This is a genomic window from Geomonas diazotrophica (genome assembly GCF_019063885.1).
GTDB lineage: Bacteria > Desulfobacterota > Desulfuromonadia > Geobacterales > Geobacteraceae > Geomonas > Geomonas diazotrophica.
Map to the genome: position 1 here is coordinate 3,522,501 of NZ_CP077684.1, position 55,042 is coordinate 3,577,542.

63 protein-coding genes and 5 tRNA genes (2 of these 68 only partly in view) are annotated in these 55,042 nt (G+C 60.3%); 1 reads left to right on the forward strand and 67 read right to left on the reverse strand.

All coding sequences use genetic code 11. The features are described 5' to 3' along the window. The 59 genes from tyrS to KP003_RS15580 form a co-directional block, all read right to left on the reverse strand. Positions 1–782: the 5' portion of a tyrosine--tRNA ligase gene (gene tyrS / locus KP003_RS15290; RefSeq protein WP_216500060.1), read on the reverse strand. 430 nt of this gene lie to the left of the window's left edge; 782 of the gene's 1,212 nt are visible here — the first part of the coding sequence; the start codon lies at positions 780–782; its stop codon lies beyond the left edge, outside the window. Positions 783–884: 102 nt separating this feature from the next. Continuing rightward, positions 885–1,673, reverse strand: a complete 789-nt coding sequence (locus tag KP003_RS15295; protein WP_216500059.1) for a TIGR00282 family metallophosphoesterase — start codon at positions 1,671–1,673, stop codon at positions 885–887. Continuing rightward, the gene (gene rny / locus KP003_RS15300) at positions 1,663–3,258 is read right to left on the reverse strand and encodes a ribonuclease Y (protein ID WP_407931693.1); all 1,596 of its coding nucleotides are present in this window, start codon (positions 3,256–3,258) and stop codon (positions 1,663–1,665) included. Before rny ends, KP003_RS15295 begins: the two co-directional genes overlap by 11 nt. A gap of 2 nt (positions 3,259–3,260) precedes the next feature. Next, complete coding sequence (locus KP003_RS15305; protein WP_217299872.1) at positions 3,261–3,842, reverse strand: 5-formyltetrahydrofolate cyclo-ligase; 582 nt, start codon at positions 3,840–3,842, stop codon at positions 3,261–3,263. A 320-nt stretch (positions 3,843–4,162) separates the two neighbouring features. Next, positions 4,163–4,444 carry a cell division protein ZapA gene (locus KP003_RS15310; RefSeq protein WP_216500056.1) on the reverse strand — a complete coding sequence of 94 codons (282 nt, stop codon included), beginning with the start codon at positions 4,442–4,444 and terminating at the stop codon, positions 4,163–4,165. Positions 4,445–4,448: 4 nt separating this feature from the next. Further along, positions 4,449–4,625 (reverse strand): cell division protein ZapB, encoded by a 177-nt coding sequence (locus tag KP003_RS15315; protein ID WP_216789098.1) that lies wholly within the window; start codon positions 4,623–4,625, stop codon positions 4,449–4,451. Between the two features lie 55 nt (positions 4,626–4,680). Further along, positions 4,681–5,898, reverse strand: coding sequence for a signal recognition particle-docking protein FtsY (gene ftsY, locus KP003_RS15320; protein ID WP_217299873.1), 1,218 nt, complete (start codon positions 5,896–5,898; stop codon positions 4,681–4,683). Beyond that, the gene (locus tag KP003_RS15325; protein WP_216500053.1) at positions 5,898–6,257 is read right to left on the reverse strand and encodes a roadblock/LC7 domain-containing protein; all 360 of its coding nucleotides are present in this window, start codon (positions 6,255–6,257) and stop codon (positions 5,898–5,900) included. Before KP003_RS15325 ends, ftsY begins: the two co-directional genes overlap by 1 nt. Positions 6,258–6,392: 135 nt before the next feature. After that, positions 6,393–9,926, reverse strand: a complete 3,534-nt coding sequence (gene smc, locus KP003_RS15330; RefSeq protein ID WP_217299874.1) for a chromosome segregation protein SMC — start codon at positions 9,924–9,926, stop codon at positions 6,393–6,395. 194 nt (positions 9,927–10,120) lie between these two features. Beyond that, positions 10,121–10,654 (reverse strand): 50S ribosomal protein L17, encoded by a 534-nt coding sequence (gene rplQ / locus KP003_RS15335; protein WP_183351007.1) that lies wholly within the window; start codon positions 10,652–10,654, stop codon positions 10,121–10,123. 42 nt (positions 10,655–10,696) lie between these two features. Beyond that, a complete protein-coding gene (locus KP003_RS15340; RefSeq protein ID WP_199396291.1) occupies positions 10,697–11,716 on the reverse strand; it encodes a DNA-directed RNA polymerase subunit alpha in 1,020 nt (339 codons plus the stop codon). 33 nt (positions 11,717–11,749) lie between these two features. Then, entirely contained in the window at positions 11,750–12,376 is a 627-nt protein-coding gene (gene rpsD, locus KP003_RS15345; RefSeq protein WP_216500051.1) for a 30S ribosomal protein S4, read from the reverse strand. A 59-nt stretch (positions 12,377–12,435) separates the two neighbouring features. Next, positions 12,436–12,831 carry a 30S ribosomal protein S11 gene (gene rpsK / locus KP003_RS15350; protein WP_216500050.1) on the reverse strand — a complete coding sequence of 132 codons (396 nt, stop codon included), beginning with the start codon at positions 12,829–12,831 and terminating at the stop codon, positions 12,436–12,438. Between the two features lie 15 nt (positions 12,832–12,846). Beyond that, complete coding sequence (gene rpsM / locus KP003_RS15355; RefSeq protein WP_183351001.1) at positions 12,847–13,215, reverse strand: 30S ribosomal protein S13; 369 nt, start codon at positions 13,213–13,215, stop codon at positions 12,847–12,849. Between the two features lie 15 nt (positions 13,216–13,230). Then, positions 13,231–13,344 carry a 50S ribosomal protein L36 gene (gene rpmJ, locus KP003_RS15360; protein ID WP_012529389.1) on the reverse strand — a complete coding sequence of 38 codons (114 nt, stop codon included), beginning with the start codon at positions 13,342–13,344 and terminating at the stop codon, positions 13,231–13,233. 32 nt (positions 13,345–13,376) lie between these two features. After that, positions 13,377–14,123, reverse strand: a complete 747-nt coding sequence (gene map, locus KP003_RS15365; protein ID WP_216500049.1) for a type I methionyl aminopeptidase — start codon at positions 14,121–14,123, stop codon at positions 13,377–13,379. After that, complete coding sequence (locus KP003_RS15370) at positions 14,120–14,770, reverse strand: adenylate kinase (RefSeq protein ID WP_217299875.1); 651 nt, start codon at positions 14,768–14,770, stop codon at positions 14,120–14,122. The genes map and KP003_RS15370 overlap by 4 nt, the downstream gene beginning before the upstream one ends. A 9-nt stretch (positions 14,771–14,779) precedes the next feature. Next, the gene (gene secY / locus KP003_RS15375) at positions 14,780–16,087 is read right to left on the reverse strand and encodes a preprotein translocase subunit SecY (RefSeq protein ID WP_183350996.1); all 1,308 of its coding nucleotides are present in this window, start codon (positions 16,085–16,087) and stop codon (positions 14,780–14,782) included. A 2-nt stretch (positions 16,088–16,089) separates the two neighbouring features. Beyond that, complete coding sequence (gene rplO, locus KP003_RS15380; RefSeq protein WP_216500047.1) at positions 16,090–16,530, reverse strand: 50S ribosomal protein L15; 441 nt, start codon at positions 16,528–16,530, stop codon at positions 16,090–16,092. A gap of 21 nt (positions 16,531–16,551) precedes the next feature. Then, complete coding sequence (gene rpmD / locus KP003_RS15385; RefSeq protein WP_199390454.1) at positions 16,552–16,728, reverse strand: 50S ribosomal protein L30; 177 nt, start codon at positions 16,726–16,728, stop codon at positions 16,552–16,554. A gap of 17 nt (positions 16,729–16,745) precedes the next feature. Further along, complete coding sequence (gene rpsE / locus KP003_RS15390) at positions 16,746–17,234, reverse strand: 30S ribosomal protein S5 (RefSeq protein ID WP_216500046.1); 489 nt, start codon at positions 17,232–17,234, stop codon at positions 16,746–16,748. 21 nt (positions 17,235–17,255) lie between these two features. Further along, positions 17,256–17,624, reverse strand: coding sequence for a 50S ribosomal protein L18 (rplR, locus tag KP003_RS15395; RefSeq protein WP_216500045.1), 369 nt, complete (start codon positions 17,622–17,624; stop codon positions 17,256–17,258). 21 nt (positions 17,625–17,645) lie between these two features. Then, a complete protein-coding gene (gene rplF / locus KP003_RS15400) occupies positions 17,646–18,188 on the reverse strand; it encodes a 50S ribosomal protein L6 (protein WP_216500044.1) in 543 nt (180 codons plus the stop codon). A gap of 25 nt (positions 18,189–18,213) precedes the next feature. Continuing rightward, a complete protein-coding gene (rpsH, locus tag KP003_RS15405) occupies positions 18,214–18,612 on the reverse strand; it encodes a 30S ribosomal protein S8 (protein ID WP_183350984.1) in 399 nt (132 codons plus the stop codon). 35 nt (positions 18,613–18,647) lie between these two features. Continuing rightward, entirely contained in the window at positions 18,648–18,830 is a 183-nt protein-coding gene (locus tag KP003_RS15410; RefSeq protein WP_216500043.1) for a type Z 30S ribosomal protein S14, read from the reverse strand. 21 nt (positions 18,831–18,851) lie between these two features. Continuing rightward, a complete protein-coding gene (gene rplE, locus KP003_RS15415; RefSeq protein WP_216500042.1) occupies positions 18,852–19,391 on the reverse strand; it encodes a 50S ribosomal protein L5 in 540 nt (179 codons plus the stop codon). Between the two features lie 14 nt (positions 19,392–19,405). After that, positions 19,406–19,732: a 50S ribosomal protein L24 gene (gene rplX, locus KP003_RS15420; RefSeq protein ID WP_199396278.1), complete on the reverse strand. Its 327-nt coding sequence runs from the start codon at positions 19,730–19,732 to the stop codon at positions 19,406–19,408. Positions 19,733–19,754: 22 nt separating this feature from the next. Further along, positions 19,755–20,123 carry a 50S ribosomal protein L14 gene (gene rplN, locus KP003_RS15425; protein ID WP_012529376.1) on the reverse strand — a complete coding sequence of 123 codons (369 nt, stop codon included), beginning with the start codon at positions 20,121–20,123 and terminating at the stop codon, positions 19,755–19,757. Between the two features lie 21 nt (positions 20,124–20,144). Next, the gene (gene rpsQ, locus KP003_RS15430; protein WP_183350975.1) at positions 20,145–20,402 is read right to left on the reverse strand and encodes a 30S ribosomal protein S17; all 258 of its coding nucleotides are present in this window, start codon (positions 20,400–20,402) and stop codon (positions 20,145–20,147) included. A 9-nt stretch (positions 20,403–20,411) separates the two neighbouring features. After that, positions 20,412–20,600 (reverse strand): 50S ribosomal protein L29, encoded by a 189-nt coding sequence (gene rpmC / locus KP003_RS15435; protein ID WP_183350973.1) that lies wholly within the window; start codon positions 20,598–20,600, stop codon positions 20,412–20,414. Next, positions 20,590–21,012 carry a 50S ribosomal protein L16 gene (gene rplP / locus KP003_RS15440; RefSeq protein ID WP_216500041.1) on the reverse strand — a complete coding sequence of 141 codons (423 nt, stop codon included), beginning with the start codon at positions 21,010–21,012 and terminating at the stop codon, positions 20,590–20,592. Before rplP ends, rpmC begins: the two co-directional genes overlap by 11 nt. A gap of 18 nt (positions 21,013–21,030) precedes the next feature. Continuing rightward, on the reverse strand, positions 21,031–21,666 hold the full coding sequence (rpsC, locus tag KP003_RS15445) for a 30S ribosomal protein S3 (RefSeq protein WP_012529372.1): 636 nt from the start codon (positions 21,664–21,666) through the stop codon (positions 21,031–21,033). Between the two features lie 21 nt (positions 21,667–21,687). Further along, positions 21,688–22,023, reverse strand: coding sequence for a 50S ribosomal protein L22 (rplV, locus tag KP003_RS15450; protein ID WP_012529371.1), 336 nt, complete (start codon positions 22,021–22,023; stop codon positions 21,688–21,690). A 20-nt stretch (positions 22,024–22,043) separates the two neighbouring features. Further along, positions 22,044–22,325, reverse strand: coding sequence for a 30S ribosomal protein S19 (rpsS, locus tag KP003_RS15455; RefSeq protein ID WP_216500040.1), 282 nt, complete (start codon positions 22,323–22,325; stop codon positions 22,044–22,046). Between the two features lie 26 nt (positions 22,326–22,351). Next, positions 22,352–23,176, reverse strand: coding sequence for a 50S ribosomal protein L2 (gene rplB / locus KP003_RS15460; protein WP_216500039.1), 825 nt, complete (start codon positions 23,174–23,176; stop codon positions 22,352–22,354). A 23-nt stretch (positions 23,177–23,199) separates the two neighbouring features. Further along, positions 23,200–23,484 (reverse strand): 50S ribosomal protein L23, encoded by a 285-nt coding sequence (locus KP003_RS15465; protein ID WP_216500038.1) that lies wholly within the window; start codon positions 23,482–23,484, stop codon positions 23,200–23,202. Further along, complete coding sequence (gene rplD / locus KP003_RS15470) at positions 23,481–24,104, reverse strand: 50S ribosomal protein L4 (RefSeq protein ID WP_216500037.1); 624 nt, start codon at positions 24,102–24,104, stop codon at positions 23,481–23,483. Before rplD ends, KP003_RS15465 begins: the two co-directional genes overlap by 4 nt. An 18-nt stretch (positions 24,105–24,122) precedes the next feature. Then, complete coding sequence (rplC, locus tag KP003_RS15475) at positions 24,123–24,758, reverse strand: 50S ribosomal protein L3 (protein WP_216500036.1); 636 nt, start codon at positions 24,756–24,758, stop codon at positions 24,123–24,125. A gap of 21 nt (positions 24,759–24,779) precedes the next feature. Continuing rightward, entirely contained in the window at positions 24,780–25,088 is a 309-nt protein-coding gene (gene rpsJ / locus KP003_RS15480; protein WP_012529365.1) for a 30S ribosomal protein S10, read from the reverse strand. Between the two features lie 111 nt (positions 25,089–25,199). Next, the gene (tuf, locus tag KP003_RS15485; protein WP_216500028.1) at positions 25,200–26,390 is read right to left on the reverse strand and encodes an elongation factor Tu; all 1,191 of its coding nucleotides are present in this window, start codon (positions 26,388–26,390) and stop codon (positions 25,200–25,202) included. A gap of 34 nt (positions 26,391–26,424) precedes the next feature. Next, a complete protein-coding gene (gene fusA / locus KP003_RS15490) occupies positions 26,425–28,503 on the reverse strand; it encodes an elongation factor G (RefSeq protein ID WP_216500035.1) in 2,079 nt (692 codons plus the stop codon). A 50-nt stretch (positions 28,504–28,553) separates the two neighbouring features. Next, the gene (gene rpsG, locus KP003_RS15495; RefSeq protein ID WP_129128342.1) at positions 28,554–29,024 is read right to left on the reverse strand and encodes a 30S ribosomal protein S7; all 471 of its coding nucleotides are present in this window, start codon (positions 29,022–29,024) and stop codon (positions 28,554–28,556) included. Positions 29,025–29,076: 52 nt separating this feature from the next. Then, complete coding sequence (rpsL, locus tag KP003_RS15500) at positions 29,077–29,448, reverse strand: 30S ribosomal protein S12 (protein WP_015719175.1); 372 nt, start codon at positions 29,446–29,448, stop codon at positions 29,077–29,079. 158 nt (positions 29,449–29,606) lie between these two features. Then, positions 29,607–33,752 (reverse strand): DNA-directed RNA polymerase subunit beta', encoded by a 4,146-nt coding sequence (gene rpoC / locus KP003_RS15505; RefSeq protein WP_216500034.1) that lies wholly within the window; start codon positions 33,750–33,752, stop codon positions 29,607–29,609. A gap of 113 nt (positions 33,753–33,865) precedes the next feature. Then, positions 33,866–37,981, reverse strand: a complete 4,116-nt coding sequence (gene rpoB, locus KP003_RS15510; protein ID WP_216500033.1) for a DNA-directed RNA polymerase subunit beta — start codon at positions 37,979–37,981, stop codon at positions 33,866–33,868. A gap of 162 nt (positions 37,982–38,143) precedes the next feature. Further along, positions 38,144–38,524 (reverse strand): 50S ribosomal protein L7/L12, encoded by a 381-nt coding sequence (gene rplL, locus KP003_RS15515; protein ID WP_216500032.1) that lies wholly within the window; start codon positions 38,522–38,524, stop codon positions 38,144–38,146. A gap of 60 nt (positions 38,525–38,584) precedes the next feature. Next, positions 38,585–39,106, reverse strand: coding sequence for a 50S ribosomal protein L10 (gene rplJ / locus KP003_RS15520; protein ID WP_183350951.1), 522 nt, complete (start codon positions 39,104–39,106; stop codon positions 38,585–38,587). A 238-nt stretch (positions 39,107–39,344) separates the two neighbouring features. Continuing rightward, on the reverse strand, positions 39,345–40,046 hold the full coding sequence (gene rplA / locus KP003_RS15525; RefSeq protein WP_216500031.1) for a 50S ribosomal protein L1: 702 nt from the start codon (positions 40,044–40,046) through the stop codon (positions 39,345–39,347). Positions 40,047–40,068: 22 nt separating this feature from the next. Further along, the gene (rplK, locus tag KP003_RS15530) at positions 40,069–40,491 is read right to left on the reverse strand and encodes a 50S ribosomal protein L11 (protein ID WP_216500030.1); all 423 of its coding nucleotides are present in this window, start codon (positions 40,489–40,491) and stop codon (positions 40,069–40,071) included. A gap of 63 nt (positions 40,492–40,554) precedes the next feature. Then, complete coding sequence (gene nusG, locus KP003_RS15535; protein ID WP_216500029.1) at positions 40,555–41,082, reverse strand: transcription termination/antitermination protein NusG; 528 nt, start codon at positions 41,080–41,082, stop codon at positions 40,555–40,557. 12 nt (positions 41,083–41,094) lie between these two features. Then, the gene (secE, locus tag KP003_RS15540; RefSeq protein WP_199390446.1) at positions 41,095–41,280 is read right to left on the reverse strand and encodes a preprotein translocase subunit SecE; all 186 of its coding nucleotides are present in this window, start codon (positions 41,278–41,280) and stop codon (positions 41,095–41,097) included. A gap of 34 nt (positions 41,281–41,314) precedes the next feature. Continuing rightward, a tRNA-Trp gene (locus KP003_RS15545) sits at positions 41,315–41,391 on the reverse strand. 42 nt (positions 41,392–41,433) lie between these two features. Continuing rightward, entirely contained in the window at positions 41,434–41,586 is a 153-nt protein-coding gene (gene rpmG, locus KP003_RS15550; RefSeq protein WP_012529352.1) for a 50S ribosomal protein L33, read from the reverse strand. Between the two features lie 68 nt (positions 41,587–41,654). Further along, positions 41,655–42,845, reverse strand: a complete 1,191-nt coding sequence (tuf, locus tag KP003_RS15555) for an elongation factor Tu (protein ID WP_216500028.1) — start codon at positions 42,843–42,845, stop codon at positions 41,655–41,657. Between the two features lie 62 nt (positions 42,846–42,907). After that, positions 42,908–42,983, reverse strand: a tRNA-Thr gene (locus KP003_RS15560). A gap of 12 nt (positions 42,984–42,995) precedes the next feature. Further along, a tRNA-Gly gene (locus KP003_RS15565) sits at positions 42,996–43,072 on the reverse strand. A 112-nt stretch (positions 43,073–43,184) separates the two neighbouring features. Then, a tRNA-Tyr gene (locus KP003_RS15570) sits at positions 43,185–43,269 on the reverse strand. Between the two features lie 31 nt (positions 43,270–43,300). After that, positions 43,301–43,376 (reverse strand) — tRNA-Thr (locus KP003_RS15575). Positions 43,377–43,670: 294 nt separating this feature from the next. Then, positions 43,671–47,021, reverse strand: a complete 3,351-nt coding sequence (locus tag KP003_RS15580; protein WP_216789108.1) for an FG-GAP-like repeat-containing protein — start codon at positions 47,019–47,021, stop codon at positions 43,671–43,673. Between the two features lie 322 nt (positions 47,022–47,343). On the opposite strand from KP003_RS15580, the gene KP003_RS15585 reads away from it, so the two are divergent. Further along, positions 47,344–47,625 carry a DUF2917 domain-containing protein gene (locus KP003_RS15585; protein WP_216500026.1) on the forward strand — a complete coding sequence of 94 codons (282 nt, stop codon included), beginning with the start codon at positions 47,344–47,346 and terminating at the stop codon, positions 47,623–47,625. A gap of 8 nt (positions 47,626–47,633) precedes the next feature. Here KP003_RS15585 and KP003_RS15590 read toward each other — a convergent pair whose 3' ends face one another. The 8 genes from KP003_RS15590 to asd form a co-directional block, all read right to left on the reverse strand. Beyond that, on the reverse strand, positions 47,634–47,921 hold the full coding sequence (locus KP003_RS15590; protein ID WP_239027558.1) for a YciI-like protein: 288 nt from the start codon (positions 47,919–47,921) through the stop codon (positions 47,634–47,636). Positions 47,922–47,935: 14 nt separating this feature from the next. Next, positions 47,936–49,744 (reverse strand): YgiQ family radical SAM protein, encoded by a 1,809-nt coding sequence (locus KP003_RS15595; RefSeq protein WP_216500024.1) that lies wholly within the window; start codon positions 49,742–49,744, stop codon positions 47,936–47,938. 134 nt (positions 49,745–49,878) lie between these two features. Further along, positions 49,879–50,919, reverse strand: a complete 1,041-nt coding sequence (argC, locus tag KP003_RS15600; RefSeq protein ID WP_216500023.1) for an N-acetyl-gamma-glutamyl-phosphate reductase — start codon at positions 50,917–50,919, stop codon at positions 49,879–49,881. 289 nt (positions 50,920–51,208) lie between these two features. Then, entirely contained in the window at positions 51,209–51,598 is a 390-nt protein-coding gene (rpsI, locus tag KP003_RS15605) for a 30S ribosomal protein S9 (protein WP_015719162.1), read from the reverse strand. 22 nt (positions 51,599–51,620) lie between these two features. Further along, positions 51,621–52,049 (reverse strand): 50S ribosomal protein L13, encoded by a 429-nt coding sequence (gene rplM / locus KP003_RS15610; RefSeq protein WP_216500022.1) that lies wholly within the window; start codon positions 52,047–52,049, stop codon positions 51,621–51,623. Positions 52,050–52,172: 123 nt separating this feature from the next. Continuing rightward, positions 52,173–52,925 (reverse strand): tRNA pseudouridine(38-40) synthase TruA, encoded by a 753-nt coding sequence (gene truA / locus KP003_RS15615; RefSeq protein WP_216789111.1) that lies wholly within the window; start codon positions 52,923–52,925, stop codon positions 52,173–52,175. Between the two features lies 1 nt (position 52,926). Continuing rightward, positions 52,927–53,946: an aspartate-semialdehyde dehydrogenase gene (locus tag KP003_RS15620; protein WP_216500020.1), complete on the reverse strand. Its 1,020-nt coding sequence runs from the start codon at positions 53,944–53,946 to the stop codon at positions 52,927–52,929. Between the two features lie 124 nt (positions 53,947–54,070). Then, on the reverse strand, positions 54,071–55,042 hold the 3' portion of the coding sequence (gene asd, locus KP003_RS15625; protein WP_216789113.1) for an aspartate-semialdehyde dehydrogenase. 126 nt of this gene lie beyond the right edge of the window; the window shows 972 of its 1,098 coding nt (coding positions 127–1,098); its start codon lies beyond the right edge, outside the window; the stop codon is at positions 54,071–54,073.

The following is a 55,042-nucleotide window of genomic DNA, read 5'->3' on the forward strand; positions in this document are numbered from 1 at the left end:
CGAACCATCAGTTCATCCGAGATCGACATCACCTTGCCGTAGATCTCGTCAGCCGGCTCATTGATGCCGATGTAGTTGCCTAGGGACTTGCTCATCTTGTTGACGCCGTCAAGACCTTCGAGGAGCGGAACCGTGATGACGCACTGCGGCGCCTGCCCCCACTCCCTCTGCAGTTCACGCCCCACCAGGAGATTGAACTTCTGGTCGGTGCCGCCCAATTCCACGTCGGCCTTCAGCGCCACAGAATCGTAGCCCTGCACCAGCGGGTACATGAACTCATGAATACTGATCGGCAACTGGTTGGAGAAGCGGTTGCTGAAATCCTCGCGCTCGAGCATGCGAGCAACGGTGTACTTGGAGGCGAGACCGATCATGTCCGATGCGGTCATCTTCCCCAACCACTCCGAGTTGAAAACCACCTTGGTCAGCTTCGGATCGAGAACCTTGAAAACCTGCTCTTTGTAGGTTTCGGCATTCTTGAGGACATCTTCCCGGGTAAGAACCTTGCGGGTCTCCGACTTGCCGGTGGGGTCACCAATCATACCGGTGAAGTCGCCGATGAGAAAGTACACCTCGTGGCCAAGCTTCTGGAATTGACGCATCTTGTGCAGCAGCACGGTGTGCCCCAGATGCAGGTCCGGCGCGGTCGGGTCGAAACCGGCCTTGATCTTGAGCGGCACACCGGTCTTGACGGATTTCTCGAGCTTCTCAACCAGCTCTTTTTCCACCAGGATTTCTACGGCACCCCTCTTGATAATTTCCATCTGCTCTGCAACGGTCATCACTTTCCCTCCAGATTGTATTTCTGCCACCTCCGCACGAGGCTGCGGTGGCCAAGCTCCACGTAGGCAAAAGGCTTCCGTGGGGGAGTCATTTCACTACACTTAGCCGCAGGCGATGTTGAGTCTCTCGATGTTGAGCGCCAGGCCGGACTTTTCATCAACCTCAATGACAACAGCGTTGATCCGGATGTCCTTCTTCGCTACCTCGAACTTCGAGGGGCGTTGGGTGACGAACTTCAGGATCGCCTCTTCCTTCTTGACACCAATAACGGAATCGAAAGATCCGGTCATGCCGGCGTCGGTCATGTAAGCGGTGCCGGCGGTAAGGATGCGCTCGTCGGCAGTCTGCACGTGGGTGTGGGTTCCGATCACCGCTGAAACCCTCCCGTCCAGGTACCAGCCCAGGGAGACCTTCTCGCTGGTGGCCTCGGCATGGAAGTCGACGAAGATAATCGGAGTTTCTTCCTTCAGCCTGGCGATCTCCTTGTCCGCGCAGCGGAAGGGACAGTCCAGGTTGTTCATGAAGACCCGCCCTTCCAGGTTCAAAATGGCGACCTTTACCCCGCCCGGCGTCTTGACGATGGTCGTCCCTTTGCCGGGGGTCCCTTCCGGATAGTTGGCCGGACGAACTATCCGGTCCTCACGCTTTATGTACTCGAGGGCGTCCTTCTTGTCCCAGATATGGTTGCCCGAGGTGATCATCTGGACGCCACACTTGAAGAGGTCCTGGGCGGTCTCTTCGGTCAGGCCGAAACCGCCGGCTGCGTTCTCGCCATTGGCTATCACCAGGTCAACCATGTGCCGATCGACGATCCGGTGCAGCTCGCGAGAGAGCGCCTCCCGCCCCGGCTTGCCGATCACGTCCCCTATGAAGAGAAGCTTAACGGGCATATTCGGTTGCCCTGGTTTCCCTGATCACGTTGACCTTGATCTGGCCAGGGTAGGTCATCTCGGTTTCGATCTTCTTGGCGATATCCTTGGCCAGAACCAGTGCGCGGTCATCGGTCACCTGCTCGCTGGATACCATGACACGGATCTCCCGGCCGGCCTGGATGGCGAAGGAAGTGAGGACTCCGTCGAAGGAGGTGGCGATCCTTTCCAGGTCGTCCAGGCGCTTCACGTAGGTTTCCATCATCTCGCGGCGGGCACCCGGACGAGCGCCGGAGAGCGCATCGGCGGCCTGTACCAGGACGGCAAGGACCGTCGCCGGTTTCTCGTCCTCGTGGTGCGCCATGATGGCATGGACGATCTTCGGAGACTCGCCGTATTTCTTGGCGATGTCCGCGCCGATGACTGCGTGGGAACCTTCGATCTCGTGGTCCACGGCCTTGCCGAGGTCGTGCAGGAGGCCGGCCCTCTTGGCCTGCTTCACATTGATGCCGAGCTCGGCGGCCATGATGCCGCAAAGGAAAGCGACTTCCAGCGAATGCTGGTAAACGTTCTGGCTGTAGGAGGTGCGGTACTTCAGGCGCCCGATGAGCTTCAGGATCTCCGGGTGGATGCCGTGCACGCCCAAGTCAAAGGCGGCCTGCTCACCTGCCTCCTTCATGGCCTGCTCGATCTCCTCCTGGGATTTCGCTACGACTTCCTCAATGCGGCCGGGGTGAATCCTGCCGTCGGCGATGAGTTTCTGCAGCGACAGCTTGGCAACTTCCCTCCGGACCGGGTTGAAGCCGGAAAGGATGACCGCCTCGGGGGTGTCGTCGATGATCAGGTCGATGCCGGTAGCTGCCTCGAGAGCCCTGATGTTGCGCCCTTCGCGGCCGATGATGCGCCCCTTCATCTCGTCGGAGGGGAGGGTCACCACGGAAACGCTGCGCTCGGCAACGTACTCGCCGGCGTAACGCTGCATGGCAAGAGCCAGAATTTCCTTGGCCTTCTTGTCCGCGGTTTCCCTGGCCTCTTCCTCCATCACCTTGATCAGCTTGGCGACATCGAGCTTCGCTTCGTCTTCCATGGAGTCCATCAGGAACTTCTTGGCCTCGGCGGCAGTCATGCCGGCAATCTGCTCAAGCTTCGCCTTCTGCTCGCCCACCAGGGCGTCCAGTTTCTCTTCTTTCTGGGCAAGCCCCTGTTCCTTATTCACCAGGGACTGCTCGCGTACGGCAAGCGCCTGCTCTCTTTTCAGGAAGTCGGCGTCACGCTGGTCGAACAGATTGGTCTTCTTGTCGAGATTCTCTTCTTTTTGCTGCAGCCTCTTCTCGAGAGTCTGCAGGTCGCGACGCTTCTCGCGGCTCTCTTGTTCAAATTGCCTTTCCAGCTCTTCCTTTGCCTGGTACACCACGTCTTTGGCCTGAACCGCGGCCTCCATGGCCACGACCTCGGCCTGACGCTTGGCATCCTCGATCATCTTGGCAGCAAGCGTTTCCGCGTTGGTCACCAAAGAATCCGATAGTTTCTTGCGCAGGACGTTGCCTATCACGTACCCGATGGCGGCCGCGACAAGCACCAGCAATATGGCAATAGTTATGTCGATTTTCACCGTTGCTCCCCCTCACATATATGTTTATTAACGCGAACCACCCGACTCTCGGTGACGATCAAATCCATCGTCACGTCGTGCGGCTCGCCGGCTATCTCTTGAAGCAGTTGGAAGTCGTAGCAAAACGCCACCAGCTTCCCGCTCCCTTCCAGGCGGTGCAGCGACCGGTCATAGTACCCCTTGCCATAACCGATGCGGCGCCCGCACAGGTCAAAGGCCACTCCCGGCACCACGATGAGGTCCGCCTTCGCTGGATCATACCCTTCGCCCTGAGGCTCCGGGATGCCGTACCTGCCGGCGGCGAGCTCGGTGAGAGCGGCCACCTGGCAGAACTTCAAATCATCACCCACAACTGCCGGGTAGAGTAAGCGCTTGCCTGATGCCAGGGCCGCGGCAGCTACCGCCGCGGTATCCACTTCGTGGTGGATCGGCGCATACAGCACCAGCGTCCTGGCCGCCCGGTATTCGGGCAGATCAAGGAAACGCTGTTGCAGGGCCAGGCTCAACGACGCCACCTGCGGCTTGGACAGCTCGCGGCGTCGGGCAAGGGTCGCGGCTCTATGGGCACGCTTGGGCATAAAGCTATAATTCCGTGTTGATTCAGAAGGTGGACGGCAAGGCCGACCGTAGAGACAGGTGCTCTGGTGGGGGAGTGCTGGTGGGTGTAACGGGTGTTGCGTTGACAGGTTTTTGATAGAATGGGCCGCGTTCAAATGAAGCGCCAAATTTGAACTTTATGTAAAGGCCGCCATTAACCCCTGGACATGCTGCTTAACGTCTTTAGGCTACTATCAGCAAACGCGGAGAAGACCACCTTCTCCACGCAGGTTCTGGCAAAGCGTTGCAACCGTACAACCAATCAGCTATATGTGGAATCTCCCGCAAGAGACCTGAAACTCTACAACTGTTGCCGGTCCAGCCGTTCAATGAGCCCCGCGACCCGCTCGCTGCAGGTCCGCTGCTCTTCCGCCAATTGCTTCCGGGCGTCCAGGCAGGCTTCAGCCAAATTCATCAACGCCAGGATAACTACCAGTTGGGTATCGCCACCACTGACCTTGGCCTCCGCCTCCGCCAGCTTCTCGTTGACCAGAGCCTCAACCTGCGCCACGCGCTCAGGTGTCGCAACACTCTTCACCTGGAGATCTCGCCCCAGGACCCTGATGCTGTGCGTGGCGATCAAGCTGTCAGACCCCTTCCAACTTTTTCAGTATAGAGTCGATCCGGGACCTTAAACCTGCCCGTTCTCCGTTGAGCCGATCATTCTCGTTTTTGAGCCTGTCGTTTTCGAGTTTCAACTCGTCTACGACATTAATTAGAGAAATTATCCGTCCCTCTAGCTCATTAAACAGCTCATCACTCATTATTCCACCTTTTGCGGCAAAATCATATGCGATAAGTACTCAAAAGTCAAGGCTATCATTGGAAAAGGGCCTCGACGAACTGGACCGGATCGAAGGCACGGAGATCTTCTACGGACTCGCCCACTCCAATGAATCTGACGGGGAGTGCGTATTCATGGCTTACCGCCACCACGATCCCCCCTTTGGCGCTACCGTCGAGCTTGGTGAGCACCACGCCGGTGACGTCCGCCGCCTCCTTGAAGAGCTTCGCTTGTGACAGTGCGTTCTGCCCGGTGGCCGCATCCAGGACGAGCAGGGTTTCGTGCGGACCGTCCGGGATTTCGCGGGTCAGCACCCGGCGAATTTTCTTCATCTCCTCCATGAGGTTCACCTTGGTGTGCATGCGGCCGGCGGTGTCGATGATCAGAACATCGGTGCCCCGCGCGATGGCGGCCTTGCAGGCGTCAAAAACGACCGCGGAGGGATCGGCCCCTTCCTTGTGACGCACGATGTCGGCACCTACACGGTTGGCCCAGGTCTCCAACTGCTCCGCTGCTGCGGCGCGGAAGGTGTCTGCCGCGGCGAGCAGAACCTTCCTTCCTTCTCCGGCATAGCGTGCCGCCAACTTGCCGATGGTGGTGGTTTTGCCCACGCCGTTCACCCCGATCACCATGATGACGAACGGCTTCTTGTCCGTAACTACCAGCGGCGCATGATGCTCCAGGAGGCGCAGCTGGATCTCTTCTTTCAGCGCCCTCTTCAAGGCGGCGCCGTCCTGCAGTTCATCGCGCTTGAGGCGCTGCTCGAGGGTGCGGATCAAATCCACCGTGGTCTTGACGCCCAAGTCAGCGGTGATCAGAATCTCCTCCAGCTCCTCAAGCGTATCAGTGTCGATCTGCTTCTTGCCCAGCAAAAGGGTGTCCACCCGGCCGATGATGGTCTCGTGGGTCTTGCTCAGGCTGCGCTTGAGGCGTTCGAAGAAGCTGGGCTTGGCCTGTTCAACAGGTTCGGATACCGGGACTGGCGCCGGCGCGGTGGGCTCGGTCCAGAGTTGGCGCGGGGCAGAGGCTGACGGCTCGGAGGGAGGGACGGGGGTGACGACAGGCTGGGCGGACTGCGCCTGTGCCGGAGACGCGGAAACGGTCGGCTCCTGAATGGGCGCGGCCTCCTGCTGCTCCTGCTGTTCCAGTTCTTCGGTCGATTGCTCACCGGTGGACTCGGCAGGCTCCTCGGCGCCCCCTATCCCGAGCTTTTTGAAAAGACCTTTGAAGAATCCCTTGTTTTCCTCGGCCATCAGTAAATCTCCTTATGCAAAAGCTGCGCGGTGTCCCGGAACCTCTTCAGAGCCAGGAGCGGCAGGGCATTGCGGTCCATGGTCATCACCAGGGCATAGTCGTCGCCGACGGCCCCTACGATGACATACTGTTCGTCTGTGCTGATGACGGTTTCCTGCACGGCTCCGGCGGCGAACTTCTCGTGCAGTCCCTTGAGTTGGGTCAGGAGGATCCCCCAGTGGGCGGCCGTCACCTTCATCTCGAAGGGATCGCCATGGGAAAACTGCTCGACGGCCTCCCCTTCCCAATCAGCCAGGATGGCGCCATTGCCGCCGGGCACGGATTCGACCAGTGTAGTCAACAGTCTCTTGAACGGCACGTCAAGCTCCTACGAGTAAAAATATGACAGCGCAAGCGACGGCGGCGCACTCAGCACGGCGCCCTCCCCCACGGCTTCAGCATTGCACACTACGGCAACGCCCTCCCCCCTTCCGGCGGGCGAGGGGAGCATTTCCTAGCGGTTCAGGCGCACTGAAACCAGCTTGGAAACACCGGGCTCTTCCATGGTGACGCCGTACAGGGTATCGGCGACGGCCATGGTGGCCCGGTTGTGGGTGATGATGATGAACTGGGAGTTCGCACTCATCTCACGCACCATGTCGTTGAATCTGCCGATGTTGGCGTCATCAAGCGGTGCATCGACCTCGTCCAGCAGGCAAAACGGAGACGGCTTGATCAGGAAGATGGAGAAGATCAGGGCAACTGCGGTGAGCGCCTTCTCCCCGCCTGAAAGCAGCGACACGTTCTGCAACTTCTTGCCCGGAGGCTGCACCACGATCTCGAGGCCGGTGTTAAGCAGGTCCTCCTCGTCGGTCAGGCGCAGTTCGGCATGCCCACCGCAAAAAAGCCGCGGGAAGATCTGCTGAAACTTCTCGTTCACCATCTGGAAGGTCTCCAGGAAGCGCTTCCTGGTGGTTCGGTTGATACGCTGGATCGCCTTCTGCAGGGCGTTCATGGACTCCTCGAGGTCGTCTTTCTGGCTTGAGAGGAAAGAGAAGCGCTCCTCCATCTCCTTGAACTCCTCGATGGCCATGAGATTGACTTCGCCCATTTCATTTATCGTCTTTTGCAGCTCTGCCTGACGCTTTGAGCTATCGGCCTCGTCCCACTCGACCTTGGAGTAGTTGAGCAGGGCGTCGGCGATCTCCATGCGGTGCTTTTCCTTGAGGGTTTCCTCCAGGTGGGCGAGCCGCATGCTCACCTCGGTGAGACGCAGGCTCTTGGCATTCAGCTGCTCCCTGACGGTAACGGCGTCGGAGCGCATCCCTTTCAGGAGTGCCTCTTCCTCCTGGACCTTGGCGGCTTCCGCCTCGTACCTGTCCTTCACCTGCAAAAGGGCCTGCTCGCTGGCCAGTTGCTGCTTGACCACTCCGCGCAGCGCCTCCTCCCCTTCCGCTATGGCGGTGAGTAGACGGGTGCGTTCATCGCCGGAGCCTTCGAGCTCCCTGGTGCGGGACGCGATGCGGTTGGCAAGGTCGGCACAGAGGCCTTCGACGCGGCGTAGCGCCCGCTCGGTCGATTCACCTTTCTCCCGGAGCGCTGCCACGCGTACCTTCATCGAGGTCACCATCTCGCGCGCCTCTTCCATCTCGAATCGCGACCCCTCAAGGCGCCCCTGCAGCGCCTCGACGGTCTTTTCGAGTGCCGCCTTGCGCTCCTCGGCCTGCGCCCTCCTGGCATCGGCCTGGGCCATTTCCCCGGAGACCAGTGCCTGTTCCTCGGCCAACTGCTCTTCCTCCGCCTCGCGCACCGCACCGTTTTCCTCGATGCGGCGACACTCGGACAGCGCGGTCTGCAGGTCCTTGTCCGCGTTCACGATCCGGATATCGAGGCGATGCAGGGTCTGGCGCAGCTCGACGCGGTGCGCCTCTGCCTCGGCGATCTCCCCTCTCCTCTTTTCGCGCGCCGCAGCCAGCTCCTGCACATCAGCCTCGAGGCGCTCAACTTCTGCAACCAGGGCCTTGATCTCCCTCTTCTTGTGGATGATCCCCTGCTGCGCCGGCTCGGGAGAGCCGCCATTTACGATGCCGCCGCCGTGGGCCAGGTCGCCTTCGAGGGTGACGAAGGTCGAAGCCGGGAAGGACGCGGCAAGCTCGAGGGCGTGGTTAAGGTCGCGAGCGAGGTAGGCACCGGCAAGAAGCGGCTCCACCAGATGGGCGTGCCGCTCGGGCACGGTGACCCGCTCCCAAAGCGGTGCCGCGCCCTGCGGCGTATCCTTGGCCGGCTGACGCCAGGGTGGCGCCGTCACGAAGCTGCAGCGACCGCCGGAGCTTCCCTTGAGGTGCGCAACGGCGTCCAGCGCGGTGGTGGAGGATTCGCACAGGAGGTACTGCAAGCGATCACCGAGAACAGCCTCCAGGGCCACCTCGAATTCCTCCTCCACCTCCAGTGCGTCCGCGATCATGGTGAGGGAGGCGTTCTTGAAGGGCTCGGCGAGGAGCAGGTTGCGCACCCCCTGGCCGTACCCGGCGAACTGGGCCTCCAATTCCTGGAGTGACTTCAGGCGCGACGCGGCGGCGGACAGTTCATCACGCCGCTGCTGCAGCTTTTTTTCTCCGGCCTCCTGTGCCTGCTTCAGCTCTGCTTCACGGCTGCCGGCCATGGTGAGTTCTTCGTCGGTGAGCGCCTTTTCCCGGCCAAGCTGCTCGCGCTCCTGCTTCAGGGCGTCGACCTTGCCGTTGGCTTCAAAGAGCCGCTCGCCGAGCAGGACCCGTTCCCGCTGGCTCGCCTGCAGGCGTTCGGCCAGCCCTGCCAGGCGCTTCTGGGCGGCGGCGTGCTGGTTTGCGGCCTGCGCCCCTTCGGAGAGGGCGGCGAACATGGCGCGTCGGGTTTCATCAAGCTCCCGGGTGACGCCCGCCTCCCCGGCGGCCATCTCCTCGAGGAGAGACTCCCGGTATTCAAGAGACTCGCTCTCCCGGGCCAGCTCTTCCTGCAGGGAGACTCGCTGTGCCTGCAGGGTGCCGATTTCCTTCTCGGATGCGGCAAGCTGGTCGCGCAGCCCCTGGAGCTCCTCTTCGAAACGGGCTCCGTGCCGCTCCAGGTTGACCAGTTCCTTGCGCTGGAATTCGAGCCGGTTTTCTCCCCCCTGCAGCGCGCTCTTCCATCGGAAGATCTCTTCCTGGGCGGCAGTCAGTTGCCGCTCGGTTTCCAGGAGAGTGAGCCGCTTCTCCTCGACGGAGAGCTCGGCGTCGTTGAGCCTGGCGGTAACATCCACGAGCTTCGACTCGAGCTCGGCTATCTCCCGCTCAAGGGCGTTGCGCTCCTTCTCGACGCCGGCGTACCCCTTGGCCGCGAAGAGGAGTTCGATCTCCTTGAGTTCCTGCCTCACCTCGCGGAAGCGCTCCGCCTTCTTGGCCTGGCGCTGCAGGCCGTTCATCTGGCGCCTGATTTCGGAGATGATGTCGCCGATGCGCAGCAGGTTCTGACGGGTCGCCTCCATCTTCTTCATGGCTACGACCTTGCGCGCCTTGAACTTGGTGACCCCGGCGGCCTCCTCGATCAGGAAACGGCGCTCCTCGGGCTTGGCGTGAAGGATCATCCCGATCTTGCCTTGCTCGATGATGGAGTACGCCTTGGCGCCGATGCCGGTGTCCATGAACAACTCGGCGATGTCGAGCAGGCGGCAGGGGGTCTTGTTCAAGAGGTAGTCGCTCTCGCCGTCGCGGTAGAGTCGGCGGGTGACCTGGATCTCTGAGAAGTTCAGGTACTTGGCGGGAACGCGGCCGTCCTCGGTGGAGAAGAAGAGGGAAACTTCGGCCATGCCGAGAGGTTTGCGGAACTCTGTGCCGTTGAAGATGATGTCTTCCATCGACTTGCCGCGCAGGTTCTTGGCGGATTGCTCCCCCATGACCCAGCGGATCGCGTCGACCACGTTGGACTTGCCGCAGCCGTTGGGACCCACCACGCCGGTGATGGGCTGGTTGAAGTCCAGAACGGCCTTATCTTGAAAGGATTTGAATCCGTGGATTTCGAGTCTTTTGATTTTCATGAGCAGCGCATCTTATCAGAGAGGGGGTTTTAATGTAAAGGGGAAAGGCGGGAGGGGCTGGGGACTTGCGGGGACGGAGCTGCGGGGCCCATGGGCGGGGTGACGGCATAGGGCCGTGTACCAGTGATGGGCGGCAACGAAAAAAGGGACACGGTTTCCCGTGTCCCTTCTTCACTCTTTGCAACCGCTGGCGATTACGCCTCGGTTTTTTCCTCGGTGGCCTCAGCTGCCGGAGCTTCTGCTACCGGTGCCTCTTCCACAACCGCGGCCTCTTCAGCAGCCGGTGCTGCCTCGACTGCCGGAGCAGCCTTCGGAGCCTTGGCGGCCTTGGGAGCCTTGGCGGCCGGCTTGGCGGCCTTCTTCGGAGTCATTTCAGCCTCGACCAGCTCGATCACGGACACCGGAGCGGTGTCGCCCGGGCGGATGCCGAGCTTGATGATCCTGGTGTAGCCGCCGGGACGCTCTGCGTAACGCGGTGCGATCTCGGTGAAAAGCTTGGTCACGACTTTCTTGTCGCGGATGTAGGCCGCTGCCTGCCTGGTGGCGTGAAGGTCGCCCTTCTTGCCCAGGGTGATCATTTTCTCGGCGATGGAGCGGAGCTCCTTTGCCTTGGCATCGGTCGTGGTGATCTTTTCGTGCTGGAGAAAGGATGTCACCATGTTCCTGAACATAGCGATCCTGTGGCTTGTGGTCCTACCTAATCTTCTACCCGCGCTGTTGTGACGCATATCTTTTCACTTCCTTTCGATCTATAAATGAAGTCGTATGGACTATTCTTCTTTCTGCTCGCCGCGCAGGCGCCTCATGATCTCGGGATCCGGGAAGTTCTCCAGTTTCATGCCGAGGGTGAGGCCCATGTCGACCAGGATGTCCTTGATTTCGTTCAGCGATTTCCTGCCGAAGTTCTGGGTCTTCAGCATCTCTGCCTCGGTCCTGGAGACCAGTTCGCCGATCAGCTTGATGCCGGCGTTTTTGAGGCAGTTGGCGGAGCGAACCGAGAGCTCGAGCTCGTCGACCGAGCGGTAGAGGTTCTCGTTGAAGCGCTCGCGCTCTTCTTCCGGCTCCGCCTCCTCCTGGGGCTCCACGTCTTCGTCGAAGTTGATGAAGATGGAAAGCTGGTCCTTGAGGATCTTGGAAGCGTAGGCAACCGCGTCCTGCGGTTTCACGCTGCCATCGGTCCAGACTTCGATAGTAAGCTTGTCGTAGTCGGTGATCTGGCCTACGCGAGCGTTGGTGACGGTGAAGTTCACCTTGTGAACCGGGGAGAAGATCGCGTCGATCGGGATGGTCCCGACCGGTGCCTTCTCGTCACGGTTGCGGTCAGCCGGGACGTAACCCTTGCCGACTTTCACCATGAGGTCCATCTCCAGATTGGCGTCCTTGGAGCAGGTTGCGATGTGATGTTCCGGGTTCAGGATCTCGACGTTGTTGTCGGTGATGATATCCTTCGCCTTGACCACCCCTTCACCCTTCTGCACGATCCGGATCATCCGGGACTCGTTGCCGTGCACCTTGAGGCGCACCCCTTTCAGGTTGAGGATGATATCCGTCATATCCTCGGTAACGCCCGGGACCGCGGAGAATTCGTGCAGCACGCCCTTGGCCTTGACGGAGACGATGGCCGCCCCCTGCAGGCTGGAGATGAGGACCCTACGCAGCCCCGTTCCCAGGGTGGTACCGAACCCCCTTTCGAAAGGCTCGGCGTAGAACTTGCCGTATGTATTAGTCAGCGATTCTGTCTCAACCTGAAGCTTCTTCGGCCTGATCAGATCGCGCCAATTTCTATACATTTAGATCCCCCTGTATCGGTTGTTGGTCAGCCTTTACTTGGAGTAGAGCTCGACGATCAACTGCTCCTGAATCGGCATGGTGATGTCTTCGCGCACCGGGCTGGTCTTCACGGTGCCTTTGAAGGCATCCTTGTCCAGTTCGAGCCACTGCGGGATACCGCGGCGAACCACGGCCTCGAGGGACTCACCGATGACGGCGATCTTGCGGCTCTTCTCACGCAGCTGGATCACATCGCCCGCCTTCACCTGGATGGAGGGGATGTTCGCCTTACGCCCGTTGAGGGTGAAGTGGCTGTGACGCACCAGCTGACGTGCCTCGTCGCGCGAGGCGGCGAAACCGAGACGGTAGACGACGTTGTCGAGCCTTCTCTCCAGGAGGAAGAGGAGGTTTTCGCCGGTCACACCTTTCATCCGGTCTGCGGTTTCGAAGTACCCGCGGAACTGGTTCTCGAGGATGCCGTAGATACGACGTACCTTCTGTTTTTCGCGCAGCTGAACACCGTAATCAGAAACTTTTATGCGACCCTGCCCGTGCTGTCCCGGCGGATAGCTCCTTCTCTTGATGGCGCATTTGTCGGTGTAGCAACGCTCGCCTTTAAGAAAAAGTTCCGATCCTTCGCGCCTGCACAGCCTGCATGAGGGCCCTGTATACCTAGCCAATGAAGACCTCCTATGATCCTAACTGATAGTTCCGTAACGCCAGGTCCGTCGATACGGTCCTAGACTCTTCTTCTCTTCGGGGGACGGCAGCCGTTGTGCGGAATCGGCGTTACGTCGCGGATGAAGCTGACGGCGAAGCCGGCAGCCTGCAGTGCGCGCAGCGCCGACTCGCGGCCGGAGCCGGGGCCCTTCACGTACACTTCGATGGTGCGCATGCCATGCTCCTGGGCCTTCTTGGCGGCATCCTCGGCAGCCATCTGGGCTGCGAACGGGGTGCTCTTCCTGGAGCCTTTGAAGCCCTTGGCACCGGAGGTGCACCAGGCTATCACGTTACCGACCGGGTCGGTGATGGTGATCATGGTATTGTTGAACGTAGCCTGGATGTGCGCCACGCCAGTGGGAATATTCTTTTTCTCTTTTTTCTTCTTAACGACCTTCTTAGCCGGGCTCGCCATTATCCCTCCAGAATCTTATTTCTTCTTGCCAGCGACCGTACGAGCCGGCCCTTTCCTGGTGCGTGCATTGGTCTTGGTACGCTGCCCGCGGCAGGGAAGACCTTTCCTGTGACGAAGACCACGATAGCAGCCGAGATCCATGAGGCGCTTGATGCTCATGGAGATGTCGCGGCGCAGGTCACCTTCGACCTTCACGTTCTTATCGATATACTCCCTGATCTTCGAGACTTCCGCCTCGGTCAGGTTGTCGCAACGGGTGTTCATGTCAACACCGGTTGCCGTGAGAATTTCCTGGGACAGAGACCTGCCGATGCCGTAGATGTAGGTCAGTGCGATCTCTATTCTCTTATTCCTGGGTAAATCTACCCCTGCGATACGTGCCAATGCCAGCTCCTCCTATTAGCCCTGTCTCTGTGAATGCTTGGGGGTCTCGCAGATGACGCGGACTATGCCCTTGCGCTTGACAATCTTGCACTTTACACAGATCTTCTTAACCGATGCCCGAACCTTCATAGTTCACTTCCTTTTGAAGACGTTTTGCCAATCTAGATTTTCGTAAGTATCAGCGGACCGTTGTCCGTTATTGCCACCGTGTGCTCGAAGTGCGCCGAGAGCCCGCCGTCGGCCGTCACCGCGGTCCAGCCGTCCTCCAGCACCTTCACGTCGTACCCCTTCTCGTTGATCATCGGCTCGATGGCAAGCACCATGCCGCTCTTGAGCTTCGGTCCCTTACCGGGAACGCCGAAGTTGGGGATCTGCGGGCCTTCGTGCAGCTCCTTGCCGATGCCGTGTCCCACGAAGTCTCGCACCACCGAGAAGCCGCGTGCCTCGACGTGTGACTGGACCGCATGAGCGATATCCGACAACCGATGGGCGGTGTCGGCGACCTCTATGGCCCGGTACAGCGACTCTTCGGTGGCCTTGATCAGCCTGGCCGCAGTCTCGGAAACCGTGCCAACCGGCACCGTGATGGCCGAATCGCCGTAGTAACCATTGAGCAGGACACCGAAGTCGAGACTCACGATGTCACCCTCGACCAGCGCGCGCTGCGTGGCGAAGCCGTGCACCACCTGCTCGTTGACGGAACAACAAAGCGAAAAGGGGAAGCCGCTGTAACCCTTGAAGGCTGGCTTCGCCTTCCTCTTCAGCGTTTCCCTCTCGGCGTATGCGTCCAGCTGTGCCAGGGTAACCCCCGGTGCCACCATCTCTCTCAGACCGGCGAGAATCTCGGCCACCATCCTGCCGGCGGCAGCCATCTTCTCGATCTCGGTCCGGGATTTGAGTACTATCACCGCTCGCCCTGCAGTATGGCGACGATCTCGGACTGGATACCTTCCACACTCCCGAGACCGTTCACCGAGCGGAGCAGGCCCGCCGTCTGGTAGTAGGAGATCAGCGGGGAGGTCTGCGCCTCGTACACCGCGAGACGGTTCAGGATGGTTTCTTCCTTGTCGTCCTCGCGCTGGAACAGTTCGCCGCCGCAAACGTCGCACACTCCGGCCGCCTTGGAAGGGGCGAAGTCGACGTGGTAGCCCGCGCCGCACTTGGAGCAGGCGCGCCTGCCGGTGAGACGCTTCAGGAGCTCAGCCTTGTCAACGGAGAGAGAGACCACATGGTCAATCCTCTTGCCGATGCCGGAAAGGACCTGGGAGAGCGCGTCGGCCTGGGGCACTGTGCGCGGGAAACCGTCCAGGATGAAACCCTTCTGGCAGTCGGGCTGCGCCAGGCGCTCCTCGACGATGCCTATGACAACCTCGTCGGGCACCAAAGCACCGGAGTCCATGAACCCCTTGGCCTTGATCCCCATCGGGGTGAGCTCTTTAACGGCAGCCCGCAGTATATCGCCTGTCGATATCTGCGGGATACCAAACCTGTCTATGAGAAGTTTCGCCTGGGTCCCCTTGCCTACGCCCGGGGGTCCAAGGAGGATGAGGTTCATCGGGGCCTCCTATTTTCTACCCTGGATGCGAACGCCTTTCATGAACCCTTCGTAGCTGCGCGTAATCAGGTGCGCCTCGATCTGGGCCAGGGTGTCCATGCCGACACCGACGGCGATCAGGAGCGACGTACCGCCGAAGTAGAAGGGAAGGTTGAATTTCCCGATCAGGATCGAAGGAAGCACACAGACCGCGGAGATGTAGATCGCACCCGCGAAGGTCAGCTTGGTGAGCACCGCGTCGAGGAAGTCGGAGGTCTCCTTGCCGGGACGGATCCCGGGCACGTAACCGCCCTGCTTCTTGACATTATCGGCGACATCAACCGGGTTGAAAGTCACAGCCGTGTAGAAATAGCAAAAAAAGACGATAAAGGCAACAAATAAAATCTCGTAGAGCAACTTTCCGGGAGCCAGCTGCTTGGAGGCCGCCTGCACCCAGGGGACGTCGATGAAGTTGCCGACCGTGGCCGGGAACATGATGATCGACGAAGCGAAGATCGGCGGGATGACCCCGGCCATGTTCACCTTTAGCGGCAGGTGCGAGCTCTGTGCCCCTACCGTCTTCAGCCCCACCACCCTCTTGGCGTAGTGGATCGGGATCCTGCGCTGGCCGCGCTCCATGAAGACCACGGCAGCGATGACCAGGAACATCACGGCGATCACCAGAAGCAGCACGAACAGGGAGAGCTCGCCGGTCTTGATCAGACGGAAGCTGTTCCCGATGGCGTTCGGGATGCGGGCAACGATCCCCGCGAAGATGATCAGGGAGATGCCGTTGCCGATACCCTTCTCGGACATCTGCTCACCCAGCCACATGATGAACGCGGTACCCGCGGTAAGCGTGATCACCGTCATCAGGCGGAATGACCAGCCCGGGTTCGGGACCACCAGCTCGCCGGCCGGTCCGCGCATCGCCTCGAGGCCGATGGAGATGCCGAAGGACTGCACCACCGACAGCACCACGGTGCCGTAGCGGGTGTACTGGATGATCTTCTTCCTGCCGGCGTCACCTTCCTTGGAGAGTTTCTCGATGGCGGGAACCACCACGGTCAGGAGCTGGAAGATGATGGAGGAGGAGATGTACGGCATGATGCCGAGGGCGAAGACGGTAAGCTTCTCGAGAGCCCCGCCAGAGAACATGTCGAACATACCGAGCAGCGTACCCTGGGCAGCCTTGAAGAACTGCGCGAGGGCCTGGGCGTCGATGCCCGGAGTAGGGATGTGACACCCTACCCGGTAGACGGCCAGCATGGCCAGCGAAAAGAGAACCTTCTTTTTAAGCTCGGGGATCTTGAAAATGTTCTGGAAGGCTTCTATCAAGACTAGATCTCCTCGACGGTCCCACCTGCCGCGGTGATTTTTTCGCGAGCGGAGGCGCTGAATTTGTGAGCCTTGATGGTCAGAGCGTGGGTCACGTCGCCGGTCCCGAGCACCTTGATGCCGTCGCGGATACCGGAGATGAGGCCGCTCTTCAGCAGCGCCTCGGCGTCCACTACGCTGCCCGCTTCGAAGATCTCGAGCTGGCACAGGTTCACCAGGGCGTACTCCTTCTTGGTGAGCGGGGTGAAGCCGCGCTTGGGAAGCCTTCTGTGCATCGGCATCTGGCCGCCCTCGAAGCCGGGCTTCACGGAGCCGCCGGAGCGTGCCTTCTGGCCCTTGTGACCCTTGGTCGCGGTCTTGCCGTGGCCGGAGCCCGTGCCCCTACCGATGCGCTTTCTATTCTTGGTCGACCCGATGGCCGGTTTGATGGTATTCAATTGCATGATTGTCACCTTTAGGGGGAATTACTCTTCGACGCGTACCAGGTGGGCGACCTTGGCGATCATCCCACGGACTTCCGGGGTATCCTTCAGGACCACGGTCTTCTCACGCTTGGTGAGCCCCATGCCGAGCAGGCGGCCCTTCATTTTCTCGCATTGACCGATGGAGCTCTTGACGAGCGTAACCTTCAGTTCAGACATATTCAGCTCCTTAAATACTATTCGGTGATGCCGCGGCGCGCCATCAGCTCTTCCGCAGTCTTCAGCTGGGCAAGCCCGGCGAATGCGGCCTTGACCACGTTGTGCGGGTTGTTGGAGCCCAGGCACTTGGCGAGGATGTTGTGCAGGCCCGCGGACTCGAATACCGCGCGGGCGGCACCGCCGGCGATGACGCCGGTACCGGCGGAGGCCGGCATCATAAGCACCTTGCCTGCGCCGAAGTGGCCGAGGATCTCGAACGGGATGGTCTGGCCGCCGACGATGGGAACCCTGATCAGGTTCTTCTTGGCCTGCTCGACGCCCTTGCGGATCGCTTCGGGGACCTCGTTGGCCTTGCCCAGGCCGTAGCCCACCACGCCGTTACCATCGCCCACCACAACGAGTGCGGAGAAGCTGAACCTGCGGCCGCCCTTGACCACCTTGGCGACGCGGCTGATATGGACGACCCTATCGGTAAGATTCATTTCACTGGCATTGATCTTAAGCAAACTAATTCCTCCTTACCTGCCCTAGAAGGACAGACCGTTTTCGCGTGCGGCTTCAGCCAGAGCTTTGATCCTACCGTGGTAGAGGAAACCGTTACGGTCGAAAACGACCGCTTTGATGTCCTTCTCCAGGGCTTTCTTGGCGATGGCGGCGCCGACTTTAGCGGCGGCCTCGATGTTGCCGGTGTACGAAAGCCCTTCGGCTACCTCGCCCACCAGGGTGGATGCGGCGGCGAGCGTCGCACCAGTGGTATCGTCGATCAGCTGAGCGTATATGTGACGAGCACTCTTGAAGACGTTCAGTCTCGGGCGTGCCGGCGAACCGGTGATTTTCTTCCTGACCCTGGTCTGTCTCTTAAGACGAGCTACCTGTTTTTGGGCTAAAGAACTCAAGGCACTTCTCCTTAGCAATTGCTATTTTTTGCCGGTTTTGCCGGCTTTTCTCAGAATGGTTTCGTCAGCGTATTTGATACCCTTGCCCTTGTAGGGCTCCGGGCCACGGAAGTCGCGGATCTTTGCGGCGATCTGACCGACCAGCTCCTTGTCGATCCCGAGCACCTTCAGCTTGGTCATCTTGTCGACCTCGACGGTGATCCCGGCCGGAAGCTCGAAGTTGATCGGGTGGGAGTAACCAAGGGCGAGGTTCAGCACGTTCCCTTTCACCTCGGCACGGTAACCGACGCCGTTGATCTCGAGCAGGGTCTCAAACCCCTTGGAGACACCGATGACCATGTTGTTGATCAGGGTCCTGGTCAGGCCGTGGGCCGAGCGGGACTTGATGGTGTCGTCCTTGCGGGTCACGGTGACAGCCTCGCTGGTCACGTCGATGGCGACGGCGTCGCCGACGAGAACGCGGGAGAGTTTCCCTTTCGGGCCCTCCACCTTGATCTCAGGCGCGCTGTATATGACTTTCACCCCCGCAGGGATCGCGATGGGAAGTTTTCCTATTCTAGACATGCAAAGCTCCTTAAAGCGAAAATGACTACCAGACCGTGCAAAGGACTTCGCCGCCGATGCCCAGCTCGCGCGCGGTCTTGTCGGTTACCAGCCCCTTGGAAGTCGAGAGGATGGCGACGCCCAGTCCGTTTTTCACCTGCTTGATCTTGTCGGAGTGGACATAGACCCGGCCGCCCGGCTTGCTGATCCTCTTGATCTCGTTGATGACCGGCTCTTTCTCATCGATGAACTTGAGGTATACCCGCAGAATCCCCTGCTTGCTGTCGGCGATGACCTTGAAGTTCTTGATGAAGCCTTCGGCGCGCAGCACCGTGGCGAGGCTCACCTTAAGGTTCGACGAAGGGATGTCAACTTTCTGGTGTTTTGCCATACCAGCGTTCCTGATTCTGGTCAGCATGTCGGCAACTGGATCTGTCATGCACATATGAAACTACTCCTCTTTCCTAAATCGGAATCTTTTTACCAACTGGACTTTATCACACCGGGGATCTGGCCGGAGTTAGCGTACTTCCTCAGGCAGATCCTGCACATATCGAATTTCCGGTAGTATGCTCTGGGGCGACCGCAGACAGCGCAGCGATTGCGCTCGCGCACTTTGTACTTGGCCCTCTGAGCTTTTATGATCATAGATGTCTTAGCCACGGAATTCCTCCAAACCCTTTATTAGTTCCTGAACGGCAGGCCCATGAGCTTGAGAAGCGCCTTGCCCTCAGCGTCGGTCTTTGCCGTGGTCACGATCGTGATGTTGAGACCCTTGATCTTGTCGACCTTGTCGTAGTCGATCTCGGGGAAGATCAGCTGCTCCTTGATGCCCAGGGAGTAGTTACCCTTGCCGTCGAAGCCCTTGCCGTTGATCCCCTTGAAGTCACGCACGCGCGGCAGCGAGACGCTGATCAGGCGGTCGAGGAACTCGTACATCTTCTCGCGACGAAGCGTGACGGAGCAGCCGATCGGCATGCCCTGGCGCAGCTTGAAGCCCGCGATGGACTTCTTCGCCTTGGTGATCACGGGCTTCTGGCCCGCGATGGCGCCCAGCTCCTCGGCGGCGGAATCCAGGATCTTCACGTTCTGGATCGCCTCGCCAAGGCCCATGTTCAGGACGATCTTCACGAGCTTGGGGACTTCCATGATGTTTTCGTAGTTATGGTCCTTCATCAGTTGCGGGACCATTTCTTTATTGTAAAGCTCAGCCAGCCGTGCCATTGAATCCTCCAAAACTATTTGTCAAAGGACTCGCCGCATTTGACACAGCAGCGCGCCTTCTTTCCGTCTTCCAGGACGGTGGTCCTGGTCCTTACAGGCTTGTTGCACTTCCCGCAGAGCAGCATCACGTTGGAGATGTGCACCGGCGCCTCCTTCTCCAGGATGCCCCCCTGCTCGGAACCGCGGGGCTTCACGTGGCGCTTCACCACGTTGATCCCCTCGACGATCACGCCGTCCTTCTTCGGATGGATGGAGAGCACCTTGCCGCTCTTGGAACGATCCTTACCCGCGGTAACAACGACGGTATCGTTTTTCTTTACATGTAATTTTTTGCCCAGCATCTCTATTCTCCAGGATCTAGTCTTAAAGTACCTCAGGGGCGAGGGATATGATCTTCATGAACTTCTTGGCGCGAAGTTCCCTGGCGACCGGCCCGAAGATACGAGTGCCGACCGGCTCCTTGGCGTTGTTGATGACCACGCCGGAGTTGGTGTCGAAACGGATGTAGGAGCCGTCCGGGCGCCCCACAGCCTTGGCGGTACGCACCACGACAGCCTTCACCACGTCGCCCTTCTTCACCTTCGAATTGGGGAGAGCTTCCTTGACGGAAGCGACGATGATGTCGCCAATCCCGGCGTAACGGCGCTTGGAGCCGCCGAGCACTTTAATGCAAAAGAGCTTCTTCGCGCCGGAGTTGTCCGCCACGTCCAATAGTGTCTGCATCTGAATCATTGTTTAACTCCCGGCGAGCCCTTAAGCCTTGGACTCGATAATCTGTCTGATCTTCCAGCGCTTGTCCTTGGAAAGCGGACGAGTTTCAACGATAAGAACACGGTCCCCGATCTTGGCGGAGTTATCGATATCGTGCGCCTTGTACTTGGCGGAGCGCTTGATGTATTTGTTGTAGACGGGGTGCTTCACCAGGCGGTCGACCTTTACCACTGCGGTCTTGTCCATCTTGTCAGAGACGACCACGCCGATCTGAGTTTTCCTGTTGCCTCTTTCGCTCATATCTATCTCTTAGCCTCTCTTTTCGCGGAGTATGGTCTTCACGCGGGCAATGTCCTTCCGGAGGTTGGCCACCTTGGCGGTGTTCTCCAGACGCCCGGTGTGAAGCTGAAACTTCACGTTGAAGAGTTCCTTGGTAAGCTCGGCGCTCTTGGTTTCAAGCTCTGCTGCCGTCGCGTTTTTAAGTTCGTTAGCCTTCATTGATTTCCGCCCTCGTGATGAACTTGGTGGCTACGGGGAGCTTGTGCGCCGCAAGCCGGAATGCCTCGCGCGCCACTTCCTCGGTGACCCCTTCCATTTCGTAAAGGACACGGCCAGGCTTGATGACGCAGACCCAGGAATCCGGGGAGCCTTTCCCCTTACCCATACGAGTCTCGGCGGGTTTCGAGGTCAACGGCTTGTCCGGGAAGATGCGGATCCAGATCTTGCCGCCCCTCTTGATATAGCGGGTCATGGCGATACGGGCAGCCTCGATCTGGCGGGAATCCAGCCAGCCGCACTCCGTAGCCTGCAGACCGAACTCGCCGAACGCGAGCGATACGCCGCGCGTCGGGGTGCCGGTCATGCGACCTTTCATTTGCTTTCTATGCTTAACTTTCTTGGGCATTAACATCGCAAAAAACTCCTGTTCCTATTTTTTAGCGGAGAGCACTTCACCCTTGAAGAGGAGCACTTTTACGCCGATGATACCGTAGGTGGTCTTCGCCTCGGCGAAGCCGTAGTCGATGTCCGCACGCAGCGTGTGCAGCGGCACCCTTCCTTCGCGGTACCATTCAGTCCTGGACATCTCTGCCCCGCCCAGGCGACCCGAGCAGGTGATCCTGATCCCTTTGGCGCCGAACTTGAGCGTCGAGGTGACGCTCTTTTTCATGGCGCGGCGGAAAGCGATACGACGCTCCAGCTGCATGGCCACGTTCTCGGCGACGAGCTGCGCATCGAGCTCGGGCTTCCTGACTTCCTGTATGTTAAGGTAGACCTCTTTGTCGGTGAGCTTGGCCAGCTCCTTCTTCAAGGTCTCGACCTCGGAGCCCTTCTTACCGATGATCAGGCCCGGACGAGCGGTGAAGATGTTGATCTTCGCCTTGCCCGCAGCGCGCTCGATCTCGATCTTGGAGACGCCGGAATGATACAGCCTTTTCTTAAGGAAATTGCGCAGCTTCAGGTCTTCGTGAAGAAGCTTTGCATAATCTTTCTCTGCGTACCATTTGGAATCCCAGGTTTTAATAACCCCGAGCCTGAAACCTATAGGATTTACTTTCTGACCCAAAACATCACCTCCGACCCGTTCTTATTTCTTTTCCGCAAGGACCACGGTAATGTGGCTCGTCGGTTTTCTGATCTTGCTAGCCCGGCCCATGGCGCGGGGGGTGAAGCGCTTAAGTACCGCGCCGCCGTCGACGAAAATCGTCTTGACGAAGAGCTTGTCCACATCGGAGCAACCCTTCTGCTCGGCGTTGGCAACGGCCGAGGAAAGGAGCTTCGAGATAAGCTTCGCCGACGGTTGCGGCGAGAAACGCAGGGTGTTCAGCGCAGTCTGAATGCCCTTGCCCCTGACGAGGTCCACGACCAGGCGTGTTTTCCTCGGGGAGAGGCGGACAGAGGATAATTTAGCGGATGATTCCATTACAAAACTCCTTTAGGACCTTACTTCTTCTTGAGCTTGCTCTTCTTGTCAGCAGCGTGGCCGTAGAAGGTTCTGGTAGGTGAGAACTCGCCCATCTTGTGGCCGACCATGTTCTCAGTGACGAACACAGGGATGAACTTCTTGCCATTGTGCACCGCGAAGGTAAGCCCGATGAATTCCGGGATGATGGTCGAACGACGCGACCAGGTCTTGATCACCTTCTTGCTGCCGGCCTGTTCTGCCTGGGCTTTCGCTTCCAGATGTGCGTCAACGAAAGGCCCCTTCTTTATAGATCTTGCCATCTTTTAAAATCCTCTATCCAGATGAGTTATTTGCTGCGCTTCTTCACGATGAAGGCCGTGGACCGCTTGTTGGTGCGCGTCTTGTAGCCCTTGGTGGGGATACCCCACGGGGTTACCGGGTGACGGCCGCCGGAGGTCCTGCCCTCGCCACCGCCGTGCGGGTGGTCGACCGGGTTCATCGCGACGCCCCTTACGTGCGGGCGAATGCCGAGCCAGCGGGAACGACCAGCCTTGCCTATGGAGACGTTCTCGTGATCCACGTTGCCCACCTGGCCGATGGTCGCCTTGCAGTCCATGAGGATCATGCGGACTTCCGAGGAGGGGAGCTTCACCTGGGCGTACTTCCCTTCCTTGGACATGAGCTGGGCGAAGGTGCCGGCGGAACGGGCCAGCTGGGCCCCCTTGCCGATCTTCAGCTCGATGTTGTGGATGATGGTACCCAGCGGGATGCACCTGATGGGGAGCGTGTTGCCCGGCTTGATGTCGGCCTGCTCGCTGGAGATAACGCTATCGCCCACTTTCAGGGAGAGCGGAGCCAGGATGTAGCGCTTCTCGCCGTCGGCGTAGTTCAAAAGCGCAATGCGCGCGCTGCGGCACGGATCGTACTCGATGGAAGCGACCTTGGCCGGGATGTCGGTCTTGTCGCGACGGAAATCGATGATCCTGTACTTCTGCTTGTGGCCGCCGCCGACGTTCCTGGAAGTAACGCGGCCGTTCGAGTTCCTGCCACCGCTCTTCTTGAGGTTCTCGACGAGAGATTTCTCAGGTTTGCAGGCGGTGATCTCCTCGAAGGTCGAGCAGGTCTGCGCCCTTCTACCCGGAGAAGTAGGTTTGTAAGTTTTTATAGCCATTATCTAAATCCCCACAGATTTTTTTATGCTTCGAAGAAATCGACGTCGGAACCCTCTGCGAGGGTGACGTATGCCTTCTTCCAGTTGGAGCGCTTGCCGATGCCCTTCGCGGTGCGCTTGGTCTTGCCGGCCACGTTGACGGTGTTCACGGCGCCGACCTTGGCGTTGAAGAGCTTCTCGACGGCAGCCTTGATCTCGATCTTGTTGGCGGCACCGTTCACCACGAAAGCGATGACGTTCTTGTCGTCTTTCTCTACCGTGGTCTTCTCAGTGATGAGCGGTTTCTTTATGACGTCATAGATGTTCATGACTGTAATGCTCCTTCAACACGACGAACGGCGGCCTCGGTAAAGACGACGCTCTGGTATTTCATGATGTCGAAAATATTGAGACCTTCGGGACCCAGCACTTTGACGTTTTTCACATTGCGGGCGGAGAGCTCCAAAGTAAGATTCGCAGTATCTGTGATAACGAGCGTCTTGTCAAGGTTAAAAGCATTTAGTACCTCGACAAATGCCTTTGTCTTGACTGCGGGAAGCTCGAAGTTATTCAGAACCGTGATCGCCTCTTTCTTGTAGAGCATGGAGAGGGCGCTTCTCAGAGCCGCTTTCCTCGCCTTCTTGTTCATGGAGAGGTTGTAGGTCTTCGGCTGCGGACCGAAAGCCACCCCGCCGCCGGGGTACTGGGGCGCCCTGGAGCAACCCTGACGGGCCTGGCCGGTACCCTTCTGCTTGAAGGGCTTCTTGCCGGAGCCGGAAACCGCTGCGCGGTTCTTGACGGCTACGGTCCCCTGCCTGCGGTTGGCGAGCTGGATCTTGACGGCCTCGTGGATCAGGTACTCGCGCACGTCGTCGTTGAAGACGGCGTCGGAGACTTCGATCTCACCGACCTTTGCTTTTTTGATGTCAAATACGTCTAACTTTGCCATGTCTATCTCCAGCCCCCGTTATCTCTTCGCCTTGACGGAGTCCTTGATAAGGACAACGCCGTTGGCGGAACCGGGGATCGCTCCACCGAGCAGAATCAGATTGTCAGCAGCGTCCACGCGTACCACTTTGAGACGCTGCACGGTCACCTTCTCGTTACCGAGCTGGCCCGGCATCTTCTTGTTCTTGAAGACCCTGGAGGGGGTCGCGGAGCAGCCGATGGAGCCCGGGGCGCGGTGGAAACGGGAGCCGTGGCTCGACCGGCCGCCTTTGAAGCCCCAGCGCTTGATGACGCCGGCAAAACCCTTACCGATGGAGGTGCCGGTCACGTCGACCAGGTCGCCCTCGGCGAACACGCCGGCCTCAATCACGTCGCCCACGTTGTAGGCCTCGGTGTTGTCCATGCGCAGCTCGCGGTAGTGAGTGAACACGCCGGCACCGGCGCCCTTGCAGTGACCCACCTGGGCAGCGTTGGCCTTGGAGGCCTCCTTCGCACCGTAACCGACCTGGATGGCGCTGTAGCCGTCCTTCTCTACGGTCTTCTTCTGGAGGACGACGCACGGCCCAGCCTCGACGACGGTCACGGCGATGCGCCTGCCGTCCTCGGCAAATATCTGGGTCATGCCCAGTTTTTTCCCAATCAATCCCTTATTCATGGTCGACTTCCTATCCTTGTATTAAAGCTTGATCTCGACGTCCACACCTGCGGAGAGGTCGAGTTTCATCAGAGCGTCGACAGTCTGCTGGGTCGGCTCGAGGATATCAATCAGGCGCTTGTGGGTCCTGATCTCGAACTGCTCGCGCGACTTCTTGTCGACGTGCGGTCCACGCAGCACGCAGTACTTGTTGATGACGGTCGGCAGCGGGATCGGGCCGGCAACGCGTGCCCCGGTCCTCTTCGCGGTATCGACGATCTCGCCAACGGAAGTATCAAGCAGCTTGTGGTCGTATGCTTTCAAGCGGATTCTAATTTTCTGACTAGGCATCTCTTCCTCGTGATGAAACAAGTTTTTCAGTTTACAGTCCATGGCATCCGGGAGGCACACTGGCGCGGCCTCCCGGACACCCGGATCTGCAAACCGTATGTTTTTCTATTCTTACTCGATGATGGAAGCAACCACGCCTGCGCCGACGGTACGGCCGCCTTCGCGGATTGCGAAGCGCAAACCTTCGTCCATTGCGATCGGGGTGATCAGGTTGACGGTCACGGAGACGTTGTCGCCCGGCATAACCATCTCTACGCCGGCCTCGAGGTCAACCACGCCGGTAACGTCGGTGGTCCTGAAGTAGAACTGCGGACGGTAGCCGTTGAAGAACGGGGTGTGACGGCCGCCCTCTTCCTTGGACAGGATGTAGGCTTCTGCCTTGAACTTGGTGTGCGGGGTGATGGAGCCCGGCTTGGCAAGAACCTGGCCGCGCTCGATCTCTTCACGCTTCACGCCGCGCAGCAGGGCGCCGATGTTGTCGCCTGCACGCCCCTCGTCGAGGAGCTTACGGAACATCTCGACGCCGGTGACGGTGGTCTTGGTGGTGGCCTTGATGCCGACGATCTCGACCTCCTCGCCGACCTTGACGATGCCGCGCTCGACACGACCGGTGGCGACGGTGCCGCGACCGGAGATGGAGAACACGTCCTCTACCGGCATGAGGAACGGCTTGTCGATGGCGCGCTGCGGCTCCGGGATGTAGGCGTCGACGGCGTCCATCAGCTTCATGATGGCCTGCTCGCCCAGCTCGCCCTTGTCACCCTCGAGACCTTTCAGAGCGGAACCCTTGATGATCGGGATATCGTCGCCCGGGAAGTCGTAGGAGGAGAGGAGTTCGCGAACTTCCAGCTCGACCAGTTCGAGGAGCTCCTCGTCGTCCACCATGTCGGCCTTGTTCAGGAACACGACGATGTAGGGGACGCCGACCTGACGTGCGAGCAGGATGTGCTCGCGGGTCTGCGGCATCGGGCCGTCGGCTGCGGAAACAACCAGGATCGCGCCGTCCATCTGCGCAGCACCGGTGATCATGTTCTTGACGTAGTCGGCGTGGCCCGGGCAGTCGACGTGTGCGTAGTGGCGCTTGTCGGTCTCGTACTCGACGTGTGCGGTGGCGATGGTGATGCCGCGCTCACGCTCTTCCGGAGCGTTGTCGATCTGGTCGAAGGCCTTGAACTCGGCCTGGCCCTTGCCGGCGAGCACCTTGGTGATAGCTGCGGTCAGGGTGGTCTTGCCGTGGTCGACGTGGCCGATGGTGCCGATGTTTACGTGCGGCTTAGTTCTTTCAAATTTAGCTTTTGCCATTTCGGAATCCTCCTCAGTAGGGAAATTGAATTATTTAGCCTTTGGCCTTCGCTACTATCTCCTCGGCAACCGACTTCGGTACCGGCTCGTAATGATCGAAGGTCATGGAGTAGGTCGCACGACCCTGGGTTGCGGAACGCAGGTCGGTGGAGTAGCCGAACATCTGGGCCAGCGGCACCATCGCGGTGACGACCTGTGCGCCTGCGCGCCCTTCCATGCCCATGATGCGGCCGCGGCGGGAGTTCAGGTCGCCGATGACGTCGCCCATGTACTCCTCGGGAACCACGACTTCCACCGACATGATCGGCTCCAGGATGATCGGGGATGCCTTGGCGCAACCCTCTTTGAAGCCCATGGAACCTGCGATTTTGAAGGCCATCTCCGAGGAGTCGACCTCGTGGTAGGAACCGTCGACCAGGGTGACCTTGATGTCGACCACCGGGAAGCCGGCCATGACGCCGTTGTCCAGCGCCTCTTTGATACCCTTGTCGACCGCCGGGATGTACTCGCGGGGAACGACGCCGCCCTTGATGGCGTCGACGAACTCGTACCCTTTCCCGGCCTCCTGCGGCTCGATCTCGAGCCAGACGTGGCCGAACTGACCGCGACCGCCGGACTGACGTACGAACTTCCCTTCCGCCTTGACCTTCTTGGTGATGGTCTCGCGGTAGGCAACCTGCGGCTTGCCGACGTTCGCCTCAACCTTGAACTCGCGGAAGAGACGGTCCACGATGATCTCGAGGTGCAGCTCGCCCATGCCGGAGATGATGGTCTGGCCGGTCTCCTCGTCGGTCTTGACGCGGAAGGACGGGTCCTCGGAAGCGAGCTTGCCCAGGGAGAGACCGAGCTTTTCCTGGTCTGCCTTGGTTTTCGGCTCGATGGCGATGGAGATAACCGGCTCCGGGAACTCGATGGACTCGAGGATGACGGCGTGGTTCTCGTCGCACAGGGTGTCGCCCGTGGTGGTGTATTTCAGGCCTACCGCGGCGGCGATGTCGCCGGCGTAGACTTCCTTGATCTCTTCACGCTTGTTGGCGTGCATCTTCAGGATGCGGCCGATCCTCTCGCGCTTGCCCTTGGTGGCGTTGTACACGTAGGAACCGGACTGGATCACGCCCGAGTAGACGCGGAAGAAGCAGAGCTGCCCCACGAACGGGTCGGTCATGATCTTGAAGCCGAGGGCCGAGAACGGCTCGGAATCAGATGCGTGGCGCTCGATGGGCGCCTCGGTGTTGGCGTCGACACCCTGGATAGCGGGGATGTCGGTCGGGGCCGGCATGTAGTCGAGCACCGCGTCGAGGAGGTGCTGCACGCCCTTGTTCTTGAAGGCGGAACCGCAGATGACCGGGCAGATCTTGATGTCGAGGGTCGCCTGACGGATGGCGGCCTTCAGTTCGGCGTTGCTGATCTCCTCGCCGCCCAGGTATTTCTCCATGAGGGCGTCGTCGTGGGAGGAAACTTCCTCGATGAGCAGCTCGCGGTACTCGTTGGCCTGGTCGACCAGGTCGGCCGGGATGTCAACCACGTCGTACACGGCGCCCATGGTCTCGTCGTTGAAGACCATCCCTTTCATCTCGATCAGGTCGACGAGGCCCTTGTAGTTCTCCTCGCTCCCGATCGGGATCTGCAGGGCGACCGGGTTCGCCTTGAGGCGATCCTTGATCATGGCGATGCCGCGGAAGAAGTCCGCGCCGATGCGGTCCATCTTGTTGATGAACGCGATGCGCGGAACGCGGTACTTGTCAGCCTGACGCCATACGGTCTCGGACTGGGGCTCGACGCCACCGACCGAGCAGAAGACGGCGACGGCGCCATCGAGAACGCGCAGGGAACGCTCGACCTCGATGGTGAAGTCGACGTGACCCGGGGTGTCGATGATGTTGATACGGTGGTCCTTCCAGTTGCAGGTGGTAGCCGCGGAGGTGATGGTGATGCCGCGCTCCTGCTCCTGCTCCATCCAGTCCATGGTAGCGGCGCCGTCGTGGACCTCGCCGATCTTGTGGGAAACACCGGTGTAATAGAGAATACGCTCCGTGGTGGTGGTCTTCCCTGCATCTATGTGAGCCATGATCCCGATATTACGGGTCATTTCCAACGAAACCTGACGTGCCACTTACTGTTCCTCCGAGTTGCTTTCTAAGCCTAAATGGGTGCCGCCGTGAACTACCAGCGGTAATGGGCGAAGGCGCGGTTCGCCTCGGCCATCTTGTGGGTGTCCTCACGCTTCTTGACCGCGGAACCACGGTTGTTGTAGGCATCGAGGATCTCGCCGGCGAGCTTGTCGGTGACGGTCTTCTCGCTGCGGGCGTTGGAGTACTTCACCAGCCAGCGCATGGCCAGAGACATGCGGCGCTCCGGACGGACTTCAACCGGAACCTGGTAGGTGGAGCCGCCGACCCTGCGGGACTTGACTTCCAGCATCGGCTTGATGTTGTCCAGGCACTTCTTGAGCACCTTCACCGGCTCGTCGCCGGCCTTGCCAGCCGCGATCTCGAGGGCACCGTAGAGAGCTTTCTCAGCGGTGGACTTCTTGCCGTCCAGCATGATTATATTGATCAGCTTGGCAACCACCCTGTCACCGTATTTCGGATCCGGGAGGATCACCCGCTTTGCTACTTCTCTTCTTCTTGGCATGTCTTAACCTCTCACTTAAAATCGGTTACTTGGGTCTTTTTGCACCGTACGGCTACTTGGGCCTCTTCGCACCGTACTTGGAACGGCTCTTCATGCGACCCTTGACGCCGACAGAGTCGAGCGTGCCACGGACGATGTGGTAACGAACACCCGGAAGGTCCTTTACCCTGCCGCCCCTGATCAGGACGACGGAGTGTTCCTGGAGGTTGTGACCAACACCCGGAATGTAGGAGGTCACCTCGACGCCGTTGGTAAGCCTAACCCTGGCGACTTTACGAAGCGCGGAGTTCGGTTTCTTCGGGGTTGTGGTGTAAACCCTGGTGCAAACGCCCCTCTTCTGCGGGCAGCTCCTGAGTGCCGGAGCAGTGGATTTTTCACCCTTTGACTCCCGACCGTGACGAATAAGCTGATTAATAGTTGGCATACATTCCTCTCACGCGTTTCTTCTCCACGCACAGACGTACCCCGCGCGCGGAAGCGACGAAAATAGCAATAACGTACGTGCTTGTCAAGTTTTATTTGATAAAAGTGAGACGCCGGCCAGTGAAGCGGGGAACCCGCTCTCACTGGCCGGATACTGGACTAGGCTTCTTCTTCGTAGATCTCTTCATCTTCCGGTTCAACTGGCTCCGGAATGATTACTGGCTCCTCAGCAACCATGCGCAGGTTGCGGTAAAGAGCCAATCCCGTACCCGCCGGGATCAGGCGGCCCATGATCACGTTTTCTTTCAGACCACGCAGACTGTCGACCTTACCTTCTATTGATGCCTGTGTCAAGACTTTTGTTGTTTCCTGGAAGGAAGCAGCAGAAATAAATGACTCAGTCGAGAGCGACGCCTTGGTTATGCCAAGGAGCAGGGACTCTGCAGTGGCAGGACGCCCGCCCTTATCCATCGCCTTCTCGTTCTCTTCCTCAAACACCCAACGCTCGATCTGATCGTCGATCAAGAGGTTGGTATCGCCCACGTCCTTCACCCTGACGCGGCGCAGCATCTGACGTACGATGGTCTCGATGTGCTTGTCGTTGATCTTGACGCCCTGGAGGCGGTAGACCTCCTGCACCTCGTCGACCAGGTACTTGGCCAGTTCCTTCTGGCCCAGTACGCGCAGGATGTCGTGCGGGTTGGAGGATCCGTCCATGAGCGCCTCGCCGGCGCGGACATGGTCCCCTTCGTGGACGCTGATGTGCTTCCCTTTGGGGATGAGGTATTCCTTCGGCTCGCCCACCTCGGGGGTGACGATGACCTTACGCTTGCCCTTGGCGTCCTTGCCGAAGGCGACCACGCCGTCTATCTCGGTGATGACCGCGAAGTCTTTCGGCTTTCTGGCCTCGAAGAGCTCGGCGACACGCGGCAGACCGCCGGTGATGTCCTTGGTCTTGGTGGTTTCGCGCGGGATCTTGGCGATCACGTCACCCGCGGCGACCACGGTGTCTTCCATCGCGTTGATGTTGGAGCCCACCGGCAGGTAGTAGCGCGCCATGCTCTCGCCGATCTTGGCGGTCTTGCCGGACTCGTCCTTGATGGTGATGCGCGGGCGCTTGTCGGCGTCGCGGGTCTCGATGATGACCTTCCTGGAGAGACCGGTGACTTCGTCGACCTGCTCCTCCATGGTGACGCCCTCGATCACGTCCCCGAACTTGATGCGGCCGGAGATCTCGGTGAGGATCGGCATGGTGTACGGGTCCCACTCGGCCAGCGACTGCCCCTGGGTGACCTTCTCTTCCGGGCTCACCTTGATCTTGGCGCCGTAGACGATGCCGTATTTCTCGCGCTCGCGCCCGGTCTCGTCCACGATGGCCAGCTCACCGTTGCGGTTCATAACGATGTGGTGACCTTCCGAGTTGGTTACGTAGTGCAGGTTGATGAACTTGGCGTAGCCCTCGTTCCTCGACTCCAGAGAGGTCTGCTCGGCGCGACGGGATGCGGTACCACCGATGTGGAAGGTACGCATGGTCAGCTGGGTGCCCGGCTCGCCGATGGACTGGGCGGCGATGACGCCGACCGCCTCGCCGCGGTTCACCAGGTGGCCGCGTGCCAGGTCGCGGCCGTAGCACTTGGCGCAGATGCCGCGGCGGCTCTCGCAGGTGAGCACCGAGCGGATCTTGACCTTCTCGAGACCGGCGGCCTCGATTCTCGCCACCAGGGTCTCGTCGATCTCCTGGTTGGCCGCCACCAGCACGTCGCCGGTGACCGGGTCGAGGATGTCGTCCAGGGCCACGCGGCCGAGGATACGGTCGCCGATGTGCTCGATGACCTCGCCACCCTCGGTGAGGGAGGAGACGGTCAGGCCGTCGATGGTGCCGCAATCCTCCTCGGTGATGATGGCGTCCTGGGCGACGTCGACCAGACGGCGGGTGAGGTAACCGGAGTTCGCCGTCTTGAGCGCGGTATCGGCCAGACCTTTACGGGCACCGTGCGTGGAGATGAAGTACTGCAGCACGGTGAGGCCTTCGCGGAAGTTCGCGGTGATCGGGGTCTCGATGATCTCGCCGGACGGCTTGGCCATGAGTCCCCTCATCCCGGCCAGCTGGCGGATCTGCTGGGCACTACCCCTCGCGCCGGAGTCGGCCATCATGTGGATCGCGTTGAAGGACGGTACCTTGACTTCCTTCCCATCCGGGTCGGTGATGGTGTCGCGGGAGAGGTTGTCCAGCATCTCTTTCGCGATGTCCTCGGTCGATTTGGCCCAGATGTCGATGACCTTGTTGTAACGCTCGCCGTCGGTGATGAGACCCTCGGTGTACTGGTTCTGGATCTCCTGCACCTCTTCAGTGGCGCGGTTGATGATGGCCGGTTTCCCTTCCGGGATGACCATGTCGTTGATGGAGATGGAGATACCCGCCTTGGCCGCGTAGCGGAAGCCGATCGACTTCAGCTTGTCGGCGAGGATGACGGTCTCCTTGTTGCCGGCCAAACGGTAGCAGGTGTCGACCAGGTTGGAGAGCTCCTTCTTGGTCATCACCTTGTTGATGGCCGAGAACGGCACCGCGTCCGGCAGGATCTCGCGCAGCAGCACGCGGCCGACGGTGGTTTCCACCAGGGCCGGCTTCTCGTCGGCCGGGAGGTTCTTCATCCTGACCTTGACGCGGGCCTGCAGGTGCACCTCGGACGCATCCCAGGCGATGGACACCTCTTCCGGGGAGGCGAAGATCTTGCCGTCGCCCTGGGCGAAATGCTTCTCGCGGGTCATGTAGTAGATGCCGAGGACCATATCCTGGGACGGCACGATGATCGGCTTGCCGTGCGCCGGCGACAGGATGTTGTTGGTGGACATCATGAGCACGCGGGTTTCCACCTGGCTCTCGACGGAGAGGGGGAGGTGGACCGCCATCTGGTCACCGTCGAAGTCCGCGTTGAAGGCGGTGCAGACCAGCGGGTGAAGCTGGATCGCCTTCCCCTCGATGAGCACCGGCTCGAAAGCCTGGATGCCCAAACGGTGCAGGGTCGGGGCGCGGTTCAGCATGACCGGGTGCTCCTTGATGACCTCCTCGAGCACGTCCCAGACCTCCGGCTTCTCCTTCTCCACCATCTTCTTGGCGCTCTTGATGGTGGTGACGAAGCCGCGCTCCTCGAGCTTGTTGTAGATGAACGGCTTGAAGAGCTCGAGAGCCATCTTCTTGGGCAGGCCGCACTGGTGCAGGCGGAGTTCCGGGCCGACAACGATAACGGAACGGCCGGAGTAGTCGACACGCTTACCGAGCAGGTTCTGACGGAAGCGGCCCGACTTGCCCTTGAGCATGTCGGAGAGCGACTTGAGCGGACGCTTGTTGGGACCGGCGATGGCGCGGCCGCGACGGCCGTTGTCGAACAACGCGTCGACCGCCTCCTGCAGCATGCGCTTCTCGTTCCTGATGATGACCTCGGGGGCCTGCAGTTCCATCAGGCGCTTCAACCGGTTGTTGCGGTTGATGACGCGGCGGTACAGGTCGTTCAGGTCGCTTGTAGCGAAGCGGCCGCCGTCCAGGGGGACCAGCGGGCGCAGTTCCGGCGGCAGCACCGGGATGCACTCGAGGATCATCCACTCCGGCTTGTTGCCCGAGTTCTTGAATGCCTCGATGACCTTGAGACGCTTGGCGGTCTTCTTGCGCTTGGCCTCGGAGGTCGCCTCCTGCATCTCGATGCGGAGCTGCTCGGAGAGCTGGTCCAGGTCCATCGAGGTGAGGCAGGTGCGGATTGCTGCCGCGCCCATGCCGGCCTCGAAGCCGTAGTTGTACTCCTCGAGGGCCTTCTGGTACTGGTCCTCGGAGAGCACGGTGCCGAACGGCATGCCGGTTTCCTTCGGGTCGGTCACCACGTAGGCCTCGAAGTAAAGCACCTTCTCGAGGTCCTTCAGGGTGATGTCCATCAGGTTGCCGATGCGGGACGGCAGGGACTTCAGGAACCAGATGTGCGCCACCGGGGTGGCCAGGTCGATGTGCCCCAGGCGCTCGCGGCGCACCTTGGACGGGATGACCTCGACGCCGCACTTCTCGCAGACGATGCCCCTGTGCTTCATGCGCTTGTACTTGCCGCAGTTGCACTCGTAGTCCTTGGTCGGTCCGAAGATCTTGGCGCAGAACAGGCCATCGCGCTCCGGTTTGAAAGTGCGGTAGTTGATGGTTTCCGGCTTCTTCACTTCCCCGAAGGAGCGCTCGCGGATCTTGTCCGGCGAGGAGATCGAGATCTTGATGGACGAGAAGTGAAGCGGATCTTTCGGCTTATCGAAAAAATTGAAAATATCTTCCAAAGTATTTTCCTCCTTAGCGGTAGGAGTTACGTTATCGGTTTCAAGCAGCTTGTCGGACGTCGGACATCGGACCAGCCCGACTAGTCAGACTAGTCGGACCGGCCTGACAGCTACTAGTCCTCGTCGCTCTCCAGGAGCTCCACGTCGAGACCAAGGGACTGCAGTTCCTTGATGAGGACGTTGAACGACTCCGGCAGGCCCGGCTCAAGGGTGTGCTTCCCTTTGACGATGGCCTCGTACATCCTGGTGCGGCCGGCCACGTCGTCGGACTTGACGGTGAGGAACTCCTGCAGCGCATAGGCGGCGCCGTAGGCTTCCATGGCCCAGACCTCCATCTCCCCGAGTCGCTGACCACCGAACTGCGCCTTGCCCCCCAGCGGCTGCTGGGTGACCAGGGAGTAGGGACCGATGCTCCTTGCGTGGATCTTGTCGTCGACCAGGTGGTGCAGCTTCAGCACGTACATGATGCCGACGGTGACCTTGTGCATGAACTTGTCGCCGCTCTTGCCGTCGTACAGGGTGACCTGGCCGGTGGTCTCGAACCCGGCGTGCTTCATCATCTCCTGGATCGACTCCTCGCTCGCCCCCTCGAAGACCGGGGAAGCCATCGGGACGCCGCGCTTTAAGCGCTTGGCCACGTTGATGAGCTCCTCCCCCTCGAGCTTGTCGATGAAGCGGTGCATTTCCGGATCGTGGTACACGCCCTTCAGGAAACGCTTCACCTCGTCGTGCGGGGTGTTCTTCTCGAGGAACTCCTCGATCTTCCACCCCAGGCCGCGAGCGGCCCACCCCAGGTGCGTCTCCAGGATCTGTCCCACGTTCATACGGGACGGAACGCCGAGCGGGTTCAAGACGATCTCGACCGGACGACCGTCTTCCATGTACGGCATGTCCTCCTCGGGGAGGATCCTCGAGACGACACCCTTGTTGCCGTGGCGGCCGGCCATCTTGTCGCCCACCTGCAGCTTGCGCTTGATGGCGATGTAGACCTTGACCATCTTGATCACGCCCGGCGGCAGGTCGTCGCCGCGGCGCAGCTTCTGCACCTTGTCGTCGAAGACGTACTTGATGATGTCGATCTGCTGGTTCAAGGTGGCCAGGGTCTGCGCCACTTTCTCGTCGATGGTGTCGTCGTCGGCGATGGAGATCTCGTCCCAACGGTCCATGGAGAAGGACTTCAGCATCTCCTCGGTGATGGCTGCCCCTTTCGGGATCAGCACCTTGCCGTCGGTGCCCTCGATCTTCACGGCGGCGGTCTTGCCCACCAGCAGCTTCTTCAGCTTGCCGATGGCCGAATCACGGATGATCCGGATCTCGTCCTGCTCGTCCTTCCTGAGACGCTGCTCCTCGGCCTTCTCGATGATCTCGGTACGGGCGTCCTTGTCGGCACCCTTCCGGGAGAAGATCTTGGCGCCGATGACGGTGCCCTCAACCCCCGGCGGAACCCTGAGCGAGGTGTCGCGCACGTCGCCCGCCTTCTCGCCGAAGATGGCGCGCAGCAGTTTCTCTTCAGGGGAGAGCTGTGTCTCGCCTTTCGGGGTGATCTTGCCGACCAGGATGTCGCCCGGGCGGACCTCGGCGCCGATCCTGATGATGCCGGACTCGTCCAGGTCCTTCAGGGTCTCTTCGCCCAGGTTCGGGATGTCGGAGGTGATCTCCTCCTTGCCGAGCTTGGTGTCGCGGGCGACGGCCTCGAACTCCTCGATGTGGATCGAGGTGTAGCGGTCGTCCTTGACCAGGCGCTCCGAGATGAGGATGGAGTCCTCGTAGTTGTAGCCGCCCCACGGCATGAAGGCGACCAGGACGTTCTGGCCCAGGGCCAGCTCGCCCATGTCGGTCGAAGGACCGTCGGCGATGATGTCGCCGGCCTTCACGTGATCGCCCACCTTCACCACCGGCCTCTGGTTGATGCAGGTGTTCTGGTTGGAACGGGCGAACTTGATCAGGTTGTAGATGTCGACACCGGTGCCGGTGGCATCGTACTGGTCCTCGTCGATCTTGACGACGATCCTGGAGGCGTCGACGCTTTCCACGACGCCGTTGTGGCGGGCGACCGAGGAAACCCCGGAATCGCGGGCCACGACGCGCTCCATGCCGGTACCGACCAGCGGGGAGTCGGCGCGCAGGAGAGGCACCGCCTGGCGCTGCATGTTGGAACCCATGAGTGCGCGGTTCGCGTCGTCGTTCTCGAGGAACGGGATCAGCGAGGCCGCGACCGAGACCAACTGCATCGGGGCGACGTCCATGAGCTCCAGCTCGTCGCGGCCGACCAGCACGAACTCGCCGGACTTCCTGGCGGAGATGTAATCGGCCATGAAGCGGCCGGTCTCATCCATTTCGGCGTTGGCCTGTGCGATGGCGTGCCCTTCCTCCTCGAGCGCGGAGAAGAAGCGGACCTCGTCGGTCACCTTCCCTTCCTTGACAACGCGGTACGGCGTCTCGACGAAACCGTGCTCGTTGATGCGCGCGTAGGTGGAGAGCGACGCGATCAGACCGATGTTCGGCCCCTCCGGGGTCTCGATCGGGCAGACACGACCGTAGTGGGTCGGGTGTACGTCGCGGACCTCGAAGCCCGCGCGCTCACGGGTAAGACCGCCCGGTCCGAGAGCCGAGAGACGACGCTTGTGCGTGACCTCGGAGAGCGGGTTGGTCTGGTCCATGAACTGGGAGAGCTGCGAGGAACCGAAGAACTCCTTCACGACGGCGGAAACCGGCTTGGAGTTGATCAGGTCGTGCGGCATCAGGTTCTCGACTTCCTGCAGGCTCATGCGCTCCTTGATGGCGCGCTCCATCCTGACCAGGCCGATGCGGTACTGGTTCTCGAGGAGTTCACCCACGGCGCGCACGCGGCGGTTGCCCAGGTGGTCGATGTCGTCGATGTTCCCCTTGCCGTTTTTCAGCTCGATCAGGTAGCGCACCACCTCGAGGATGTCCTCGCGGGTGAGCGTCATGCAGTCAAGCGGCACGTCCACGCCGAGCTTGTAGTTGAGCTTCAGACGGCCGACGGCGGAGAGGTCGTAGCGCTCCGCGTTGAAGAACAGGTTCTCGAAGAGAACCAGCGCGCTCTTCAGGGTCGGCGGATCGCCCGGACGCAGGCGGCGGTAGATCTCGATCAGCGCCTCGTCGGTAGAGCCGATCTTGTCGATCAGGATGGTGTCGCGGAAGCTGGAGGTGACGTGCAGGTTGTCGATGAAGAGCACCTGGAAGGAGGTGATCCCCTTCTGGACCATCTCCTCGAGCTTCGCCTGGGTGATCTCCTCGTTGCACTCGACCAGGATCTCGCCGGTGGCCGGATCGTAGATGTCGTGGGAAGCGACCTTGCCAACCACTTCCTCCTCGGCGATCGGGATCTCCTTGATGCCGTGCTCGGCCATCTTGCGGAGGGCCGCCTTGGTGAACTTGCGGTTCGCCTTGAGGATGACCTCCTGGGTGCCCGGGTCCACGATGTCGGCGGTGGCCTTCTGGTTGGAGAGGAGTTCCGCGTCCACGAGCTTCGTCATGGCGCCGTTTTCACCGACCCTCACTTCCTCGGACTTGTAGAAGTAGTTGATCAGCGCGTCGTTGGAGTAGCCAAGGGCCTTCAGCAGGACGGTGGCCGGCATCTTGCGACGCCTGTCTATGCGAACATAAAGGATGTCTTTATGGTCAAATTCAAAGTCAAGCCACGAGCCGCGGTACGGGATCACGCGGGCCGAGTAGAGCACTTTGCCACTGGAGTGGGTCTTGCCCTTGTCGTGGTCGTAGAACACGCCCGGCGAGCGGTGCAGCTGGCTCACGATGACGCGCTCGGTGCCGTTTATGATAAAGGTCCCGTTGTCGGTCATCAGCGGGATTTCGCCGAAATAAACCTCCTGCTCCTTGATGTCGCGGATCGATCTGGTACCGGGGTCCTTCGCCACATCCCACACTACCAGCCGTACCTTCACCTTCATCGGCGCGGCAAAGGTCATCCCCCTCTGGTGGCACTCCTCGACGTCGTACTTCGGCGCGCCCAGCGAATACGAAACGTACTCAAGCGAAGCGGTATCGCTGAAGTCCCTGATCGGGAACACGCTCCTGAACACGGCTTCCAGGCCGGAATTCTTGCGTGCGTCTACGGGAGTGTCGAGCTGGAGGAATCTCTTGTAGGAATTTTTCTGGATGTCGATGAGGTTCGGTATGTCGATGATCTTGTGGATCTTGGCGAAGTTCTTGCGCAACAGGGGGTTATTCGCGATTGAATAAGCCATATCTTCTCCTTGTGGTGAACGCCTTGGAAGACCTCCACCCCCTTGAATTTCCTGCTGTTCTGGTCGGACGTGGCTGCGGGGTGAAGCGGCCTCAAACTAAAATAGAACAGCCAAGGCCGCAAAAAGCGACCTTGGCTTTGGTAAAGATCGGTGCAGAACAGCTTACTTAACTTCCACTTCTGCGCCTGCCTCGACCAGCTGCTTCTGTGCGTCGGCAGCTTCTTCTTTGGAGATGCCAGTCTTGACCGGCTGCGGAGCGCCGTCGACCAGGTCCTTGGCTTCTTTGAGGCCCAGGGAGGTCAGGCCGCGAACGACCTTGATGACAGCGATCTTGTTAGCGCCAGCAGCTTTCAGGATGACGTCGAACTCGGTCTTCTCTTCAGCAGCTTCAGCCGGGCCAGCAGCCGGGCCAGCAGCAGCCACAGCAACCGGAGCTGCTGCGGAAACGCCGAACTTCTCTTCGAGCTCTTTCACGAGGCCGGCAAGTTCGAGGACGGACATGTTTTCGATGAAGCTGATTACTTCTTCTTTGGTGATAGCCATTTCTTATTCCTCCAGAGAATATTGTTAGATGTTTAAAGCGAAAATTGTCGGTGACTGCGACTAGGCAGCCTTCTGGATCCTGATCTGTTCCAGCGCGCGTACGAAACCGCCCGGGACAGCCGCGAGAACACGTACGAAGTTGCTTGCCGGTGCCTGCATGCTGCCCAGCATCTTGGCGATAAGCACTTCGCGGCTCGGCAGGTCTGCCAGAGCCTGGATCTCAGCCACGTTGATGGTCTTGCCGGTGAGTACGCCAGCTTTCAAGGTAAACGGGTTGGTGTTTTCCTTGTTGAAGCGGGACAGCACCTTGGCCGCTGCGACGGGATCATCGTAGCAAAGGGCGATGGCGGTGGGGCCTGCGTAGTACTGCGACAGACCTTCCTTGTCGGTCCCCTTGGAAGCGATCTCGAGCAGGGTGTTCTTGACGACCTTGTACTCCGCGTTGGCTTTCCTGAGTTCATTTCTGAGCTCGGTGGCCTGGCCGACGTTCATCCCGCGAAAATCCGCGAGGAATACCGCCTGCGCCCTCTGGAGCTTGTCGTGCATCTCGGCAACAAGTTCTTGTTTGTTTTCCTTATTCAAGCGCCTTCCTCCTTTCTTTTGGTATACGGGTACGGAACCCCGCCAAAGTCAGGAAGTTGCGGAACATGCATTTTCGCGCAACATCTGCAAGTCTCGGTTGGCCGCCCGGAGGCATTTAAACCTGAGGAGCAGATTAAGACTAGGATTAAGACTAAGGAAACCTCAATCTTTATCTCAATCTTTATCTGTTCCTAGGCACCCACTGTCTTTGACTTTGGCTTTACAGCGGTACTGCTCTTTATTTCAAGATCGCGCTGATGTCAGCGAGATCGATGGTGACGCCCGGGCCCATGGTGGAGGACACGGCAACCTTCTTCATGTAGGTGCCCTTTGCTGCAGCCGGCTTCGCCTTCTGGAGGGCTTCCACCAGGGCGACCACGTTCTGCCTGAGGGTCTCGGCGCTGAAGGAGACCTTGCCGACCGGCGCATGCACGATACCGGCCTTCTCGACGCGGAACTCGACCTTACCGGACTTGGACTCCTTGATGGCGCGAGCCAGGTCGAAGGTGACGGTGCCGACTTTCGGGTTCGGCATCAGGCCGCGGGGACCGAGGAGCTTACCGATCTTGCCCACGACACCCATCATGTCCGGGGTAGCGATGGCGGTGTCGAACTCGAACCACCCTTCCTGGATCTTGGCGACCAGGTCGTCGGCACCGACGTAATCGGCACCGGCCTCGCGGGCCTCCTTCTCCTTCTCGCCCTTGGCGAAAACCAGGACGCGCACGTCCTTGCCGAGGCCATTGGGGAGCACGACAGCGCCGCGCACCATCTGGTCGGCGTGACGCGGGTCGACGCCCAGCTTCACCACCAAGTCGACGGTCTCGTCGAACTTCGCATAAGCCGAGCTCTTCACGAGCTCAAGGCCGTCGGTCAGGGGATAGGTTTTGGTCCTGTCGACCTTGGCGCGAGCCTCTTTAAGCTTCTTTGACATAGACATTTCTGATAACCCTCTCTTTAACTTAAGCTATTTCAACGCCCATGCTGCGCGCGGTACCTTCGATGGTCTTCATGGCAGCCTCAAGGCTCGCGGCATTGAGGTCGGGCATCTTCTTAGTTGCGATCTCGCGTACCTGCTCCTTGGTCAGCTTGCCAACCTTGGTCTTGTTGGGGGTAGCGGAACCGCTCTGCAGACCGAGAGCCTTCTTGATGAGGATCGGAGCCGGCGGAGTCTTGGTGATGAAGGTGAAGGACCTGTCGGCGTAGACAGTGATCACGACCGGGGTGATGGTCCCTTCGTCTGCCTGGGTCTTCGCGTTGAAGGCCTTGCAGAACTCCATGATGTTGACGCCGTGCTGACCGAGTGCGGGACCGATCGGAGGAGACGGGTTTGCCTTCCCTGCGGGTACCTGCAGCTTTATGTAACCGGTGATCTTTTTCGCCATTTTCCTACTCCTTTTTCATTCCTTCGAACTGCCTGAAGCTTCTATCGGTAACAGAAGGTCGCCCTACTGCTTTTCTACCTGCATGAACTCGAGCTCGACCGGGGTGGCGCGCCCGAAGATGCTTACCATGACCTTGAGTTTCCCCTTGTCCGGCTTGACGTCCTCGACCACGCCCGAGAAGTTGAGGAAGGGACCGTCGATGACCCTGACCGTCTCGCCCACCTCGAAGAGGACCTTGGGACGGGGCTTCTCGGCCCCCTCTTCCATCCTCTTGGTGATCTTGTTGACCTCGTCGTCCGGAATCGGGAAGGGGTTGTTTCCACCGACGAACCCGGTCACCTTCGCGGTCTCCTTGACCACGTGCCAGGTGTCGTCGTTAAGTTCCATGTTCACCAGAATGTATCCGGGGAAGAACTTCCTGGAAGAAGTCTTCTTCTCCCCCTTCTTAAGTTCGACGACGGTTTCGCACGGGATCAGGATCTCGCCGAAGAACTCCTCCATGCCGAGATTCTTGATGCGCTCTGCAAGCGAGAGCCGCACCTTGTTCTCGAAGCCGGAGTAGGTATGTACGCCGTACCATTTGTGTGCCATTTGATGAGTCCTCTAGCGGAGTATCGACTTGATGAGCTTAGTAAGGACCACGTCGCAGACGCCAAGGTAAAGTGAGATGATCACGATGATGACGACAACCACCTGAGCAGTAGAGAAAGTCTCTTTACGGGTCGGCCAAGTCACCTTGGCGAGCTCCGCCTGTACATCCTCAAAAAAAGTCTTGGCTTTCGCGAGCACTTGTCACTCCTCACTTCGTGAAGATAAAAAAAAATGGCAGGCCAGGAGGGATTCGAACCCCCAACACCCGGTTTTGGAGACCGGTGCTCTAGCCGTTAGAGCTACTGGCCTGCGGCGAGGGTCCCCGGAGAGATCCGGGAACCCCAAATCAAACTATTTGGTTTCCTTGTGCAGCGTGTGCTTCTGGCAGAAGCGGCAGTACTTGTTGAACTCCAGCTTCTGAGGCGTATTCTTCTTGTTCTTCGTGGTGGTATAGTTACGCTGTTTGCACTCGGTGCAGCCAAGGGTGATGATGTCTCTAGGCATTTTCTTTCGTCCTTTTCAAACTATTTTCGCGTCCCGATCCTTCCGGAACTCAAAGAACCCGTCAGGTCCTACTCGATGATGGAGGCTACGACGCCTGCACCGACGGTACGGCCGCCTTCGCGGATTGCGAAGCGCAGACCTTCGTCCATTGCGATCGGGGTGATCAGGTTGACGGTCACGGAGACGTTGTCGCCCGGCATAACCATCTCCACGCCGGCCTCGAGGTCAACCACGCCGGTAACGTCGGTGGTCCTGAAGTAGAACTGCGGACGGTAGCCGTTGAAGAACGGGGTGTGACGGCCGCCCTCTTCCTTGGACAGGATGTAGGCTTCTGCCTTGAACTTGGTGTGCGGGGTGATGGAGCCCGGCTTGGCAAGAACCTGGCCGCGCTCGATCTCTTCACGCTTCACGCCGCGCAGCAGGGCGCCGATGTTGTCGCCTGCACGACCCTCGTCGAGGAGCTTACGGAACATCTCGACGCCGGTGACGGTGGTCTTGGTGGTGGCCTTGATGCCGACGATCTCGACCTCCTCGCCGACCTTGACGATGCCGCGCTCGACACGACCGGTGGCGACGGTGCCGCGACCGGAGATGGAGAACACGTCCTCGACCGGCATGAGGAACGGCTTGTCGATGGCGCGCTGCGGCTCCGGGATGTAGGCATCGACGGCGTCCATCAGCTTCATGATGGCCTGCTCGCCCAGCTCGCCCTTGTCACCCTCGAGCCCCTTCAGAGCGGAACCCTTGATGATCGGGATATCGTCGCCCGGGAAGTCGTAGGAGGAGAGGAGTTCGCGAACTTCCAGCTCGACCAGTTCGAGGAGCTCCTCGTCGTCCACCATGTCGGCCTTGTTCAGGAACACGACGATGTAGGGGACGCCGACCTGACGTGCGAGCAGGATGTGCTCGCGGGTCTGCGGCATCGGGCCGTCAGCTGCGGAAACAACCAGGATCGCGCCGTCCATCTGCGCAGCACCGGTGATCATGTTCTTGACGTAGTCGGCGTGGCCCGGGCAGTCGACGTGTGCGTAGTGACGCTTGTCGGTCTCGTACTCGACGTGTGCGGTGGCGATGGTGATGCCGCGCTCACGCTCTTCCGGAGCGTTGTCGATCTGGTCGAAGGCCTTGAACTCGGCCTGGCCCTTGCCGGCGAGCACCTTGGTGATAGCTGCGGTCAGGGTGGTCTTGCCGTGGTCGACGTGACCGATGGTCCCTATGTTTACATGCGGTTTAGTTCTTTCGAATTTAGCTTTAGCCATGAGGAATCCTCCCTGATGTATCTACTACAGCTTTTATGTGAATGTTTTTTCTAGAAGGGGAGTGGAGCCCACAACCGGATTCGAACCGGTGACCTCTTCCTTACCAAGGAAGTGCTCTACCTACTGAGCTATGTGGGCATATTCTGTTTTTGGAGCGGGAAACGGGACTCGAACCCGCGACCCTCAGCTTGGAAGGCTGATGCTCTAGCCAACTGAGCTATTCCCGCCAATTCCCTGCTCTGAAGTTTTTTGACTCGAATCGTTCTCGACCCAACCAGTACCAGCGACCCGCCAAGGTCTCCTGGATTGAGCAGACGCTCATCTCATCTGCAGTTTGTATGGTGGAGGGAGGAGGATTCGAACCTCCGAAGTCGATGACGACAGATTTACAGTCTGTTCCCTTTGGCCGCTCGGGAATCCCTCCAGACAGAAGTGAGGCTATTAAGTTTTCAATCTGGAGCTGACGATGGGACTCGAACCCGCAACCTGCTGATTACAAGTCAGCTGCTCTACCAATTGAGCTACGCCAGCTGATTCGCCACCATCCGCTACCTTTCCGCGTCCGCGCCTTGCGTTGCGAAGCGAATCCCTGTTCTAAAGCAAAAGGGTCTCAGTGTCAACATCTTTTTTCCGGGCATGTGAAATATTTTCCACCACACGCCGTATACGTCTCGCGCCCTTAGAGATGCCTGCACCGGGGACGAAAACAAAGCGATACTATATCCATTGTTTAGACAAGCGCAAGCCTGAAAGCGCCCCACGCTCCCCGCAGCTGCAAAAATTTCCCGACTGTGCAGTTGCGGGGAGCACAACAGCCCCCGGGTGTTACTTGAACTGGTAGAGGCTCAGGTTGGAGCCGAGGTAGATCTCCTTCTTGCCGTCCCCGTCGCAGTCCTTGACGCCCATGTGGTTGTACCACCCCAGGTTGGCGGAGAGGTCGCCGCTTTTCCATTTGAGCCCCCCCGCCCCGTCGATCACGGTCAGCACGCCGCCACTGGCCACCAGCCACTCGAGGCTCCCGTCCCCGGCCAGATCCGCAACCTGGAGGGCATCCACTGGCGCAGTACTGGTGGTGTTGACGGTCCTCTCAAGCTGAAGCGTGGCGCCGGAGAAGACATCGACCTTGCCGTCGTTGCGACCGACCAGCAGTTCCTTGGTCCCGTTGCCATCAACATCGGCCACCTCCAAGGCGCGGGCCGGGTGCTGGATCAGCAATTTCAGATCATGACTCACGCCGTCGTACACCATGAGCCTGCTGGTGCCCGAGCAGGAGGCGATGATCTCCTTCACGCCGTCGCCGTTCAGGTCGGCGAGCTTCACGTCGTAGATGCCGGACCAGGACGCCCCGGTATCCACGCTGCGCCACTTCTCCGCCAAGGTCGCGCCATCCAGCACCAGGAGGTAGCTCCCCGTGGCGCCGGTATGCTCGATGCCCTGTCCGGCCACGATCTCGACCTTGCCGTCCCCGTCGACGTCGCCGATGGCAAGCGCGGTGAAGAAGTTGCCGTTGTACCCTGCGCTTTGCTTCTTCAAAAGGTGCGTGGCGCCGTTGTAGACCCTGATGACGCCGTCGTAGATGTTGCCGGTAGCGACCACGAATTCGGTTTTGCCGTCGCCGTCGACATCGCCGATCTTCACCGAGCGCACCCCCATCCAGTCGGTGATCCCGAGCTTCTGACGGAACTCCAGGGCATGGCTGCGGGCGTTGAAGATGTGGATGACCCCTTCGGCGTAACCGCTTTCGCTCTCGAAGGAGACCATGACGATCTCGTCCTCGCCGTCGTCGTCCACGTCACCCACCGCCACGGCGCTCAGCGGACCGTCGACATGCACGCTCTGCCACTTCAAAGTGCCGGTGAGCGGATCCGCCACGTAGAGGTAATCGGCACCGGTGCTGCTGCCTCCGGCCCCCCAGAGCAATTCCTTCTTGCCGTCCCGATCCAGGTCCGAAAGCGCGAGCCCGGAGACGCCGTGCTGCGGGTTGGCGACCGCCCACCTCTCGGTCCTGGTCCGTGCATCGACGGCGTGCACCTCGCCCCACTGCCCGTCGCCGTAGACGATCTCGGGGATCCCATCGCCGTCCGCGTCCGCGACCAGCAGGGCTGCAATGTCGAGCGAGGTGGCGATTTCCCAGACCGGGGTGCTGCGATCGGCGTCGAAGACGGTGATCTTGTACCAGCTGGAGGCACCGACGATCTCCAGCATGCCGTCACCGTCCAGGTCGCCCAGCGCCACCTTCGAACCGAAGCCGTTCAGGTACTCCCAGCTGATGGCCTTGGTCACGCCGTCGATGACGTACCCCTTGCCGCCGTAGGTGGTGGTGACGATCTCGAGAGCGGCGTCGGCATCGACGTTGCCCACGGCAAGAGAGGTCCCGCCGCCGGTGGCGAGGCTCCACTTGAGCGCGCCGCTTTGGGCGGCGTAGACGTAGAGCTTGGTGCCGTCGCTGGTGATGATCTCCTTGGTGCCGTCCCCCTCCAGGTCGGCCACGGCCACGGCGCACAGCCCGTTGGCGGTAGTGATGGTACGGACCAGCTGAGGAGTCGCCCCCGCGCTGTAAACCTCGATGGTGCCGTTGGCGAGGGCCACGACGATGTCGTCCTTGCCGTCGCCGGTCAGGTCTGCGAGGAAGAGCTTCACGACCGTCGAGCCGTACCCTTTGCTGCGCCAAAGCTGCTGATAGTCCCCCGAGGAGGTCCTTTGCAGTACGTACCACAAGCTGTTGGCCCCGAAGCCGCCGGCGGAAGCGCTGCTCACTATCTCCGGGGTGCCGTCGCCATCGAGGTCGACGCTGATAAGGCCGGCCTGGCCGATGCTGGTCCCCATGAGGCCGTACTGCCAGTTAAGTTGCAGCAGGTTCGGATCGGACGGCTGCGGCTGCGTTACCGTGACGGTCACCGTGTCGTAGGAGCTCGCGTAGTTACCGTCCGAAACGGTGAGGCGCAGGACGTAGTTCCCCGGCACCACCGGGGTAAAGGACGCGGTCGCGGTGTTGGTTCCCGAGAGCTGGGGGTAGCCCCCCTGCGGGTAGGAGTCCACGTTCCAGTAATAGGTGAGCTGGTCATTGTTCGGATCGAAGCTGGCGCTGCCATCGAGGGTGACCGTCGCCCCCTGCGTGACACTCTGGTCGACGCCTGCATCTGCAATCGGAGGCATGTTGACGTCCGGTGCGCTGTCCACCGCGTGCCTGGCCTGCCAGTCCACCACCTGGTCGTTGTCGAGATCCACGAACACGGAATAGTTCTGGGACTCGAACTGCATGCCGACCCAGGCACTTTGTCCGCCGGAACACTTCACGCTTCCGGCGGCAGGCCAGTTTTTTCCGTAGTAGATGACGAGACTGGTCGGCGTGCTCAGGTCGACGTAGCCGATCTCGGGGTCGTAGTAACGCCCGGTCAGTGTCTGGGTGAGGTAATCGGCACCGTAGGTGTCGGCGAGTCGGTAATCCTTAAACCAGTAAGTCTTCCCGCTGTCCACCAGGACCATATTGACGGTGAGGGAATCGCCGGAGGTGGCCGGGGTGTACCCCCAGGAGAGGGAACCGATCAGCGTGTAAACGTCCCCGCCTATGGACATGGAAAGCTCTTTGAAGGAGAGGGTTAGCCTGGTGAACCCCTGGTAATTCTCGTCGAAGGTGCCGAGAATGTCGGTCTTGCCGTTGAGGGTAAGCCCTCCAGAGGCATAGCCGTTGTAGGTGACGGTCCCGGCGAAGGTCCGGTCGGACTGGTTAACGTCGATGCTGTAGGTGGCGTACCCGCCATCGTCCCCGGCGAGCTGAAAGGTCTCGACCTTCGCAACCCCCTTGCCCCCCTTCGCCCCCCTTGCCTCGACCAGCTTCCGGGCGGCACGCGGGATCTGCATGCGCCGGAGGGAGGCGTTGACCACCTTCGCGGTCTGCCGTACCGGGATCTCGCGGCGCGTGGCGGCGGCCTTGCCGGCGGCGGCTTTCTGCATGACGACGGCCGTCCCGAGGGTCCCCCCCGCGTAGGCACTGGTCGCAAGTCCTTCCGCGTTGGCGACGCTCAATGCCGCCGCGGTCTTCACACCGGTATAGTAGGGGGCGGGATCTACGATGCTGACACCTTTGCTCCCCCCCCCACCGCCGCAGGCGGCCAGAGAGAGTATCGCGACGAGAACAAGGAGCAAGGAGAGGACGGATCTGGCAACAGGGGGCATAGCGGAATCTCCAACCGGTCTTTATTATTGGGCAAAAGCCCATCTGCGCGAGCGCAGATGCACCTTACCAAGTTCTAATTGTAAATGCAAACCCATTTGACCTTTTTTACCGCCCGGCCCGACCGGATGAACGCAAAACCGACAGACAACGATCCCCCTCGCCGCGCGACAAGACGCGAGACGGATACAGTTGCCTCTGTTTCCGGCGGTTACAGTGCCAGTTCCCCGCGACTGTCATGGGTACAAAACAGTTTTCCTGTGTCTGTACTCATGGCGCGGGCACGGTTATAGTGGACTCACTTACGAGAAAAGGGAGGACGCGATGGAGTGTTCGCTAGGTAAAGGGGAACTTTTGAGCCTCACGGGTGGGGCGCACGGTCTCACGTTGCGCTGTCTCATCGGAACTATCTGGCTCACCAAGGGAGACGGCAGGGATTACCTCGTGCGACAGGGGAACAGCTTCGAACTCAGCAAGGGGGAATCGGCCCTGGCGGAAGCCCTCGAAGCGGCGGAACTACAGGTGAGGGCGGCGGGCGTGACGCGCGGCAGCAGGTCCACGTTCGCCGCGCAGCCGGCGGGACCTTTCCTGCCGCGACTTCTCTAGGAGAAAAGCTAGGGGTGGACCGGTGCGTGGGCCTGCGGGCCAACGACGGTGTGCCAGCCGCGTACCGTCCACTTCTGCACCAATCCGTTCAAAACGTAAGGATCCGCCTTGGCGAAGGCTGCTGGCACGTCGGGACTATCGGCGTTGAACAGCAGCACGGCGCCGTCCGCCGGGTCGGTCAGCGCCCCGCCCAGGACCAACTCGCCACGCTCAGCCGACTCCCAGGCCAGCGCCAGGTGCTCCGCACGATACCCACCCCTCCGCTCCAGGTAATCCGGGGCGACCTCATACAGCAACAGGTAATGCATTCCTACCTCCTTTTGTTCTGCCCGAACAATTCAGCCGCGGCATCCTCGCGGCCACACTCCTTCAGCGCCGCCAGGCAATTCTTTCTTTCCTCCGGCACGTGATATAGAAGCAGCGACTTCTGGAGTCCCTTTTCCCGGTCGGTATGCGCGACGTAAACCTTTTCCCCAGTGAATGGATCGACCCCCGTGTGGTAGATGCACGTCGACAAGGTCCCGGGCGTGGGGGTGAAGTCCTGCACCTGCTCCACCCGCATGCCCCAGCGCTTCAGCATCAGGGCGAGGTCGACCATGTCCGAAAGGGTACAGCCGGGGTGTCCGGAGATGAAGTAGGGGACGATGTACTGCCTTTTCCCGGCCTTGGCGCTCTCCTTCTCGAAGGAGTCCCTGAAACGCTCGAAGCAGTCGTGCCCGGGCTTGCGCATCACCGAGGTGACCCGGTCGGCGAGGTGCTCCGGCGCCACCTTCAAAAGGCCGCTCACGTGCTGCGAGACCAGTTCGCGCAGGTAGCGGGGTTGGCGCTCCATCAGGTCGTAGCGCACACCGGAGGACACGGCGACGTGCTTCACCCCGGAGACGCGGCGGGCCTTGGCGAGAAGCCTGGAACTGCCGGTATCGTCGGTAACGAGGTTTTTGCAGATCCTGGGGAACAGGCAGCTCTCGCGGCGGCAGTTGGCACCGGCAACTGGATCGCCGCAGGAAAGCCCGAACATGTTGGCGGTCGGACCGCCGAGGTCGCTCACGCTGCCTCGGAACCAGGGGAGCGCGGCCAGCTGCTCCAGCTCCTGCAGCACGCTCCGCTCGCTCCTGGACTGGATCGTCTTCCCCTGGTGATGGGTGATGGCGCAGAAGGCGCAGCCGCCGAAGCAGCCGCGATGGGTGGTGATGGAGTTGCGGATCTGTTCGTAAGCCGGGATGGTCTCCTTGTAGCCTGGGTGCGGCGCCTTCACAAACGGCAGCGCGTAGATGGCGTCCAGCGCCTCCTGGGACAAGGGCCAGGCGGGAGGATTGCAGACCAGGTACCTTTGCGCGTGGCGCTGGATCACGGTCTTGGCGCAGCCGGGATTCTGCTCCGCCGACAGGAGCCGGAACGACAGCCCGTAGGCCCCCTTGTCCGCGCTGACCGTTTCGTAGCTTGGCAGCTCGACCAGCTCCGAAGCAGGCTCGGGGGGGGCCGAGGCGGGATACGCCGTGCCGCGGATGTCCCGGATCGACGCAAAGGGCTCCCCTTTTTGCAGCCGCTGCACCAGTTCCAAGAGCGGGCTCTCCCCCATCCCGTAGACGAGCAGGTCGGCCTTGGCATCGAAGAGTGCCGAGCGGCGCACCTTGTCTTCCCAGAAGTCGTAGTGGGCGAAGCGCCTGAGGCTCGCCTCGATGCCGCCGATCACCACCGGCACGTCGCGATAGGCCTCCTTGAGGCGGGAGGTGTAGATGATGGTGGCGCGGTTGGGGCGCGCCCCGTGTCGGTTGCCGGGGGTGTAGGCGTCGTCGCGGCGCAGTTTCCTGGCCGGCGTGTAGTGCGCCACCATGGAATCCATGGCCCCGGCTGCTACCGCGAAGAACAGGCGCGGGCGCCCGAGCGCCATGAAGGGCTCCTTGCTGCGCCAGTCAGGCTGGGGGATGATGCCGACCCGGAGCCCCTTCGATTCCAGCAGCCGCGCGAGAAGCGGCACGCCGAAAGAGGGATGGTCCACGTAGGCGTCGCCGGAGACGAAGATGACGTCGAGTTCGTTCCAGCCGCGGGCCTTGGCTTCTGAAAGGGTGATGGGGAGGAACCGGGAAGGAGAAGACTGCTTGAGGCGTGCTTGTTTCATATAAACCTTAAAACATGAGCCACGGAGAACTTCTGAGAAAATCCGAGAGAGGCGAAAGCCAGGAGGGAAAACAGACTCCTGTTTTTGGTTTTACTCGGATGTCCTCAGATTTTCTCCGTGGCCAGGTTTTGCCTTTACGGGAAGATCCCCAGGAAATCGAGCCCCAGGGTTTCGGGGAGCCCGCACATGAGGTTCATGTTCTGCACCGCCTGCCCGGACGCGCCCTTCACCAGGTTGTCGATGGCGGATACCACGATGATCCTGCCGGCCCTGTCGTCGACCACGACGCCGATGTCGCAGAAGTTGGAACCCCTCACGTGCGCCGTGGACGGAAGCACCCCCTCGGGGAGCACCCTGACGAACGGCTCCCCCTCGTAGAAGGTCTCGTACAGCGTGATCAGCTCCGCCGCGGCCACCTTGCCGGTCGGGACGCTGTAGATGGTGGAAAGGATGCCGCGGTCCATCGGGACCAGGTGCGGCGTGAACGAGATGGTGAGCGGGTTGCCCGCCAGAAGCGAGAGCTCCTGCTCGATCTCGGGGATGTGACGATGCACGCCTCCCACGCCGTAGGCCTTGAAGCCTTCGTTGACCTCGCAGTAGAGGTTGTCCACCTTGGCACTACGCCCGGCGCCCGAGGTCCCGGACTTGGCGTCGACGATGATGCTCTTCGGGTCGATCACCTTCCCCTTCAGAAGCGGCGCGAGGCCGAGGATGACGCTGGTCGGGTAGCAGCCCGGGTTGGCGATCAGGTTCGCCTCGCGGATCCTGTCGCGGCGCAGTTCCGGGATCCCGTAGACGGCCTGGGAGAGCAGCTCCGGGGTCAGGTGTTTTTCGTACCACTTGCCGTACACGTCGGCGTCGTGCAGCCGATAGTCGGCGGAGAGATCGACCACGTCCTTGCCCATCTTCAGGAAGGTCGGCACCACAGCCATGGCCGCCTTGTGAGGGAGCGCGGTGAAGACCACGTCCACCTGCTCGGCGATCCCGACCGGCTCGAGGTTCTGAAGGACAAGGTCGCAACGACCGCGCAGGGTCGGGAACACGTCGCTCACCGGGCGCCCGGCGCTCTGCTCGGAGGTGACGCAGGTGACGGCGACCTCGGGGTGGGCATGCAGGATACGGATAAGTTCGACGCCGGTATAGCCGCTGGCACCGACGATGGCAACCTTGATCATAAAGATCCTCCCTTCTCACAACGAAAAAATGGAAGCTTGATGTTAGCACAGCTCCCATATAGTTGACACGCACAAACACTAAAACCATTAGCCACAGAGAAAATCTGAGGACGTCCGAGAAAACAAATCCAAAAAGACTTGCCTCTCTCGCCTCCGAGCCTACGCGCCGAAGCGCTACGGCTCGCAAGCGTGGCCGATGGTCTTGGGTTCTGGTTTTGAAACAGCAAAAGGAGGAACCCTGACGGATTCCCCCTTTGCAATACAGACAGCAATTGTTCCCGGCAGCGGATTAACGCTTGGAGAACTGGAAGCTGGCGCGTGCCGCCTTCTTGCCGTACTTCTTTCTTTCCTTGATGCGCGAGTCGCGGGTGATGAACCCGGCCTTCTTCAGGGTACCGCGCAGGTCGGCATCGGCCTCGATGAGGGCCTTGGTGATGCCGTGCTTGATGGCGCCGGCCTGGCCGGAGTCGCCACCGCCCTTGACGGTGCAGAAGATGTCGAACTTGCCGACATTCTCGGTCAGCTCGAGGGGCTGCATGACCACCATCTTGGAGGTTTCGCGGCCGAAGTAGCTGTCAAGAGTCTTGGTATTTACAATGATCTCGCCGTTGCCCGGCTTGATCCAAACCCTGGCGATGGACGACTTCCTTTTCCCAGTTGCGTAAAAGCTGACTGCCATTTTCTATCTCCTGATGAACGAATTAAATGTTCAGATTCTTCGGATTCTGAGCCGCGTGCGGATGGGCACCGCCGCTGTAGATCTTCAGCTTCTTCAGCATGTGGCGGGCAAGCTTGTTTTTGGGCAGCATGCCTTTGACAGCCTTCTTGATCAGCTCTTCCGGCTTCTTGTCGATGAGCTTGGCTGCAGAAATCTCTTTCAGCCCGCCCGGGAACGAAGAGTGGCTATAGTAGGTCTTGTTAGCAAACTTATTGCCGGTCAGGGCAATCTTCTCCGCGTTCACGACAATGACGAAGTCGCCGGTGTCAACGCTCGGGGTGAAGGTCGGCTTGTTCTTGCCGCGCAGCACGTTGGCGATTTCAGTCGCGACACGGCCGAGCACCTTGCTATCCACATCAACCAGGTACCAATCCCTGGTCACTTCTTCTTTTTTGGCAACTTGCGTCTTCATTGAAACCTCACAGCTATCTGGAATTAGCACATTAACTTACAGAAGATTGAGAATTTAATCGATTCGTCCGTTCATGTCAAGACAAAAAACCGGGGAGCGAATTAACGCTCTATTAAAGTGGCGTCATTCCCCGCTCTCTCCGGGGTAGAAAACCTGCATCAGGCAGAGCCCTTGGGGTGGCACTGTCATTCCCGCGTTTTGCCTGTCGCCCCCCTTGAGCAGGCGCGCCACGTCTGCCGCGCTCAACCGCCCCTGCCCCACTTCGATGAGCGTCCCGGTGATGATGCGCACCATGTTCTTCAGGAAACCGCTGCCGTTGATGTCGAGGTGCAGCAGGCGTCCCTCCTGCACCAGCTCCATGCTGTAGATACGGCGCACGGTGGTCTTGGCGGCGCAGTTGGCGCCGCGGAAGGCTGCGAAATCGTGCTCCCCGACGAAGAGCCTGCAGGCCGCGCGCATGGCCTCGAGATCGAGCTTCCCCTTGACGCGCCACGCGGTGTGGCGGACCAGCGGCGAGCGGAGGTTGTCGAGCAGCATCGTGTAGCGGTAGTGCTTTGCCTGGGCATGGAAGCGCGGATGGAAGTCCAGCGGCACCTCCGCCGCATCCCGCACCGCGATGTCGCTTGGGAGCAGGGAGTTCAGCCCTTCGCGGAAGGCGCGCAGCGGCATGGTGCGCCCGGTCTTGAAGCAGGCGACCATGCCGCGGGCGTGCACCCCCGCGTCGGTGCGGCCGGAGGCGTGCAGGGTGGTGTGCTCCCCGAGCATCCGGGCCAGGGCCTTCTCCATGACCTCCTGGATGGTCAGCCCGTTGGGCTGCACCTGCCAGCCGGCGTAGGCGGTGCCGTCGTACTCTATGATCAGTTTGATGTTGCGCATACTACTTCAGGTATTTCTCCACCAGGATCTCCGCGATCTGCACTGCGTTGGTGGCGGCACCCTTTCTCAGGTTGTCGGCCACGATCCAGAGGTTCAGGCCGTTCTTGACGCTCGCGTCCTCGCGGATGCGTCCCACCAGGGTCAGGTCCTCGCCCGCAGCATCCATCGCCATGGGATACTCGCCGTTGGCCGGATTGTCCACGAGCTCCACGCCCGGCGCATCCTCCAGGAGCTCACGCGCCTTGGCGACGGTGATCTTCTTCTCGGTCTCGATGTTGACCGACTCGGAGTGACCGTAGAAAACCGGGACCCGGACGCAGGTCGCCGTGGTGGCGATGTCCGCCTCCATGATCTTCCTGGTCTCGTTCACCATCTTCATCTCTTCCTTGGTGTAGCCGTTGTCGCAGAAGGAATCGATCTGGGGCAGACAGTTGAAAGCGATGCGGTGCGGGTAGATCTCGTTCTTGGGCGGACGGCCGTTCAGAAGCTCGCCGGTCTGGACGCGCAATTCTTCGATCGCCTTGTTGCCGGTGCCGGAGACGGCCTGGTAGGTGGAGACGACGATCCTCTTGATGGTGCCGAAGTCGTGCAGGGGCTTAAGCGCCACCACCATCTGAATGGTGGAGCAATTCGGGTTGGCGATGATCCCCTTCTTCTTGTAGTCGGCAACGGCGTGCGGGTTCACCTCGGGAACCACCAGCGGCACGTCCGGATCCATGCGCCAGGCGCTGGAGTTGTCGATGCAGACCGCCCCCGCCTTGGCCGCGGACGGACAGAACTCTTCGGAGCGCGCCCCGCCCGCCGAGAAGAGCGCGATGTCGATCCCCTCGAAGGAATCGTGCTTCAGCTCCTCGACCGGGACTGCCTTGCCGTTGAACTCGAGCACCTGCCCGGCGCTTCTCGCGCTGGCCAGGAACTTGATCTGGCCCACCGGGAACTTGCGCTCTTCCAGGCACTCGATCATCTGCGTCCCCACGGCGCCGGTGGCACCCACCACTGCTACGTTCCATGTTTTCTTCATGCTTTTACATCTCCTCAAGACAAAAACGGGAGCGCGTCACCCGTGTAAGCCGGACGACGCGCTCCGTTTGTAGTTCGACCTGGGGACAATTGTCAATTGTCCATCGTCAAATGCCCCTTGCTTGCTAGCGCTCCTTCAAGACCTGCAGCATGCGGCGCAGCGGTTCGGCGGCGCCCCACAGGAGCTGATCGCCGCAGGTGAAGGCGGAGAGGTACTGCGGCCCCATCTTCATCTTGCGCACGCGGCCGACCGGAACGGTGAGCGACCCGGAAACGGCTGCCGGGGTGAGCCCCGCCAGGGATTCGGCCTTGTTGTTCGGGATGAACTTCACCCACTGGTTGTCGTTTCTGATCATGTCCTCGATCTCGCCGATCGGGATGTCCTTGGTGAGCTTCATGGTGATCGCCTGGCTGTGGCAGCGCATCGCCCCCACGCGGACGCAGATGCCGTCCACCGGGATCGGGTTCACAGCGCCGAGGATCTTGTTGGTCTCGGCGTACCCTTTCCACTCCTCGCGGCTCTGGCCGTCCTCGACCTCGCGGTCGATCCAGGGGAGCACGTTGCCGGCCAGCGGGAAGCCGAACTCCTTGGTCGGCATCTCGGCGCTCCTCAGGGTGGCGGTGACCTTCTTGTCGATCTCGAGGATCGCGGAGCCGGGGGTGGCCAACTGCTCGGCCACGGAACCGTGCAGGACGCCCATCTGGGAGAGGAGCTCGCGCATGTTGGGTGCGCCGGCGCCGGAGGCCGCCTGGTAGGTCATGGAGGAGAGCCACTCGACCACGCCGGCCTTGAACAGCCCGCCCAAGCCCATGAGCATGAGGCTCACGGTGCAGTTGCCGCCGATGTAATCCTTGATCCCTTTGGAGAGGGCCGCGTCGATGACGTTGCGGTTGATCGGGTCGAGGATGATGACCGCGTCGTCTTCCATGCGCAGGGTGCTCGCCGCGTCGATCCAGTAGCCGTTCCAGCCGGCTTTCTTCAGCTCGGGACGGACCGCCTTGGTGTAGTCGCCCCCCTGGCAGGTGATGATCACGTCCAGCTTCTTCAGCTCGTTGATGTCCGAGGCATCCTTGAGCGTTCCCGCGTTCAACGGTGC

What these genes read in the sequence shown, in the direction of transcription:
- tuf (WP_216500028.1), bottom strand. Translation starts at nt 26,390, where the DNA reads ATGGCAAAAGCTAAATTTGAAAGAACTAAGCCGCACGTAAACATCGGC.
- truA (WP_216789111.1), bottom strand. Translation starts at nt 52,925, where the DNA reads ATGCGCAACATCAAACTGATCATAGAGTACGACGGCACCGCCTACGCC.
- rpsS (WP_216500040.1), bottom strand. Translation starts at nt 22,325, where the DNA reads ATGGCAAGATCTATAAAGAAGGGGCCTTTCGTTGACGCACATCTGGAA.
- rpmC (WP_183350973.1), bottom strand. Translation starts at nt 20,600, where the DNA reads ATGAAGGCTAACGAACTTAAAAACGCGACGGCAGCAGAGCTTGAAACC.
- rplM (WP_216500022.1), bottom strand. Translation starts at nt 52,049, where the DNA reads ATGAAGACGCAAGTTGCCAAAAAAGAAGAAGTGACCAGGGATTGGTAC.
- rplB (WP_216500039.1), bottom strand. Translation starts at nt 23,176, where the DNA reads ATGGCTATAAAAACTTACAAACCTACTTCTCCGGGTAGAAGGGCGCAG.
- rplV (WP_012529371.1), bottom strand. Translation starts at nt 22,023, where the DNA reads ATGGAATCATCCGCTAAATTATCCTCTGTCCGCCTCTCCCCGAGGAAA.
- rplQ (WP_183351007.1), bottom strand. Translation starts at nt 10,654, where the DNA reads ATGCGTCACAACAGCGCGGGTAGAAGATTAGGTAGGACCACAAGCCAC.
- KP003_RS15315 (WP_216789098.1), bottom strand. Translation starts at nt 4,625, where the DNA reads ATGAGTGATGAGCTGTTTAATGAGCTAGAGGGACGGATAATTTCTCTA.
- rpsK (WP_216500050.1), bottom strand. Translation starts at nt 12,831, where the DNA reads ATGGCGAGCCCGGCTAAGAAGGTCGTTAAGAAGAAAAAAGAGAAAAAG.
- KP003_RS15340 (WP_199396291.1), bottom strand. Translation starts at nt 11,716, where the DNA reads ATGTATAGAAATTGGCGCGATCTGATCAGGCCGAAGAAGCTTCAGGTT.
- rpsG (WP_129128342.1), bottom strand. Translation starts at nt 29,024, where the DNA reads ATGCCAAGAAGAAGAGAAGTAGCAAAGCGGGTGATCCTCCCGGATCCG.
- rpsL (WP_015719175.1), bottom strand. Translation starts at nt 29,448, where the DNA reads ATGCCAACTATTAATCAGCTTATTCGTCACGGTCGGGAGTCAAAGGGT.
- rplE (WP_216500042.1), bottom strand. Translation starts at nt 19,391, where the DNA reads ATGGCACGGCTGGCTGAGCTTTACAATAAAGAAATGGTCCCGCAACTG.
- rplP (WP_216500041.1), bottom strand. Translation starts at nt 21,012, where the DNA reads ATGTTAATGCCCAAGAAAGTTAAGCATAGAAAGCAAATGAAAGGTCGC.
- KP003_RS15295 (WP_216500059.1), bottom strand. Translation starts at nt 1,673, where the DNA reads ATGCCCGTTAAGCTTCTCTTCATAGGGGACGTGATCGGCAAGCCGGGG.
- rpmG (WP_012529352.1), bottom strand. Translation starts at nt 41,586, where the DNA reads ATGCCTAGAGACATCATCACCCTTGGCTGCACCGAGTGCAAACAGCGT.
- rplA (WP_216500031.1), bottom strand. Translation starts at nt 40,046, where the DNA reads ATGTCTATGTCAAAGAAGCTTAAAGAGGCTCGCGCCAAGGTCGACAGG.
- rplN (WP_012529376.1), bottom strand. Translation starts at nt 20,123, where the DNA reads ATGATTCAGATGCAGACACTATTGGACGTGGCGGACAACTCCGGCGCG.
- rplX (WP_199396278.1), bottom strand. Translation starts at nt 19,732, where the DNA reads ATGCTGGGCAAAAAATTACATGTAAAGAAAAACGATACCGTCGTTGTT.
- rplC (WP_216500036.1), bottom strand. Translation starts at nt 24,758, where the DNA reads ATGAATAAGGGATTGATTGGGAAAAAACTGGGCATGACCCAGATATTT.
- rpmD (WP_199390454.1), bottom strand. Translation starts at nt 16,728, where the DNA reads ATGTCTGAACTGAAGGTTACGCTCGTCAAGAGCTCCATCGGTCAATGC.
- smc (WP_217299874.1), bottom strand. Translation starts at nt 9,926, where the DNA reads ATGAAAATCAAAAGACTCGAAATCCACGGATTCAAATCCTTTCAAGAT.
- KP003_RS15620 (WP_216500020.1), bottom strand. Translation starts at nt 53,946, where the DNA reads ATGAAGAAAACATGGAACGTAGCAGTGGTGGGTGCCACCGGCGCCGTG.
- rplK (WP_216500030.1), bottom strand. Translation starts at nt 40,491, where the DNA reads ATGGCGAAAAAGATCACCGGTTACATAAAGCTGCAGGTACCCGCAGGG.
- rpsJ (WP_012529365.1), bottom strand. Translation starts at nt 25,088, where the DNA reads ATGCCTAGTCAGAAAATTAGAATCCGCTTGAAAGCATACGACCACAAG.
- nusG (WP_216500029.1), bottom strand. Translation starts at nt 41,082, where the DNA reads ATGGCACACAAATGGTACGGCGTACATACCTACTCCGGCTTCGAGAAC.
- rpmJ (WP_012529389.1), bottom strand. Translation starts at nt 13,344, where the DNA reads ATGAAGGTTCGGGCATCGGTTAAGAAGATCTGTGTAAAGTGCAAGATT.
- tuf (WP_216500028.1), bottom strand. Translation starts at nt 42,845, where the DNA reads ATGGCTAAAGCTAAATTCGAAAGAACTAAACCGCATGTAAACATAGGG.
- rpsH (WP_183350984.1), bottom strand. Translation starts at nt 18,612, where the DNA reads ATGTGCATGACAGATCCAGTTGCCGACATGCTGACCAGAATCAGGAAC.
- KP003_RS15305 (WP_217299872.1), bottom strand. Translation starts at nt 3,842, where the DNA reads ATGCCCAAGCGTGCCCATAGAGCCGCGACCCTTGCCCGACGCCGCGAG.
- rplL (WP_216500032.1), bottom strand. Translation starts at nt 38,524, where the DNA reads ATGGCTATCACCAAAGAAGAAGTAATCAGCTTCATCGAAAACATGTCC.
- KP003_RS15465 (WP_216500038.1), bottom strand. Translation starts at nt 23,484, where the DNA reads ATGAACATCTATGACGTCATAAAGAAACCGCTCATCACTGAGAAGACC.
- rplD (WP_216500037.1), bottom strand. Translation starts at nt 24,104, where the DNA reads ATGGCAAAGTTAGACGTATTTGACATCAAAAAAGCAAAGGTCGGTGAG.
- ftsY (WP_217299873.1), bottom strand. Translation starts at nt 5,898, where the DNA reads ATGGCCGAGGAAAACAAGGGATTCTTCAAAGGTCTTTTCAAAAAGCTC.
- rplF (WP_216500044.1), bottom strand. Translation starts at nt 18,188, where the DNA reads ATGTCTAGAATAGGAAAACTTCCCATCGCGATCCCTGCGGGGGTGAAA.
- rpoB (WP_216500033.1), bottom strand. Translation starts at nt 37,981, where the DNA reads ATGGCTTATTCAATCGCGAATAACCCCCTGTTGCGCAAGAACTTCGCC.
- KP003_RS15370 (WP_217299875.1), bottom strand. Translation starts at nt 14,770, where the DNA reads ATGAACCTCATCCTCCTTGGACCCCCGGGCGTAGGCAAGGGGACCCAG.
- KP003_RS15595 (WP_216500024.1), bottom strand. Translation starts at nt 49,744, where the DNA reads ATGAAACAAGCACGCCTCAAGCAGTCTTCTCCTTCCCGGTTCCTCCCC.
- KP003_RS15585 (WP_216500026.1), top strand. Translation starts at nt 47,344, where the DNA reads ATGGAGTGTTCGCTAGGTAAAGGGGAACTTTTGAGCCTCACGGGTGGG.
- KP003_RS15580 (WP_216789108.1), bottom strand. Translation starts at nt 47,021, where the DNA reads ATGCCCCCTGTTGCCAGATCCGTCCTCTCCTTGCTCCTTGTTCTCGTC.
- rpsI (WP_015719162.1), bottom strand. Translation starts at nt 51,598, where the DNA reads ATGGCAGTCAGCTTTTACGCAACTGGGAAAAGGAAGTCGTCCATCGCC.
- rpsQ (WP_183350975.1), bottom strand. Translation starts at nt 20,402, where the DNA reads ATGAGCGAAAGAGGCAACAGGAAAACTCAGATCGGCGTGGTCGTCTCT.
- argC (WP_216500023.1), bottom strand. Translation starts at nt 50,919, where the DNA reads ATGATCAAGGTTGCCATCGTCGGTGCCAGCGGCTATACCGGCGTCGAA.
- rplO (WP_216500047.1), bottom strand. Translation starts at nt 16,530, where the DNA reads ATGCAATTGAATACCATCAAACCGGCCATCGGGTCGACCAAGAATAGA.